Here is a 57549-nt window from a genome sequence, read left to right as displayed (position 1 = left end):
AGGCAAAGAAAATCGCAAAACAAATAGTCGGTTCGAGTCTTGTGAAAACAGCAATACATGGTGAAGACCCAAACTGGGGGCGAATTATTAGCAGCATTGGACAAAGTGAAGTAGCGATTAATCCAAATACAATTGATATTACTCTTCAATCTATCGTTGTGCTGAAAAATAGTGAACCTCAAATGTTTTCTGAAGAGGAAATGAAAGAGAGATTACAAGAAGATGAAATAGTCATTGATGTGTATTTACATTTAGGTGAAGAGACCGGATCAGCTTGGGGCTGTGACTTAAGTTATGAATATGTGAAAATAAACGCTTGTTATCGTACATAAGGAGAGGGAAGATGAGCGATTATATTGTAGTGAAATGCGGCGGTAGTATGTTGGATCAATTAAATGATGTGTTTTTTGATTGCATAAAGAAATTACAACAGAAGTATAAAGTAGTGATTGTTCATGGTGGTGGCCCAGAAATTGATGCCCAATTAAAAGATTGTAACATCAACGTAGAAAAAAGAGATGGATTACGGGTAACACCAAAAGAAGTTATGGATGTTGTTCAAATGGTGTTATGTGGAAGTACGAATAAAAAACTCGTAATGAATTTACAAAAGCATAATTTACGAGCGGTAGGTTGTTCAGGATGTGACGGCAATCTACTTCAAGTTCAACCTGTTAGTGAGGAGATAGGATATGTGGGAGAAGTAAGGTATGTCGAAACGGCCTTACTAAAAGGATTAATAAATATGAATTATATTCCTGTTATTGCTCCAGTCGGCATAAATGATAATGAGATTTATAACATAAATGCAGATACCGCCGCAGCTGGAATTGCGGCCGCGTTATCTGCAAAAGAACTCATTTTTATTACAGATGTAGATGGGGTATTGCATGAAGGAAAGTTAGTAAAGAAAACCGACGAATTTGAGATTGTTAATTTTATAGAAAACGGTGTTATTACCGGTGGGATGATTCCGAAAGTACAGGCAGCACTAGCATCATTAAAAATGGGAGTGCAAAAGGTTAGTATCGTAAATGGGATGAAGGATTTTACCGAGGTTACAGGTGAGTGTATCGGAACGACGGTAACGAGGGGCGTGAGTATTGCATGACAAGTCATCTTTTTCAAACGTATGGGAGAAGAAAGATTGAGTTTGTAAAGGGAAAAGGAACGAAAGTCATTGATAATAACAGTAAGCAATATTTAGATTTTACATCAGGAATTGGTGTATGTAATTTAGGACATTGTCATCCTACTGTTATGAAAGCTGTACGAGAGCAACTGCATGAAATATGGCATATATCTAACCTGTTTACAAACAGCTTACAAGAAGAAGTGGCGTCATTATTAACAGAAAACATAGCATTAGATTATGTGTTCTTCTGTAATAGCGGGGCAGAGGCGAATGAAGCTGCTTTGAAGCTAGCCCGTAAGCATACTGAAAAATCTCTCGTCGTAACATGCGAGCAATCTTTTCACGGTAGAACATTCGGAACGATGAGTGCGACGGGACAAAATAAAGTGAAAGAAGGATTTGGTCCGCTCCTTCCCTCTTTTTTACATACACCTTTTAACGATATAAAGGCATTAGAGGAAGTAATGAATGAAGAAGTTGCGGCAGTAATGATAGAAGTTGTTCAAGGAGAGGGAGGAGTCATACCTGCTGATCTATCTTTTTTGAAAGCGATTGAAGCATTATGTAAGAAGTTCGGGTCCTTATTTATTATAGACGAAGTCCAAACAGGAATCGGAAGAACAGGGACATTATTTGCTTACGAACAAATGGGAATAACACCTCATATCGTTACTACTGCTAAGGCGCTTGGAAACGGGATTCCTGTCGGAGCGATGATTGGTAGGAAAGAACTTGGAATATCGTTTCCTGCAGGGTCACATGGTTCAACGTTTGGGGGAAATTATGTTGCAATGGCTGCGGCGAAAGAAGTATTGCAAATAATTAAAAGATCATCGTTTTTAAAAGAAGTAAAGGAAAAGGGCGAGTACGTATTACAGAAGTTGCAAGAGGAATTACGACATGTCGAATGTATCCAAAATATACGTGGTAAAGGGCTTATGATTGGAATTGAATGTACGCATGAAGTTGCAAGTTTTATAGAACAACTAGAAAAACAGGGACTTCTCGTATTACAAGCAGGACCTAATGTTATAAGACTATTACCGCCACTCATTGTAACGAATGAAGAGTTAAAACAGGCAGTATATATGATAAAAAAAGTAGTTTGTACAAAAAACGTATCAATTATATAAGGGGGAATTTTCATGTCAACTGTACAAGTACCGAAATTAAATACGAAAGACCTTTTAACACTAGAAGAATTAACGAAAGAAGAAATTATTTCTTTAATTGAGTTCGCAATATATTTAAAAAAGAATAAGCAAGAGCCTTTGCTGCAAGGCAAAATATTAGGTCTTATCTTTGATAAACATTCAACTCGTACTCGTGTATCTTTTGAAGCAGGAATGGTACAGCTCGGGGGACATGGTATGTTTTTAAGTGGAAAAGAGATGCAAATGGGAAGAGGAGAAACCGTTTCAGATACTGCGAAAGTATTATCACAGTATATTGACGGGATTATGATACGTACATTCTCACATGCGGATGTAGAAGAGCTTGCAAAAGAATCGAGCATACCTGTTATTAACGGATTAACGGATGACCATCATCCTTGTCAAGCATTGGCAGACCTAATGACAATATATGAAGAAACAAATACATTTAAAGGAATAAAATTGGCTTACGTAGGTGATGGAAATAATGTATGTCATTCATTGTTGTTAGCGAGTGCAAAAGTTGGAATGCATATGACTGTTGCAACACCTATAGGGTATGAACCGAATGAAGAGATTGTAAAAAAAGCGTTAGCGATTGCCAAGGAAACAGGAGCTGAAATTGAAATTTTGCATAACCCTGAACTAGCGGTGAATGAAGCAGATTTCATTTATACTGACGTTTGGATGAGCATGGGGCAAGAGGGCGAAGAAGAGAAATATACGTTGTTTCAACCATACCAAATTAATAACGAACTTGTTAAGCATGCGAAGCAAACATATCGCTTCTTACACTGTTTACCTGCCCATCGTGAAGAAGAAGTAACAGGCGAGATTATAGATGGATCACAGTCTATCGTATTTGAGCAAGCTGGTAATCGATTGCATGCGCAAAAAGCATTATTAGTAAGTTTATTTAAAAATGTAGAAGAGCTTTCCTAAAGGATGTATACCCCAGTTGCTAGATACGAATAAAAACTGGGGTGTTTTTTATGGTTAAATTCTTTTTAGAAGAGAAAGTAAATACGGTAAAAAGATATTACTTTGAGTATATACTGAATGTACTTAATTATATGGATAGAGGGAGGATATCTATTAGAGAAACAGCTACTAAATTTTTTGTATAACCATTTGTGCCTAGTTTACCAGGAAGGCCTTTTACTTCACATACACTTCGTTTGCCGTTAAGCAGGTTTTATGTAACATGAAGATTTTTAGATATTCTGAAATTTCTATATTTACATTTTTTTTCTTTTTGTCTCATAATTTTAATGGGGAGAGGGAGGGAAAAAATGGTTCAAATTAAAGTAACACCTGAAATGCTAGAAGAAGTTGCGAATCGTGCAAGTAATACCCGAATCGCATTAGAATCTATACATAATAATTTATGTAATGAAATAGATCAGTTGTGTTTTCAGTGGATTGGTGCCTCTAATCAACAGTTCATTCAACTGTTCAATGATGCGAGACCAAAAGCTTTTGCATCTATTCATTCACTTGTAAAAGTAGAGGAAGATTTGAAAAGAATTGCTGAAAAATTCCGCAATACAGATAATCAAAATGTTACAATGGAACAAGGAGCGATGTGTGGACCACTATCGTCAGAAAAAGAGGATTTTGATGGTGAAAAACTTGCTAGGGATATAGTAGGTGAAATAAGTGGTGAGTATGATATTCGTCGTGCTTGGGATGGGATTGATCCATCTACTGGCGAAAAACTATCTACTTTGGATAGAGTATTTGCTGGAGGAATGGCAGTAGCAGGGCTTACACCCTTTGGAAAGATAGCTAAAGTAGGTAAAGGAGTTAAAATGACTGCTAAGGCTGCTGAGGCTGTGAATAAAGCTAAAAAAGTACCTGTGGAGAAAGTCAATGGAGTTAAGGATACTGTAAAAGCTACAGAGGATAGTATCGTTACTAAAAAACCATATAGTAAAAGCAGGCCTAGTTATGGAAAAGGTCAGGTTGAAGAAGTGTGGGAAAATGCGAAAGATTCTATCGATGGGAAAGTTTATGATCCATCAGGTGTAGAAATAATTTGGGATAAATCTAAAACAAGAAGTGGTCAATGGGATATGGGGCATATACCAGGAGAGAAATATTCTGATATGCATGAATTGTATATGAATGAGATTATTACAAAAGAAGAGTTCTTAAAGTGGTATAGAAACCCTGAAAACTATCGACCGGAATTGCCAAGTACTAACCGAAGTCATAAGTATGAATGAGAGGGTGATAGTATAAATGGATATTAATAAAGCTGATTATGGGACTATTATAAAATTCGGGAATCTTAAATTATTTTTAGAGAAGCTAAAAATTGAGGGAAACTGTATTGAAGAGATTGTAGATTCAATTGATAAAAATGGTATTAGTTTACTTGAAAAATCATTAATTAGTAGAAAGTTTGATATAGCAAACTTTCTATTGGATAATGGTGCAAAGGTTAATATAATTTCTAATGATGACTGTAATGAGTTTCACTATTTAGCAGCAAATATTAATTGTCAAGGTGCGGTTGAAGTAGCTTGTAGGCTGGTTGATATGGGGGTAGATTTGAATTTAAAAGATAAAAAATTTGGTAATTCTGCAATATGGTCTTTATGTCAAGAAGTATTAAAAAAAAGAACAAAGGAGGGAAATGATTTAATAGTAAAATGTTTGGGAAAACGACCGAATATTAATGATGAAAATAAATATGGATATTCATTAAGAGATTTAATTGAAGAACGTGGAACAGATGATATGAAAAAAGTTTTGGAGATGATTGTTTGAAAAAGAGTAGTGGATTAGGTGGTAGCGTTGTATCTAAGAATATTTTACAAAATAAAGGGAATGTGAAATGGTGTATTAAAGAACAACCAGTTAATGCTATCGATAATGGATGGAGATTTTTGTCGGAAATAGATACAGATGAATATCTTGCTGATGCATCAAATATGTCAGTTTGTGATTGGGGAACTATTATTGAAATAGAACCAGCGGTAATGAATATTTTTAATATGCCAATTGGCACAGATATTACTTTACTAAATGAAAATAATAAAAAGTATTTTGTTTATACTGATTCGGGAGAAAAAGTAGATTTTTAAGAAGGTATTTTAGTGATTAGTACAGCTATATATCTACTAGCATAAAACTTTATGCATATAAGTATATATTTTAAGAAAATAAAAGAATCAATAATCTATACTATGGAATTGGGTAAAATTCTATTGAAACCTTGATTGGCTATATGTCTTTCAAGGTTTTTTAGTAATCTAAAAAGTTTCACATAAAAACTTATGATTTTAAATTAATATTCAAATATGACGACAATGCATTGGGAAATATGTATTTCAAGGTGTTGCATAAGAATTACCTCCCCCCATTAGTCGATAGTTGGTATATTATTAAAAAACTCTAAACTTATTAAGTAAGAGAGGATAACGAATTAAATGATTAAGCCTTTATATGCAGAAAATATTATAGTGGGTGTAGAATATAAAAATATGTTCAATTGGTTATAAACCTACAAAATTTAAGTTTGTAGAGGAGGAGTAGACGATGAATAATTGGAAAGATAAGATAGCTACAATGATTTTAGTGAAGCAGGAGCTAATGAAACAAGATGTAGAAAAAATATGGCCAAACCATTTTCCGGAGGTGGGAGCAAATGAAAAATCTATTCGCATTATTGAACAAGAATTGGGATATAAACTTGATTTAATGTATAGAGAATTTCTTCAATATGCCAATGGATGGGCAGGTTTTTATCAAACGGTGGATTTATTTGGTACGGAGCAATTAAAGGAATCAGCTATAATGGATTATGCTCAGGTACTATTAGAAGCTATAGATGATGTTGTTTTAGAAGAAAGCGGTGTTTTAAGGCCGGAGCTATTACCAATAGCAGTTTCGGAATTTGATAGGGATTTATTTGTTTTATGTTTACCTAATTCTTCTAGACCAGGAGAGATAATTTGGTTTGCGGGTGAAGAAATAGATAGATTTGAGAATTTTGACGAGTACTTTTTAGCAATGATCGACTATAATAGAGAAGAGATATTAGCTTTAAAGGGGTAGTTTATACAGTCATGTTTTTTAAGTGTCTGTTACTGTACAGCTATAAAAACATAAATACTAATACAGCTAAAGCAAAATATATTTGAAGTGAACAAAAAAGAAAATGGATATTAATTGTTAAGATATACAAGTTTTAAGGTTAAGATAAAATCTAGTGCAACTTAAAAACAATATGAACTGAAAGTACTTGATTGTCGATTAAAGGCAACAAGTGCTTTTTTCGTCTTGATATAAAAATAAATGAAATGGGACAAACATTAGGAGAATAAATAAGAACAAAGCTGCTCAACTTGAACTGTACCGCAATTGTTAGACATGAATAACAATTTGAGGTGCACTTTTTTATCTCTTCCGGCAAGAAGACTCCATCTGATTTGTGTTACGGGTGAAACCCAACAATTCAGGTGGAGATGAATTGCCGTCAGTAGGTAGGCTGAACGCTTTTGTTTCGTTCATAACAATTTTTGAGGGCGAATGTTTGTTTCTTTTTGTCCTACAATATTATGTAGATAAGAAGGGAATAGATTGTAAGGCAACGAAATTAGATAATGATTATCATTCAGCTACTTAAGCCAAAAGTAATGAATACGCTTAATGAACTTTCTAAGAAAGGTGGTGAAAACAATGGCTAGAAAGAAGGTAGTGAAAGTATTACGGAAACAAAAGAAAAGAGAAACCATGCAACGGTTCACGCAGAAACAGAATATCGGACGAGCTTGCCTTACTGCAAAAGAATTTCGTTTACTTCAGCGCATGGCGCATAGTTCAAAAGCACTGCGAAATGTTGGGTTGTACACGATAAAACAAAGTTATTTGAACGATAATAAAATGGCTACTGTAAAAGAAGTGGACAATGCCATGCAGGCTGATATGAACTACTCGGGCGTTCAATCAAACTCTGTTCAAGCGATTCGTAGAGCCTTATTTACAGAAATGAAGAGCTTTTTTAAAGCGTTGGAACAGTGGAAGAAACATCCTGATAAGTTCACAGGTCGTCCGAAGTTTCCGAATTATTCTCGTTCCACTGACAAACGAATCATTGAAATCTATCAAGTGCCAAAAGTGGATGAGAACGGATATTGGATGGTTCCGATGAATGTTGCATTTAGAAAAAAATTCGGTTCCATTAAAATACGTATGCCAAAAAACTTAAGAAATAAAAACATCTCCTACATTGAGATTGTACCAAAGCAAAAAGGTCGGTTCTTTGAGGTGCATTATACATATGAAATGCACGTCTCTCAAGTGAAGAAACAACCCACGACTACGAGTAACGCTTTGAGTTGCGATTTAGGTGTAGATAGATTAGTAAGTTGCGTAACCAATACAGGTTATGCCTTCTTAATTGATGGAAAAAAACTAAAATCCATTAACCAGTACTTCAACAAAACGATACGTAATCTACAACTGAAAAATATGGAAAACGGGCTTTCTAAACGTCTTGTAACGAATAAAATTGCTGCACTTTGGCATAAACGAGAAAGACAAATAAACGGTTACATTGCACAAACAGTAGGCCTATTGTTCAAAAAAGTGAAAGAATTCGATATAGATACGATTGTTGTAGGGTATAACGCTGGTTGGAAACAAAAATCTCATATGGGGAAAAAGAATAATCAAACATTTGTTCAAATCCCATTTGAGAAATTGATGGCAGCAATTGAGAATAAATGCATAAAAGAAGGCATCCGCTTTTTCAAACAAGAAGAAAGCTATACTTCAAAAGCTAGTTTTCTTGATAAGGATCCGGTTCCAGTTTGGTCTAAGGATGATAAGACGCAGTATCGCTTTAGTGGCAAACGAATTACGCGTGGTTTGTACCAAAGTAAAGCAGGAACATGTATCCATGCTGATATTAATGGTGCGCTGAATACATTGAAAAAATCAAAAATTGTAGAACTGGATGACAATCTGAAAGTGAAAACGCCGATTCTATTAGACGTGCAAAAACGTAAGGCTATTGCTTCGCGCATAGCCTAGTGGGTGCGTCAACCATCCATGTGTACGCGACTTGTCGGGGCTTGTAGCACACGCTGGATTCATCCCAGTGGTGGCTTCTTCCATAAGGGAGAACGGCTCTTTTTCGAAAGGGTGGTGCAAGTGGGAAAACAATCGTTCGTTGTCAGTACCAACCAAAAACATACTTGGGGTGTTACCTTAGGGTAGCATGAATGCTAGAGCGTCAAACTGTCTAGCGATAGACGAAAAGACCTAGCGTTCGAACTCAAGCCCCCACTGAAAGGTTTTATCTCAGTGGGGGTGGTTGACAGTGAAATGTCATATGTATATTTAGTTAACTATTTCGATATCATCTATAATAAAAGAGGAAATGAAATTTGTTTTTCGGGGTGTGTAAGGGCATACTAGGTATAAAAATATAGTTAAAGAGATGATGAGAGTGAAAACAACTAAGAAAACATATTCGTTTTTTCAGCGGATGTGGAGAATATTAAAGTTTCAATATTATAAGTTGCTTCGATCACCAGAAGGAGCGAAGAAAGTATCGTTAGGTTTTGCGATTGGTTTTGGTTTAGAGATGTTGGTTATATATACAGCATCGCTCGTCTATTTAATATTTTATCCAATCGTCAGGTTAGCAAAGGGATCTTTTCCTGCCGCGGTGATTGGCAATATTATTGGAAAAATATCGTTTCTCCCAGTAGTTTTATTTCCGCTTGCGTATGCGCTAGGGAAAATGATTTATCCATTTCATGTGCAAAAAATACATCATGAACCCTTTACAATATCGGACTTGTTTTCAAGTCACATTTTTACGATATTAAAGAGCTTATTACAGAGTGAAGTGTATGTATTAATTGGAATGACGATTTTAGGGGTTGTGTTTGGTGTAGTTTCATATTTCGTTGTGCATTATTTATATGAAAAGAACCGTAAGTTACGTTTGAAGAACAGAAAGAAAAGAGTGAGAGAACCACTCATGCAAATATAAAGAGTGTCACACTCATTTTCTCCTTTGAATATGTTTAAGAAAAAGGAGGAGAGAATGAATGTATTATTATTACGTACCGCAAGTATATCCATATGTAAATTATTATCCGGTTTATGATACGAGTAGGCAATATGAATTATATCGACAACAACTACCGCAAATACCATCGCAACAACCTACGCAAGATCAAAAACCATATTTAACGACATGGCCATATTCAAATGTATACTATGGCAATTATTACGAATCATAAAGCTGCTTCTATTTAGAAGCAGCTTTATACGTTTGTTTTCAAAATTAAATTTTGAATGGTTTGAAGAGAGTGAATGAGTTTTTCACGTTCTTCCTCAGATAACGTTTGGAAATTTTCTTTTAATTTGTCTAAAATGAATTGTTGATACTGATTTACTAACAATTTCCCTTCAGCTGTCAGGGAAATTAAAATGACCCGTCGATCTTTTTCGCTATAATGACGCTCTATTAGTTCTTCTTGGATCAGTTTGTTTAATAGAGGTGTCATGTTAGGCCGTGAAATCGCTAGCCGCTTGCCGATTTCGGAAACTGCTAATGTGCCATTTTCATGCAGAAGCAGTAATACTTGTGTATGTGATGGCGGCATATGTCTTTGAGAAGAAAATTCTCCAGGAAGCATAAATTTGCGATAAAAAAGAGGCACTAGCGAAAGAAGATGATCAACAATACGTTCCCACTCGCGTGATTCCATATAAAGGCCCCCTTCCACTCTCATTGTAACAAAAAAGACATGTTATAAAAATAGAATTGTTTCATGCGAATTTTAATATTTGTAGGCCAACACTTTTTTTGTAAAGGAATCGGCAATAATCGAATAGCCTTTATCATTTGGGTGTACTTGGTCAAAGAGTAAATCTTTCTTATCATTCGATATTAATTTGCGAATTGGTAAAACGATAGATGGTTGATTTGCTTTTGCAATGGAATAAACGGATTCATTCCATCCGTCTAAAAACATATCTGCATAACTTGCGATGGAGTCATCGAGTTGTAACGGGTTATAGAGTTCAGAAAGAATGAGTAAAGCATCCGGATTTTGATCTCGGACTGTCTTTACAATATTTTTTACATCCGCTTCAAAATGAGCTTTTTCTTTATTTAACATTTTAATACCGTCTATAACACCGACATCACGATTTAAGCGAAATAAATTATTTCCCCCAATGTTAATTGTAATAATATTGGCTGCTCTAATTTTTTGCTTTACATCTTCTGATTCAACCTTTTTAGCGAGACGATCTGTTGTAAGACCGTTTATCCCAAGGTTTTCTACAGTAATTGGTTTATGAATTTGTGCTTCTATTTGTTTAGAGGCTAATTCAGTAAATCCACCTTGTGTCGATCCATATCCTTTGGCGAGCGAATCACCTAGTACGAGATGATAAAAGGAATCGTTTGTTTGCTTATCAATCCAACTTGGAGTAGATGTTTTTTCTGTTTTTTCTTCGGGTTCATTTTGTTTTGTCTCATCGTTCTTTTCAAAATAAGAATAAGAAATGATTAGAAGGAGGAGACAAACAATTGTTAAGATGACTTTTTTCATAATTCATCCTCCTTGTAATTGGTAATTGTATCATATTCAGCAGTATTAACAATGTAAGGGCATATTATATGTTTATGAAAAGTTTACAATAACTTTACAGAAAATTTGTAGAAGTATGTCAAAAAATATTGACGATATGAAAGTACATTATATATGATAATGTCAGATAAGGTGAAATTCTACATAGTGGGAGCTTTATCTCCCGTTAATTGCTAGTCTCCATTAATGGATCGTTTAAGGAGACTACTCGTTAGTGTAGGGTGAAATGAAAATCGTGTATCTACTAGAAGAAAAAAGGTATGTGGTTAGAGAATGCTAGAAATTCATTTCATTATTCTTTGGTAATTGTATAAGGGGGATTTTTTGTGAAAAAGTCAAAAAAAATGCTAGCTGGAGCAACTCTTGCTATTGGTGTTATAGCGCCGCAAGTATTGCCAGCAACAGCTCATGCGGATGAGCAAACTGGGGAGAGTACGGTTAACTTACGAATTCTAGAAACATCAGATATTCACGTTAACTTAATGAATTACGATTATTATCAAACGAAAACCGATAATAAAGTAGGTCTCGTGCAAACTGCAACACTTGTGAATAAAGCGCGTGAAGAAGCGAAGAACTCTGTCCTGTTTGATGATGGGGATGCATTACAAGGGACACCGCTTGGAGATTATGTAGCGAATAAAATAAATGATCCGAAGAAGCCTGTGGATCCTAGTTATACGCACCCATTATATCGTTTAATGAATTTAATGAAGTATGACGTCATCTCTCTTGGGAATCATGAATTTAACTACGGTTTAGATTATTTAAACAAAGTAATTAGTAAAACAGAATTCCCGGTTATTAACTCGAACGTCTATAAAGATGATAAAGATAATAATGAAGAGAATGATCAAAATTACTTTAAACCATATCATGTTTTTGAAAAAGAAGTAGAAGATGAATCAGGTCAAAAACAAAAAGTGAAAATTGGCGTAATGGGATTTGTTCCACCTCAAGTTATGAACTGGGATAAAGCAAATCTAGAAGGAAAAGTGAAAGCAAAAGATATAGTTGAAACAGCGAAAAAAATGGTGCCAAAAATGAAAGCAGAAGGTGCCGATGTTATCGTTGCACTAGCGCATTCAGGTGTTGATAAGAGTGGTTACAACGTTGGCATGGAAAACGCATCGTATTATTTAACAGAAGTTCCTGATGTAGATGCGGTATTAATGGGACATTCACATACTGAAGTGAAGGACGTATTTAATGGTGTTCCAGTTGTAATGCCTGGTGTCTTTGGAAGTAACTTAGGTATTATAGACATGCAATTGAAAAAAGTAAATGGAAAATGGGAAGTACAAAAAGAGCAATCGAAGCCGCAACTTCGTCCGATTGCTGATAGTAAAGGAAACCCACTCGTACAATCTGATCAAAATTTAGTTAATGAAATTAAAGATGATCACCAAGCGACAATTGATTATGTGAATACAGCTGTAGGAAAAACGACAGCGCCAATTAATAGTTATTTCTCATTAGTACAAGATGATCCTTCTGTACAACTTGTGACAAATGCACAGAAATGGTATGTAGAAAAGTTATTTGCTGAAAATGGACAGTATAGTAAATATAAAGGAATTCCAGTTTTATCTGCAGGTGCACCATTTAAAGCAGGTGGCCGAAACGGTGCTACATATTATACGGATATTCCAGCTGGAACGTTAGCGATTAAAAACGTGGCAGATTTATATGTATATCCAAATACGTTATATGCTGTAAAAGTAAATGGGGCACAAGTAAAAGAATGGCTTGAAATGTCTGCAGGTCAGTTTAATCAAATTGATCCAAAGAAAACAGAAGAACAGCCGTTAGTAAATATAGGTTATCCTACATATAACTTCGATATTTTAGATGGCTTAAAATACGAAATTGATGTAACACAACCGGCGAAATACGATAAAGATGGAAAAGTTATAAATGCAAATACGAATCGTATTATAAATATGACATATGAAGGTAAGCCAGTAGCTGACAATCAAGAATTCATCGTCGCTACAAATAACTATCGCGGAAGCAGCCAAACGTTCCCGGGTGTAAGCAAAGGGGAGGTTGTATACCAATCACAAGATGAAACGCGTCAAATCATTGTGAAGTATATGCAAGAAACGCCAGTTATTGATCCAGCAGCAGATAAAAATTGGACGTTTAAACCGATTGTTGCCGATAAATTACATACAACATTCGATTCTTCACCAAATGCACAAAAGTATATAAAGAAAGATGGAAAAATATCATATGTTGGACCATCTGAAAATGAATTTGCTAAATATGCAATTGATATAACGAAGAAGAACGATGATGATAAAGAAACTGGTGGAGAGAATCCAACAACACCGCCAACAGGTGAAGGAAATAATGGAGAAAATCCAACGACACCACCAACAAGTGAAGGAAATAATGGAGAAAATCCAACGACACCACCAACAGGTGAAGGAAATAATGGAGAAAATCCAACGACACCACCAACAGGTGAAGGAAATAATGGAGAAAATCCAACGACACCACCAACAGATGAAGGTAATAATACAGGATCTGGACAAACTACAACGGATAATCAAAACGTAAAAGAAACAACAACTGTAAGTGAAAAGAAAGAAGAACGTGATTTACCGAAAACAGGTACAAGTGTTGTTTCTACAATTGGAGCAGGTTTGGCGTTTGTTGGAGCAGGATTCCTTCTGTTATTTAGAAGAAAGAAAGCAAATAGATAGTGGAGAAATATAAAAAGGATTACCGATTCAGGTAATCCTTTTTGATATATTATGAAAGTGTTACAGCTTTTTCCTTCTTCCATGAAAGGCCAAATCCAGTAAAGCCGACGATAATTGTTACAACTGGACAAGCTAAGCAGAAGATTGCGAATGGAACGTAATCAAAAGTTGGAACGCCAAGGACGTTCGATAAGAATACGCCACTTACTCCCCATGGTACGAGCGGGTTAATAACTGTACCTGCATCTTCTAATACACGTGATAAATTACGACGTTCTAAACCGACTTCATCATATTTATTAGCGAATGCTTGTCCTGTTAAAACGATAGATAAGTACTGCTCACCAAGTAAGAAGTTCACACCGATTGCAGTTGAAGCAGTAGAAATAATTAAGCGTGTGCTAGTTTTTACGAAGCTAGAGATGATATTCATTAGCTGCGTAATAATACCCATTCCTTGTAATAATCCTCCCATACAAAGAGCTAGGAAAATAAGAGCGATTGACATCATCATACTTTGCAGGCCACCGCGAGATAATAAGCTATCAATATCTTTCATACCCGTTTTAGAAACGTAACCGTCTTGCATAATTTTCATTAAATCAGTTAAAGAAGTACTAGGTTTAAATATAAATAGGATAATGATCCCTACTATAATTCCAGCAAGTAATGTTGGAACTGCTGGAACTTTTTTAAATGCGAATAGGAACAGTAATAAAATTGGAATAAGTGTAAAGATAGAAATCGTTGCATTTTTCTCTAATGTGCTAATGAAGTTTGTGAAGTCAACGTCTCCACTAGTACCGCTTCCTAAAATGAAAAATGCGATAAAAGCAATAATGAAAGCTGGAACTGTTGTCCAAAGCATGTTACGAATATGCTCAAATAAATCTACACCCGTTACAGCTGGCGCTAAATTTGTTGTATCAGATAAAGGAGACATTTTATCTCCAAAGAATGCACCAGAAATAATTGCACCAGCGATTAGAGCAGGATCGTATCCGAGAGCACTACCCATGCCCATAAAGGCAAGTCCTACAGTTGCGGCAGTTGTAAAGGCACTACCGATACTTGTTCCAACAATTGCACAAACAACAAAAACAGTTGGAATGAAAATTTTTGGGGATACAAGCTGGAAGCCGTATACCATTAAAGTTGGAATTGTTCCAGCAGCGATCCAAACACTAATTAATACGCCTACAAGTAAGAATATAAAAATAGATGGAATACCAGCTGAAATACTACTTATCATTCCTTTTTCCATCGTAGACCAATCAATTTTTTTCATAAATCCAAATGCTAATAAAAAAACGATACCAAATAAAATTGGGATGTGTGGTGAAACTTCTAATTGAATAACACTAAAGCCAATGCAGAAAAAGATAAATACTGTTAAAAGAACAGATTCAATTTTTGAAACCATTGTTTTCCCCTCCTAAGTAATCTAAAATAGCTCTTTTTTATATAAAATTCGCCAATATTGTTTATTTCCTTCTAAATTTTAGAATTTTGTGACAAATTACCGGTAATTGTTGTTTCTTTAATATGATACGGAAATGAATGGATAAAAAAACGTCCCTGCATATAATTATGCAGGGACGAAGAAATCGCGGTACCACCCTAGCTTGTGAAATGAATGTATCACAAAATAAAGGGTCGTATGATATGCGCTCATAAAATAAAAACGCCCCTGCAATATATGCAGGGACGAAAAGTTCGCGGTACCACCCTAAATTGTGAAACAGTGTCGTTTCACCACTCTTTAGATATAACGGTCTATAACCGTCTTTCACTACTCCTTACGTTTCGCAAAAGAAGCTCCAGGGGGTAATTCATAATTCGCTCTGTACTGGTTCGCACCGACCACCAGCTCTCTGAAAGCAGAAATCGAAATACTACTAAATCCTATCAATGCCGATTCATATGATGTTAGTTAAATTTTTATCATATATTCGTCTCACATGTCAATAAAAATATTCAATAATTTTTTAGGGAAATAAAGGAGAACGATTTTAATCCTATGAAAATGTGCGTTATAATGAATTTGAAAGGGGAGGAAAGAGTGAAGAAAAAAATAATTCTTTTTACCACTTTACTAGTCATTGGCGGAAGTGCTGGCATTTACACAGCTTTTGCAGCTGAATCAGAGCAGGCGAAGCAAAAGCAAATACAGCAGTTAGAAGTGAAGAAAGCGAAAGAAGCTGAAGAGAAGAAGTCGATGGAAAAAGCAGCTGATAAACTAGGGGTTTCTACGGAAGGAAAAACAAAAGAAGAGGTTGCGAAAGAAGTAAATACCGCAAGATTTGAGAAGCGCCATGATCTATTGATTGAACATGCAAAACAACTTGGAATTGAAACAGAAGGAAAAAAAGACGAAGAGATTATTTTAGAAATCGGAAAGATACAACATGGAAAGTAGAACAACTTATCTTATGATAAGTTGTTCTTTTTTAAGAACTACTTGATTTAAAAATAATTGACAGTCATTTAGATTTAATGTTAACTATATTTATAAACTAGTTAACATTAGGGGTGACAATTGTGACTTTTAGTAAGAGTACGACTGACAAACCATCATATACATATGAAGAGTTATCGGAGAAAAATAAAGCCTATGTATGGCATCCATTTACACAAATGAAGGATTATTTAGAAGAAGATCCTGTCATTATTGAACGGGGAGAGGGAAGAAAGCTATACGATGTAAATGGAAATGAATATTGGGACGGTGTTTCGTCTATTTGGTTAAATGTTCATGGACATCAAGTGCCAGAACTAGATGAGGCAATTCGTGAGCAATTAAATAAAATTTCCCATTCTACTATGTTAGGGCTTGCTAACGTTCCATCTATTTTATTAGCCGAAAAAATAATTGAAGTTGTACCAGAAGGTTTAAAGAAAGTGTTTTATTCAGACTCCGGTTCTAGCGCTGTTGAAATTGCAATTAAGATGGCCTTTCAATATTGGCAGCATAAAGGAAAACCGAAGAAACAAAGATTTGTTACATTAAAAGAAGCGTATCATGGTGACACAATTGGAGCTGTTTCAGTGGGAGCAATAGACTTGTTTCACCAAGTGTATAGTTCGCTTTTATTTGAAGCAATTAAAATGCCTTATCCATATACATATCGTTCTCCTTATGGAAATAATAAGGAGGAAATTGTAAAAAAACATTTAGAAGAAATGGAGGAGCTGCTGAAAGATAAACATGAAGAGATTGCGGCGATTATTGTAGAACCTTTAATGCAAGGTGCTGGCGGTATGATTACAATGCCAAAAGGATACTTAAAAGGGCTACGTAATTTATGTACAAAATATAATGTTCTATTTATTACAGACGAGGTAGCGACTGGATTTGGGCGTACTGGAAAAATGTTTGCATGTGAACATGAAAATGTAACACCGGATATTTTGACAGCCGGAAAAGGTTTAACAGGCGGATATTTACCAGTTGCAATTACTGTAACGACAGATGAAATTTATAATGCCTTTTTAGGAGGCTATGAAGAACAAAAAACATTTTTCCACGGACATAGTTATACAGGGAATCCGTTAGGGTGTGCGGTAGCAATTGCAAATCTAGAACTATACGAGAAAACAAATTTAATAGAAGAGGTGGCACGTAAAACAGAATATGTGGCGACGCAATTAGAAGACCTCTTTGCATATAAACATGTAGGGGACATTCGTCAATGCGGGTTAATGGTTGGAATTGAACTTGTGAAGAATAAGGAAACGAAAGAAGCGTTTGAATGGACAGAGAGAGTCGGTGTTCAAGTATGTAAACGCTCAAGAGAACTAGGTATGATTTTGCGCCCGCTCGGTAATACGATTGTGTTTATGCCCCCTCTTGCTTCTACAATTGATGAGATTGATGATATGTTACGTATTTTGTATAAAGCAATCTCGGATGTTACGGAGGGAGAATAATGAGTGGCTTTTTTATAACAGCAACGGATACTGAAGTGGGGAAAACTGTAGTCGCCGGTGCATTAGCAGGTGTATTTAGAGAACTGGGATATAACATCGGGGTATATAAACCGTTGCAAAGTGGACATGTTGCATCAAATCCAGAAGGAGATGCAGCAAGGCTAAAGGCATTATCAGGTGTACCGACAAAAGAAGATGAAATTTGCCCTTACTCTATTGAAGAGCCGCTTGCCCCGAGACTTGCCATGAAAAGAGCTGGAAGGACAGTAACGTTAAAAGACATTATTCATCACTATAATGAACGATTGAAAGATTTTAATAGTCTACTTGTAGAAGGAGCAGGTGGATTAGCTGTTCCATATACAGAGGACGCTTTAGTAATTGATTTCGCAAAAGAATTACAACTTCCACTTATTGTAGTAGCACGCCCTACATTAGGAACAGTAAATCATACAGTTTTAACGATCGCTTACGCAAAGGCATATGGTTTAACAGTAGCAGGTGTCATTTTATCTGGCTGCAAAGAATGCGAAATGGAAAGAGTGCAAGAAAATAAAGAAATGATTGAAGAGCTAAGTGGGGTACCGGTTTTAGGTTTATTACCATTCTTTGCAGGTGAGTTTACAAGAGAAGAAGTCTTGGAATCTGCTAAAGAATATATAATGATTTCAAAATTAGAGGAGCTTATCCGAAATGAATCAAACATGGCGCACACATCTTCAATCTAAATTGCAACAATTACATGAGCGAGAGCAGTATCGTAATTTGCATGTAACAGAACAAGCAGAAGAGACATGGCTTATTCGAGATGAGAAAAGGATGCTAAATTTAGCGTCAAATAATTATTTAGGGTTAGCTGGAGATGAAAGGTTAAAAGAAGCTGCTATCGCATGTACAAGAAAATATGGAACTGGGGCGACAGCATCAAGGTTCGTGGTAGGAAACTATTCACTGTATGAAGAGGTTGAGAGAAGTATATGCGATTGGAAAGGCACTGAAAAAGCCTTAGTTGTGAATAGTGGATATACCGCAAATATTGGAGTGATCTCTTCATTAGTGAGTCGTCACGATATTGTGTTTAGTGACAAATTAAATCACGCAAGCATTGTTGATGGAATTATATTAAGTGGGGCAGAGCATAAAAGGTATCGTCATAATGATTTGGATCATTTAGAGAAGTTATTGAAAACAGCGTCACCTGAAAAGCGGAAATTAATCGTAACAGATACTGTTTTTAGTATGGATGGTGATACTGCGTATTTGAGGGAGTTAGTAGAGCTGAAAGAGAAATACGGGGCAATTATTTTAGTGGATGAAGCGCATGCGAGTGGAATATATGGAATTGATGGAGCAGGGTTGTCTCATATAGAAAAAGATCTTTCTCAAAAAATTGATATACATATGGGGACGTTTAGCAAGGCTTTAGGGTGTTATGGTGCGTATTTGACAGGTGATGCAATTTATATAGATTATTTACAAAATATGATGAGAAGCTTTATTTTTACTACAGCTTTACCGCCAAGTACGTTAGGAGCAGTGCAAAAAGCAATTGAAATTGTACAAGAAGATCATAAGAGAAGAGAGAATCTTATAGCAAATGGAGAATACTTCAGGAGCAAATTACGAGAAGCTGGATTTGATATAGGGAATAGTTCAACTCATATTATACCGATTGTAGTCGGTTCAAATGAAAATGCTTTACGGTTTAGCAAAAGGTTACAAGAGGTAGGTATTGCAGCTATTGCAATTCGTCCGCCAACTGTACCGATTAATAGTTCTCGAATTCGCTTTGCAGTTACATCGCAACATACAATAGCTGATTTAAAATGGGCTATTGACCGAATTACTCACATTGCGAAAGAAGAGGAGCTTTTCGTATGAAAGAGCTGAAGATTATTTTTATCCCTGGATGGGGAATGGAAGAAAATATTTGGGATTTAGTACTTCCCCATTTTAAAGGATATCCTGTTCAATGCATTAATTGGCGTAACGTGAAAGAACAAAGTGAGTTTGCGAACAGGATTATAGATGTAGCACAGGATGAAAATGTAATTTTAGTTGGATGGTCACTAGGAGCATTAGCGGCAATTCAAGCTTATAAAAAAATTAAGGCAAAGGGTATCGTGCTAATTGGTGGTACTGCTAAATTTACAAATACAAGTGACTATAGTAGTGGATGGAATACTTTGCATGTAGAACGGCTGAAAAGAAATTTGGAGAGAAGGAAAGAAGATACGCTCAAGCGGTTCTATGAAAATATGTTTACGAAAGATGAGTTGAAAGAGAATAAAAGTTTTGAAGACATCGTAAAACATTTTAAAGGTGATTCTATGCAGTCTTTACAATTCGGTTTGGATTATTTAATAGAAACAGATATGAGAGCAGCATTGAAAGAAATTAACGTCCCTATACTACTTATTCACGGAGAGAGGGATGTAATATGCCCATTGTCTGCAGCATGTAGTATGGCTGAGAATGAAACTGCCACACTCAAGGTAGTAAGTGAGGCTGGACATGCATTATGCGTAACGAATTTCGAATATTGCGCAAATGAAATCATTCAATTTGTAGAGGGGATACGACATGATTAACAAAACGTTACTACAAAAACGATTTAACGTGGCAGCTGTATCCTACGATCAATATGCAAATGTACAAAAAAAGATGGCGCATTCATTACTTTCTACATTGAATCGGCGATATAGTGCAAATTCATCGATACGTATTTTAGAACTTGGATGCGGGACAGGATATGTTACAGAGCAATTATCAAACTTATTTCCGAAAGCACAAATTACAGCTATTGATTTTGCCGAAAGTATGATTGCAGTTGCGAGAACTAGACAAAATATAAACAATGTAACATTTTATTGTGAGGATATCGAAAGATTACGACTAGAAGAAACGTATGATGTCATTATTTCAAATGCCACATTTCAATGGCTAAATGATTTAAAACAAGTGATAAGAAATTTATTTCGTCATTTATCTATAGAGGGGATATTACTCTTTTCAACATTTGGACAGGAAACATTTCAAGAATTGCATGCTTCATTCCAGCGGGCGAAAGAAGAAAAAAATATACAAAATGAAACATCGATTGGGCAACGTTTTTATTCGGAAAATCAGTTGCGCCATATATGTGAGATGGAAACAGGGGATGTACATGTTTCTGAAACGTGTTACATAGAGAGATTTACAGAAGTTAGGGAGTTTCTACATTCTATTCGTAAAGTAGGAGCGACCAATAGTAATGAAGAATCATATTGTCAAAGTCCCTCACTCTTTCGTGCGATGCTTCGCATATACGAAAGAGACTTCACGGGAAATGAAGGGATAATGGCAACGTATCATGCTTTATTTGTGCATATAACAAAAGAGGGGAAGAGATGAAATGAAACAAGTACAAACAAAGAGGGATTGGAAAAAACTTGCATACGACGTAGTAGAAGAGAAAGTGATTACGAAAGAAGATGCAATAGCGATATTAGAGGCTGACGATACAGAGATTTTAGAAATTATGAATGCTGCGTATATCATTCGCCACCATCACTTTGGTAAGAAAGTAAAATTAAATATGATTATTAATACGAAGTCTGGATTATGCCCTGAAGATTGCGGATATTGTTCACAGTCTATTATTTCAGAAGCACCGATTGATAAATATGCATGGCTAACGCAGGAAAAGATTGTAGAGGGAGCGCACGAAGCAATTCGCCGTAAAGCGGGTACGTATTGTATTGTGGCATCTGGTCGTCGTCCGACTGATAAAGAGGTAAATCACGTAATTGGAGCAGTTAAAGAGATTCGTGAAACGACAGATTTAAAGATTTGTTGTTGTTTAGGTTTTTTAAACGAAGATCAAGCAGGACGTTTAGCGGAAGCGGGTGTACACCGTTATAACCACAACTTAAATACACATGCGAATAATTACGAAAGTATTTGCTCCACTCATACGTATGACGATCGTGTTGATACAGTTCAAAAAGCGAAACAAGCGGGTATTTCACCATGTTCAGGAGCGATCTTTGGAATGGGGGAGACAATAGAAGAGCGTGCTGAAATTGCATTCGAATTGCAACGTATAGATGCCGATTCAATTCCATGTAATTTCCTTGTTGCTGTAAAGGGTACGCCGCTTGAAGGACAAAAAGAGTTAACACCAGTAGAATGTTTAAAAGTACTGGCGATGATGCGCTTTGTAAACCCAACGAAAGAAATTCGTATTTCAGGAGGGCGTGAAATCAATTTACGTTCTGTACAGCCAATCGGTTTATTTGCAGCAAACTCTATTTTTGTTGGAGACTACTTAACGACAGCTGGACAAGAACCGACTGCAGACTGGGGTATGATTGAAGATTTAGGATTTGAGATTGAAGAATGTGCATTATAAGATAGAAAAAAGCAAACTTGTAAAAGAGTTTGCTTTTTTTGTAAATAAAATGTAATAAATAGTTGTGAATGCTTGATACTAGTGGGTTTTGAGCGAAAAAAAGAATTTTGGTGGACGAATTTTCCAAGCCCCAATTGTACATAGTAAATATGTAATTTATATTGGGTTGGAGGATTTTACATGCACAAATATATATTAGCGATTATGACTTGTCTCATTTTACTAAAAGCAATAAGTGCTGATCCAGTTAAGGCCGCCGAAAATCCTGAACAAAAAGAGATGCAACAACGAATTGAACAACATTTTCGAACGAAAGCTGAACATTTTGGATTGAAAACAGAAGGGAAAGATTTAAAGGAAGTACGAAAAGAAATTACTATTATAGAAGAAGCGAAGAAAAGAGAGAATGTATGGAAAACAGCACAGACGCTTCGTATACAAACAGAAGGAAAGACAATGGATGAATTAATAAAAGATGTACGGAGAAAAGTGAAGAAATAAAAAAAGAGGCCGCAGCCTCTTTTTTTATGCCCATTGTTTTGATAAGTGAGCCATTTCAATTGCAGCGACGGCGGATTCATAGCCTTTATTACCAGCTTTCGTGCCCGCGCGTTCAATCGCTTGCTCGATCGTTTCAGTCGTCAATACACCGAAAATAACGGGGATGTCTGTTTGTAGTGATAAAGATGCAACACCTTTTGCTACTTCATTACAAACGTAATCGTAATGTGTTGTAGCACCACGAATGACAGTGCCTAACGTAATAACAGCATCATATTTCCCGCTATTCGCCATCTTTTTAGCGATTAAAGGAATTTCAAATGCACCAGGAACCCAAGCAACATCGATATCAGCTTCTTCTACACCGTGACGCTTTAATCCGTCTAAAGCGCCGCCAAGTAATTTACTTGTAATAAATTCATTAAAACGTCCAACAACAACCCCAATTTTTAATCCTGTACCAACTAAATGACCTTCGAATACCATAATAAATCTCTCCTTTAATTATAAGTTTAGTAAATGTCCTAATTTGTTTACTTTCGTTTGTAAATACGTTTTATTCTCTTCTTTTGCTGGCATTTGTAACGGTACACGCTCGATTACTTCTAAATCGTAACCTTGTAAGCCAGCAATTTTTCTTGGGTTATTCGTTAATAATCGTAAATGTTGTAAACCTAAATCTTTTAATATTTGAGCGCCAATACCGTAATCCCGCAAATCAGCAGGGAAGCCAAGCTTTTCATTTGCTTCTACAGTATCGAATCCTTCTTCTTGTAACTTATAAGCGCGAAGCTTATTCAGAAGCCCAATGCCTCGTCCTTCTTGTCTCATATAAAGAAGAACGCCCTTTCCTTCACGCTCAATTTGAGCAAGTGCAGCATGGAGTTGTGGTCCGCAATCACATCGGCACGAGCCAAATACATCTCCTGTTAAGCACTCTGAATGAACGCGTACAAGTACAGGATCTCCTGTTGAAATATCACCTTTTACGAGTGCGATATGCTCTTTCGAATCTAAGGAATTAGAATAGCCAATTGCATGGAAAGTACCGAAATCTGTAGGTAATGTAATTTCCACTTCTCGCGTCACTAATGTTTCATGGTGGCGGCGATAAGCAATTAAATCTTCTATTGTAATCATTTTTATATCAAATTGTTTTGCGCACTGTAGTAAATCAGGTACCCGTGCCATCGTACCGTCCTCATTAATAATTTCACAAATGACGCCAGCTGGTTCTGCTCCGCAGAGCTGTGCTAAATCGACAGCAGCTTCTGTATGACCAGCCCGGCGCAAGACACCACCTTCTTTCGCAATTAATGGAAAGATATGTCCGGGACGATTGAAATCAGCACCTTTTGATGCAGGATTTAACATTTCTCGTATCGTAGTTGCACGTTCGTGAGCACTAATCCCAGTTGTTGTAGAAACATGATCAATGCTCACTGTAAATGCAGTATGATGCGAATCTGTATTATGAGCTACCATTGGTTCTAATTGTAGACGTTCTGCGTACCCTTCTGTAATTGGTACACAAACGAGACCACGTCCATGTGTAATCATAAAGTTAATTGTTTCTGGCGTAATATACTCTGCTAAAGCGATAAAATCGCCTTCATTTTCACGGTTTTCATCATCACATACGATCACGACTTTTCCTTGTTTTAAATCTTCTAGAGCTTCTTCAATACGATGAAACATAATGCTTCCCCCTTATAGAAATCCGTTTTCTTGTAAAAAGCTTTCGGTCATTGAACCTGTTCGTTTTACTGGTTTAGAAATAAAGCGTTCGATATATTTACCAATCATGTCACACTCAATGTTTACGATGTCACCGGCATTCTTTTCTCCGATAACAGATTCACTTACTGTGTGCGGGATGAGTGAAATTGTAATGGAAGATTCGTCTATATCAAATATTGTTAAACTCGTTCCATCAACAGCAATGGACCCTTTATGCAAACAATAGCGTAGCAATTCATCAGAAATAGCTATTTTGTAATAGACGGCATTATAGTGTTGTTTTTTGTTTAATATCGTTCCGATGCCATCGATATGTCCTGAAACGAAATGTCCACCGAATCGTCCGTTTGCAGCCATTGCACGTTCTAAATTTACTTTGCATTGCGGTTTAAGCATGCGAAGTGATGTTGATTGCATCGTTTCAGGCATTGCGTCTACTGTGAATGAAGTTGTTGTGAAACTCGTTACAGTCAAGCAAATACCGTTAACCGCGATGCTATCACCTAAGTGAACATCTGATAAAATTTTATTGGCATGAATCGTTAACTTCATCGCTTCGCCGCTTTGTTGCATGTTTGCAATCGTTCCTAATTCTTCTACAATTCCTGTAAACATTCCATCACCTCACTTCGGGCATGCGCAACAATTTTTATATCATCGCCAACTTGTTTCATCTCTTGAATTTCCAAGGAAAGTGCATCTTGTAATGTTGAAAAACCATTGCCGCCAAATAAAGTAGGGGCATTTTTTCCACCAATTAATTTTGGACTTATATAAGTTACAATTTCATTGAAATACTTTGTTTGTAAGAAACTTGCATGAACGGTTTGACCACCTTCGACGAAAAGAGAAAGAATTTGTTTTTCGCCGAGTAGGTGTAAAACATCCTGTATTTCAATCTGTTTCGTTTTCATTTGGAATATAGCTATATTTTCAGATTCATAAGAAGCTATTTTCTCTGGATTTACATCCTTACCAACTATAATCCATGTCGGTGCTAAACCATCTGTTATGACATGAGAAGATGGTGGCGTTCGTAAATGGGTATCTAAAATAACGCGTATAGGATTTTGCCCTCCGTTAGGAATTCTTGTTGTTAAATGCGGATTATCAGCTATAACTGTATTCACTCCAACAAGAATTGCATCGTGTGTATGACGATATTGATGAACATCAGCTCGTGCATCTTCACTTGTAATCCACTTACTTTCACCGGTTACGGTTGCTGTTTTTCCGTCTAAGCTCATCGCTGTTTTTATTGTTACAAATGGATGTTTCGTTTTCATGTAGTGAAAAAAGTAGCGATTTAATAAAACTGCTTCTGCTTCCAGAACACCGGTAGTTACTTCGATGCCAGCTTCCTCTAATCTTTTTTTTCCATTACCAGAAACGAGAGGATTGCAATCAAGAGTAGCAATTACAACCCGTTTGACTTCTTTTTTGATGAGCAATTCACAGCAAGGTGGTGTTTTTCCAAAATGGCTACACGGTTCAAGTGTTACATACACGGTGGCTCCTTTTGCTTTGTCACCAGCCATATGAAGAGCATGAACTTCTGCGTGTTCTTCACCAGCACGTAAATGAGCTCCCATACCGACGATGTTTCCGTCTTTTACAACAACAGCACCAACCATAGGATTTGGACTTGTTTGCCCAGATGTTCCTTCTGCTAATTGCAGAGCAATCCTCATATATTCTTGATCTGTCATTTTCTTCACCTCTCCTAAAAAAATCAAAAAACCCCAAGGATTTTAATATCCTTGGGGTTTGGGAGACGTGATTTCTAGAAATATAGTTCGAATACGAAAGTATAGGAAAGAAACCTAACGATGATTGATATTTTGGCATAAGGAAGAAACCTAGCAAAAATATCAAATTTTTCAAACGCTAGTCGTATCTTTTTATTTCAGCATAGAAAGATAAGTATACAAAATAAAACATATATATAGATTTGAATTGAATCTATAAAAATATGCATACTGAAATAAAAGTGTATTCGCTATATAAAATTACTAGAAAACATATCCTTCTCCCATCCAGACTATACTGTCGGCCCTAGAGTTTCACTAGATCCACCGTTTTCGAGTTGAAAACGGGTCACGGACTTAGAAGTTTGCACTTCATCACCGCCGGTTGGGAATTTCACCCGACCCCGAAGGATGCTGTTTGCTCAAATTATAGCACAAAAAAAATAAAAGGCTAGTAAAAAGTATTCGAATGTGAAGAATTGTGTGAAAATATATGTAGGCTGAGATGGAGGCAAAAGTATTAGAAATGTTGTAAGGAGAAGGGATATAACGGAGTTGCTAAAAAGAAAAAACATGCACAAAAAAATGTGCATGTCACATGTAAAATTATTCTGCCTCTGGTGCTCTAACAACAGATTCGAATTTACCTTTATGCGAAGCATCGCAATAAGGCATATTTTTTGATAAACCACAACGGCATAAAGAAAATGCCGGTTTTGCTGGGAATACATTCCCTTGTGAATCAACTAATTCCACGTCCCCTGTAACGCGAAAAGAGCCATTATCATTTACTTTAATTTGTACTTTAGCCAACGCTATCCCTCCTTCCCAAACGCTTAATTTCATCATATAATCAAGAGAAGTACTTGACAATATGAAAAGAGCACTTTCTTTGGAAGAGAAGAGAGTGTTATAATATTTTTTATAACTGACTAGAGTAAGGTGACGAAAGATGGATAAACAATTACGTACATTACGAAATATTGCAAATGAGCGCACGTGGGCTTCATTTTTGAATGATAATCATCCATATAGTTTGTTACACTGGTCCATTGCTGGTGTAGGACAAGAGTCAAAGGATGTTTGGTTACTGCAAGATGAGGTAACATTTCAAACGACAGAATTTCCAACGCTAGATGATGCAATAAAGTGGATTTCTGAAAATATGGAACAAGTTACAGACGTTTTAGCGCAATAAAAAAACAGGCTTATGCAAGCCTGTTTTTTGTTTCTTTTACATATGAGTTTAAAAATTGATCAACGGCTGCTTCATACTCTTCTTTATTTTCGTTATAAGAGCAAGCGTGTGCGCCGTGTTCTGCAATATAAAGTTGTTTATTGTTTTCCTTCGCTTCATAGAGCGCTTTCGTCATATCAGCTAAAATATAATCATCATCTTTACTATGAATAAAGAGGACGGGATTGTTAATGTTTTTTATACAATCGATTGGTGAAACTTCACGAATCGTATAACCGTCACGCACTTTTAAGAAAGCATTTGCTAAAGGTAATAAAGGCCATTTCGGTAAATGGAATTCAACCTTTAAACGATGTTGTAATTGTCCGTAGAAATCAGAAAAAGGACAATCTGCAATATAGAAATCAGCACCATCTTCTACAAGTCCTGCGTACTGAAGAAGTGTTGCAGCTCCCATCGATTCACCATGAATACCGAGTGTTATATTTGTTCCAAAACGACTTTTTAGCCAGTCAACTACAGATTTTAAATCATGCTTTTCATAGTATCCATAGCTTGTTGTTTTTCCGCCAGTTTTACCATGACGACGATGATCGTAAATAACGACATTATATCCTCTGTTTAAAAATAACCTTGCATATTTTACAGAGTTCATTTTATTTACAGTTACGCCGTGACAGAAAATCATAAACTTATTGGAATGACCAGCAGGAATGTAATATCCGTGAAGATCATATCCGAATTGCGAAGGAATATGAATTTCTTCTTTATGAAGAGCATCAAAATCCTCTATACGAAAATGTTTTTTCGTTTCTCTTTCGAGTATTTCTTCCTCTGTTTTTTTCTTTAAGTACATCACCTTATTTGTAAAGAAAATCCCAATGGCAGTTATCGCACCTAGTATAGTAAACAATGCTGCAAAAAAACGTTTCATACTTTACCTCATCCTCCAAATACCGTTACATGTGATACACTTATATTGTATCACAAGGATAGAAAAGGGGAGAAATAGGAAATGGTGCATATACAAAAAATTACGCCAGCGATGAAAGAAACAATCCGAATGTTCATGTGTGAGAACTGGGGGAGTTCATTGATGGTTTCACGTGGTAAGGGACATCAGTTAGAAGAGTTGCCAGGATTTGTTGCGCTCTCAGAAGACAGAATAATCGGAATTGCAACGTATGAATTGATCGGAAATATGTGCGAAATTGTATCGTTAGATAGCTTTGAAGAAAGAAAAGGAATAGGGACAAAACTTGTGGATTGTGTATTACGAGTTGCAGAAGAAGAACGGTGCAGGAAGGTTTGGCTTATAACAACAAATGATAATATGAATGCGTTACGTTTTTACCAAAAACGTAATTTTTTGATGACGAATTTATATGTAAATGCGGTGGAAGAGGCAAGAAAAATAAAGAAAGAAATTCCGCGCATTGGGTATGATAATATCCCGATTTTACATGAAATTCAATTAGAATATAGTTTAGTGTAATGATGTAACAATTTTCAGAAATATAAATTATTAACCTTGACGAATATTGTAATTTAGGTTACCGTAAAATTGTAATCTATTACCATATTAAGGGGTGACGATGTGGCAACTATACGTGATGTTGCAAAATTGGCAGGTGTTTCAGTCGCAACCGTTTCACGAGTTATAAATGAAAAAGGATACGTTCATGAGGACACAGTAAAACAAGTAAAGGAAGCAATTGAGGAATTACGTTATAGGCCAAATAGTGCAGCAAAGCCACTATTTAAAGAGAATTCAACGATAATTGCATTACTTGTAGATAATCTATATGACCCATCAAACATCACTTTGCTACATTGTATTGAGGAAATAGCGTATAAAGAAGGATATCAAATTATTGTTTGTAATATAGAGAATAAAGATAGATACATACATATGTTGAAGGAAAATAACGTTGCAGGTGTTATTTTGACAAGATCCGTTTATAAAAGTATAGGAGAAATCCCACTTCCGTTTGTTGTGATTGATGAAAAAAAATCTCATGCAAATTATTATGAAAGTGGCCAAAGAGCGGTCTCTTTATTAAAAGAAAAAGGTTGTCACTTTCTTGCTTATTTCGGTGAGGGCGAAGATAGTGAAGAAATGGAAGAGTACATATCAGGATTTTTAGACGCTGTTTGGGAGGAAGGAATCTCTTATCGAGAAGAATGTGTACAAGGGTATACGAATAAACAGTTTGTTACATTATTGCAAGCTTATCCGTATATAGATGGAATTGTAACTTCAAGTGATAAGATTACCTTTGAGTTAATTCGAGCAGCAAAAAAATTAAATATCCGTATACCGGATAAATTGAAAATTATTGGACTGAACGGGAGTATAGACAGTGAGTGGGCAGGTCCGTCATTTATGCAAATGGAAAGTTGTATCGAAGAAAATGGGAGAATAGCATTGCAACAATTAAAGGGAAAAATAAAAAAGTAAAAGGTGCGTATAAAACGCACCTTTTATAATGTAATTGCGGCAATAAAGCCGAATATAAGTAACGGTATATTGTAATGTAAAAAAGTTGGTACACACGTATCCCATATATGATGGTGTTGACCATCAGCATTTAAACCGGATGTTGGTCCAAGTGTACTATCTGATGCTGGAGATCCTGCGTCTCCTAGCGCTCCGGCTGTACCGATAATTGCAATGGTGGCCATTGGACTAAATCCAAGCTGAATACAAAGAGGTACAAAAATTGTTGTTAAAATAGGGATGGTTGAAAAAGATGATCCAATCCCCATCGTAACGAGCAGTCCAATTACAAGCATAAGAAATGCAGCGAGTGGTTTGTTATTCCCAATTATATGTGCACTCGTTTGTACAAGAGATTCAACATGTCCTGTTTTTCGAAGAACAGCTCCGAACCCAGCGGCAGAAATCATAACAAATCCGATAAAGGACATCATACGCATTCCGCTTGTTAAAATTGCATCAGCTTCTTTAAGAGGTAGACTACCACTAACTGATAAAACGATAATCCCCGCTAGAGCGCCGAAAATCATTGATTCTGTTGCTAATTGAACAGTTAATGTAGCTAAGATAGATACTAGCCCGAAAGTAATGCTTCGTTTTGTATAGGGAACGATTTCATTTTCAGTAGTATGAATTTGTTCTGTTTCATACGTACGAGGTTTTCGGTACGTAATAAATACTGCCACACATAATCCGATAATCATACCGATTGCTGGAATGGTCATTGCTTTTGGAATAAGTGCGACATCAAATGTAAGACCGCTTTGCGCAGCATTTGTTTGTAATACATCATGATAAATTTTTCCGAATCCTGCTGGAATCCACATATAAGGAGTAATCAATCCGAATGTAATAATACATGTAACAAGTCTGCGATCCACTTTCAGCTCATTTAATACTTTTAAAAGTGCTGGAATTAAGATGGGGATGAAAGCGATGTGAACAGGAATCACATTTTGTGAGAAACAAGCCATCGTTAAAATGATAAATAGAATAAGTATTTTAGAGTAAACTTGTTTTTTCGTGTCTTGTTCATTGCCAATCCACTTTAATGCAGTTTGAATCATAGCATCTGGAAGTCCGGTTTTGGAAAGAGAAATAGCGAAACCACCAAGCATTGCATAACTTAAAGCGATTGGAGCACTGTTTCCAAGACCAGTTGTAAAAGTGTTAATCGTTTCTGAAATACCGAGTCCACCGATAAGTCCGCCTGTTAAAGCTCCAACAATGATGGCGACAATGACCTGGACACGTAACAAACTAAGCAATAGCATAACTGCTACTGCAATGAGTACAGCATTCATAATAAATGTAATCTCCCCAAAATTTTATTGTGTTAAGGCAAGGAAATATGAATCACCTTGCTAGATTTATACATAGTTGCGACATATTATTATAAATTGTTTCTTATGAAATGTAAAAGAGCCTTTTGTTACTAATGGTGAAAAGCTAGCTCTTGTTTAATGGATTGTAAAGAACGAGCGAATAATTCTGGCTCTTCTAAATCGGGAGAATGTGCTGAATTTGGGAACCAAATCATCTTTTTTATCGGTGCTTCTATTACATCACAATATTCCTGAACGAGTGCATAAGGAGTTTGATAATCATAGCGACCAGAACAAAAATAAACTGGAATAGATAAACTCGTAATAGAAGAAAAGAAATCGATTGTCAACATTTCTTCCCATAAAACGCCAGATTTTAAATTTCCTGCGAGAAACTTGAACCAATCTAATAGTGTATATTCGGGAGAAAAGAAGCCTTTTCGTATGAAAGAAAAGGAAGATCCGTTTTGGATTGCACCTCCGAATGTGCCAAGCCATTTTCTTTGAATAATAAGGCGTCTCGTATCTAAAAATGGCGGTTTTCCTAATTTTAAAAGGGACGCTAATGCTTTTTTATGATTATATTTTTTTGCAGAACGAATTAAATGCTGATATAGTAATTCCTCGTTTTGTTTCATATGTACAATTTGCCCAATACCGATATAAGCCTCGATATATTGTGGATAATAGTGTGCTATGTTAAGCCCGATAATACTTCCCCAAGAATGACCAGCGAGAAATAGTTTCTGTTTATTGAACTTTTTAAGTACATATTGAATCACTTCTTTTGCATCGGAAATGAATTGTTCGATTGTAAAATTTGCTCCGAAATCTTTCATTGAAAAGGATTTACCTGCCCCGCGCTGATCCCAATTAATTACGATGAAGTGTTTCTCCAATTCTTTTTGAAAATGACGAATAAATCCGATTTGTGCCATGCCTGGTCCACCGTGACAGCATAATAAAATAGGCTGCTCTACGTTTTGCCCGCGCATAAGGAGAGTTTGTTTTCGGTTGTTAATCATAACGCTTTCCATCGTAGCGATACTATTGGGAATGAGTTTTTTATTTTCATTATAGAACTGCGGGGTATTGCTACGAAAAAGCATATTGAAAACCTCCTTTTCTAAAATCGTATGAATCGCACAGGCTATTCGTTTTGCATATACTGTTAGAAAATCATTGTAACATACCATACTAGTGTCATTTCAATATGGGAGGAGGGAAATTGTGACGATTGGAGAAATTATCGATTGTTTAAATAGGCGTGAATCCATCGCTATTATAGCAAAACGTCTTGAAATAAGCCCGTATACATTATCGAAGAAATTAAGATTGATTGGATACGAATATGATGGAGAACAGAAAAAGCGTATTTTTGTAGGAGATGGAGAAGAACCGCGTCACTTACAACTCCAAGAAGCGACAGCCCTTCAATATGCGAAAACGGATTATCAACTATTAATTTATGAACAATTACAAAGTATTTATGAGTTATTAAGAAAGAAAGAAGAAGTAATTGCCCCCATGATGAATATAAGTACAGAAAAAAAGAAACGTACCTTTTCTATTAATAAAGAAATATTAGCAAAACTAGACGTTATATCAGAATCGAAAGGAATTCAAAAATCTAAACTTGTAGAAGAGGCGTTACAACAATTTTTACAACAATATGATTTTAACAACACATCACATATTGATAAATAAAGAAAAGGATACTATGTTCATTGTAAGAACGAGTATCCTTTTTAGGTTTCACATATATGACGGATAAAAGGTTTATGTGTATCTTTTACGATGAAAAATTAAGATTGTTTATTATGAGTGTACTTAATTTGTTTTTTGAATTCTACCATCGATAATTGGCTGAATAGGTTCTTTTAATTGTTTTACGTAATCGACTAGCGCTTCAAAGTCGTTTGGACCAGTCTCTGCATTTTTACCATTTTTAAATGATACAAATCCATCACCGCCAGAAGCTAAAAAGGCATTTGCCACTACGCTATACGTTTTAGATGGAGATAATTCTTCACCGTTTGTTAAACGTATATTTGTAACTTTTTCACCGTTTGGTTTATTTGCATCCCACGTATATTGAATACCTGAAATTTGAAGCATTCTCGTCGTTCCTTTTTGCCATTGTTGATTTAAAATGTCGCGAATATCTTGACCTGTTAAATCTACTTTAATTAATTGGTTTCCAAAAGGCTGAATGCCGTATAATTCGCCCCATGTAATATCGCCAGCATCTAAGTCATTACGAATGCCGCCCGGATTCATAAGTGCGATTTGAGTTTGCATCGTTTGGCGCTGGGCATCGGCAACTAAATTTCCAAGAGTGGACTCACCAGCATCATTTTGTTTACGGTCGATAGGTGCTGTAGATTTTCCGACAACTTCATTTACAAGCGGTGCAATTTTTTCTTTATATTGATCTAGTTTTTTCTTTACTTGTTTATCAGGTTCTACACCTTCATGGTATGTTGTAACAACTTCAGCTTTTTTCTTTACAATATCTTTTGTTTTACGATCAATTGTTACATCTACATCTGAGAAAGCCATTCCGTAAGAGTTCGCTTGGACGATTAGTTTATTATTTACAGTACCATTTACATACGTGTGACTATGCCCACCAAAAATAACATCAACTTCCGGATCTGTTTCATTTGCAATTCGAGTAAGGTCTCCATTTGTCACACCAGACTCATCTGTTGTTCCACCGACATGAGCAAGGACGACAATGGATTTAACGCCAAGACGCTTTAATTGCTGCGTTGATTTATTAATTGCTTCTACTTCGTCAGTGATTTCTACATTTTTAAGCATAGTAGGCATCACGACATTTGGTGTATCAGTTGTAACTACGCCAATGAATCCTACAGGCACACCATTTACCATTTTTACAGTAAATGGCGGTAAAAATAAGCGGCCAGTGGATTTATTATAGAAGTTTGCAGCGACATAAGGGAAATTTGCACCTTTGAAATTCCCTGTTTTTTCGTGATAGCCACCGTAAATGAGACGTTTCATTTCATCAATACCTTCATCAAATTCGTGGTTTCCGATTGTACCAACATCAAATTTTAAGTCATTTAAAAATTCAATCGTTGGTTCGTCTTGTAACAATGCTGAAACTGGTGGACTAGCTCCGACAATATCGCCAGCGTGTACGAGAAGTGTATTCGGGTTTTGCTTTTTACGTTCTTTTAAATAAGTAGCTAAGTAATCAGCGCCACCAGCTTCTTTGTTATTAATTTTTTTAACAGTATCTAGTTGTCCATGGAAATCATTAATACCAAGCATTTGTACGTCTATGTAGCGGTTTTGTTCAGCTGGAGTCTGGGATGGGGGAGCAGCAAATACGGTTGAAAAAGTAATGGTGCTTAAAACGGCAACAGCAGGAATGATTTTTTTCCACATAATCTAATTCTCCTTTTTTATAATCTGACATCATACGACATAATTTTAATAGATTCATAGGATTATATCTATACAAAAAAATAGTTTTTTCGAAAAATTAACATATTTACAAAAAGTGAATAATAGAGTAAAGGACCTTTTTTATTGTCGAGTTCATTGTGTATCTACTATAATGGAGAAAAAAGTAAAAGGTGAGTAGTATGAAGAAAAAGAAACAAAGACAAATGCAAAGACAGGCGCAAGTGAATCAACAAAAGAAAGAGTCGCTTACATTAGGTGATCAATTAAATGATTCACTCATGCAGCAATTAAAGAATAAGAAGAAAGAGTTGCAAGTGAGAGAAGAGGAAAAAGTGGCAGCTGAACAGGAAAGAAAGCGCCAAGAACAAAAAGAACGTGAAAAGAATAAATCATTTGAAGAACTGTTAAGTGAAAGTAACCTTACTTGGAAAGACTTTAAATAATAACGAAAATGATCAGTGAATAACGCTGATCATTTTTTTGACGAGCTTGTAAGAAAAGGGGAGTTAGAATGAGAAAAATTGTAGTTGTTCCGCATGAAAATCATTGGGGTGAAAAATTTCAAATGGAGGCTGAAAGATTAAAAGCGGCGATGCCAGAAAAGGTGAAGGTCCATCATATTGGAAGTACGTCGGTGCCAGGACTGGCAGCGAAACCAATTATAGATATGATTATGGAAGTAGAGAGTATCGAAAGAGTAGATAGGTGGAATGAACGTTTTGAAGAGCTTGGCTATATCGTAAAAGGGGAGAATGGTATTTCAAGACGCCGTTATTTTATTCATGGAACGGAGGAAAAACGCTCGTATCACTTACACGTGTTTGAAAAAGGAAACCCTGAGATAGTAAGGCATTTAGCATTTCGTGATTATATGATGGCTCATTGTGAAGAAGCTGAGGCATATGCAACTTTAAAGAAAGAATTAGCTGAAAAGTATACATATGATGGTGCGTTATATTCGGAAGGGAAAACTGAGTTTGTACGTAATGTTGATGAAAAAGCGAAGAAATGGATGGGAAATAATGTTAATGAATGAGTTCGCATTATTTTAGAAAGTATATAAGTTTATTATGTAAACTGTACATATGTTTTGACTTTTTGGTTGAATCTTGTTCAAATAAAGTGGTGGCTTATAAAAAAATGTAATGATGAAAGGGAGACGACTGTGCACATTCCAACAACTACACTTCACAATGGCGTAAAAATGCCGATGATTGGTTTAGGCGTTTATAAAGCGAAAGAAGGCGACGAAGTAAAACAAGCAGTAAAAACAGCGCTAGAAGTTGGATACCGTTCGATTGATACAGCAACTGTATATGAAAATGAAAGCGGTGTCGGAGAAGCAGTTCGTGAATCAGGGATTCCGAGAGAAGACATCTTTATTACAACAAAAGTTTGGAACGATGATCAAGGATACGAGGAAACACTTGAGGCGTTTGAGAAAAGCTTAAAAAAATTACAAATGGACTATGTAGATTTATATTTAATACATTGGCCAATAAGAGGGAAGTATGTTGATACGTACCGAGCATTAGAAAAACTGTATGAAGAAGGTAAAGTGCGCGCGATTGGTGTTTCTAACTTCCATAAACATCATTTAGAACTGCTATTACCAAATTGCAAAATAAAGCCGATGGTAAACCAAGTGGAACTTCATCCGATGTTAACACAATTTGAATTGCGTAATTTCTGTCAAGGTGAGCAAATTCAAATGGAAGCATGGAGTCCATTAATGAGGGGCGGAGAAGTATTTCAGCACCCGATTATTCAGGCCATTGCTACTAAATATGAAAAAACACCTGCGCAAGTTATATTAAGGTGGGATATTCAAAGCGGGATTGTGACGATTCCTAAGTCTGTTACACCATCTCGCATTCAGGAGAATTTTTCTATCTTTGACTTTTCATTAACAGAAGAAGAGATGACTCAAATTAATACGTTAAATCGTAATTTACATGTAGGAACGAATCCTGATAAATATGATACGTTATAAAAAGACGCTACCAGTATGGTAGCGTCTTTTTATCGGTGTAATGCGTACGTATCACATTTCACAATTTGCTGAAGCTGTGTATATTCTGCTGTTGTTAACTTTGTTTGTTTACTAGCTTGTACATTTTCTCGTAATTGCCCAATAGAGCTTGCACCAGGTATAACAGCTGCAACAGTTTCGTTATGTAAGCAATATTGAATAGCTGTTCCAGTTAAGGAGTTTTCTCCAATTATTTCTTTTACATTCGCAAGCGTCGCATATAATTCATCGTAAGAATAAGAAAGGTAATCTTTTTCTTTTACTCTTTCTATCTTTCTTGTATTGTTATCAGTTAATATTCCTTTTGCAAGTGGTCCGCGAGCAATGACGCTAATTTGATGTTCATTAAGAAGCTGGAACCATTCTTCAGGGCGACGATTCAAAAGGCTATATTCCATTAGAACACTAACGATATTTGAACGCTGTGCATATTCACGGATGACATTTGGACGTATAGAAGAAATACCGTAATGGCGAATGATACCTTCTTTTTTCAATTCTTCAAAGGCTTCAATTACTTCATCTATAGGATCTTCAATCGTCCCGCCGTGAAGTTGATAAAGATCAATATAATCAGTTTGAAGTCTACGTAAACTTTCTTTCACTTCAGCCTTTATGTAATTTTTAGAAGGATCCCAAGACCAGCCGTTTTTTTCTTCTGTCCATCGATTCCCAACCTTCGTTGTAAGGATAATTTGGTCTCGTTTTCCTTTTAAGGCCTTTCCAACAAATTCTTCGTTTAATCCATAATCATATAAATCCGCTGTATCAAAAAAATTGATTCCTAAATCGATTGCTTCATCGATAATACGCAGGGCTTCTGTTTCAGATGTACCGAGGGACATACAGCCAAGTCCCATTTCTGTCACAAATAAATCTGAGTTTCCTAATTGACGTTTTTTCATAGTTCAACCTCCTTCTCCTTATTGTACGCAAGGGAAAAGAGGTTGACAAACGTTTACTTTTTAGTTGCTGTAATCCACTCTTGTACAGTTGTATACTCTTTGCCATATTGTTTTAGCTTATGGCGAATTTGCCATGCTTTTCCGACTAAAGTGACGCGATTTGGTAAAATATAAACTTTCATTTCTATCACGCTCCTTTCAATGTGGTAAAATGTATGAGGAAAGAATAGGAAATAGAACAGGGAGATGAAGTAGTATGAGTAATCTTGCAGAGAGAACAGTAAAAACTGAGCCGATTTTTGATGGTAGAGTTATAAAAGTTCGTGTTGATGATGTAGTATTACCAAATGGAGCAATGAGTAAACGTGAAATTGTAAATCACCCTGGTGCAGTTGCTATTATTGCTATTACTGATGAGGGGAAAATTGTGCTTGTTGAGCAGTATCGTAAAGCGCTTGAAAAGGCGATTATAGAAATTCCGGCTGGCAAGTTAGAACCAGGTGAAAAACCTGAGGTGACAGCAGTTCGTGAATTAGAAGAGGAAACAGGTTATGTATGTGAAAATATGGAGCTTATTACTTCTTTCTATACATCTCCAGGATTTGCAGATGAAATTTTATATGTATATAAAGCGACAGGTTTGACGAAAAAAGAAAATAAAGCTGCGTTAGATGAAGACGAGTTTGTGGAATTAATGGAAGTATCATTAGAAGAAGCAACTACTCTTATGAAAGATCTTCGTATTCACGATGCGAAGACGATGTTTGCAGTACAATATTTACAACTACAAAAATAAACACTCGCCAAAGGCGAGTGTTTTTAATTAATTTTTGCATATACGCGTGCATCACGTAAGCTACCATCTGGTGCTATGAAATCATTTTCCATTGTACCTTCTAGAATAAATTCTAAACGTTCTGCTAAGTTACATGCATTTGTATTTGTTGCATCAATACGAATTTCAATTCTTCGAGCGCTTAGCTTATCAAAGGCAAATTGAATGGCACCTTTCACAGCTTCGGTCATATAGCCTTGTTTTGTATAAGCGCTATGTAGCCAGAAGTGAAGTGAAAACTTTGGAATATCCCAGTTTTCAGGCTTGAGCGTTATAGCTCCGATGAATGTACCAGATACTTTATCGTATAAGTGAAAATCAAGTGTTTCACGAAGTAAAAACTGTCCGTGAGCGTTACGAACGATTTCTTCAGCACTTTCTTCTGTTTCAGCGTTAATTGGCATCCACGGTACTAAGTCTTCTAGAGAAGCTTGTATTGCTTCATACACTTCTGCACCATCACCTGGAAATGGCTTACGAACCTGTAAGCGTTCAGTTTGAAATAATGTTGGAAAATCTAATAATAATGGTTTCAAGAGAAATCCCTCCTATTCTCTACTTTTTAGTTTAGCAAAGTAGAGCGGAATTTCAATGTTAATTCGTCATACTTTTTTCTTTCTTTCATACATTTTTAGTAAGAGTGTGAACGGAGGGAAGAAAAATGTGGAGAAAAACTTGGCAAGACCGTGTAATGTCTCACATACAGGAAAACTCTTCATTATATATATTTAACGCTGTTTTGTTATTGATGGGAGTAATATTTGGAGCAATTCTTGTAAATAGTTTACAATTAAATCAAAAACAAGATTTATCATTTTATTTGCAACGTTTTTTTGGACAAGTTTCTAAAGGAGAATTTGCTATTGCAGGCGAAATGTTTCGAGAAAGTTACTTTTCACAATTAAAATACATTGGATTTATTTGGATTTTAGGGATTTCAATTATTGGATTGCCACTCATTTTTATTTTATTATTTGCAAAAGGAGTAGTTGTCGGATTTACAGTAGGTTTCTTAGTAAGTCAGCATGGATGGAATGGATTATTATTAGCATTCGTTTCTGTATTGCCACAAAATCTCATTATCATCCCAGTATTTCTCGTTATGACAACAATTGCCGCAAGTTTTTCCTTACGCATGATTAGGCATCAATTTATCCGAAAAATAACTGAGCCGCTATTACCATTATTGATCCGTTATACATGCTTCTTTCTTGTAATTGGAGCGGTGTTAGCTCTTGCTTCCAGTGTAGAGGCTTATGCATCACCAGTTTTAATGAAAGAAGTCGTTGAGGCTATTAATAAACAATAAATACTTTATGAGAATAATTATCAATTTGTTTTTATTGTTTTTCTTTTGACAGAAGCCCTTCTTCTGATATAATGGTGTAAGAGTGGCGAGGAGGGAGTAGTACCGAATGGAAGAAAGAATTGAACGAATTAAGAAGCAATTACATGCAGCGAGCTACAAATTAACACCGCAACGTGAAGCAACAGTTCGTGTGCTGCTAGAAAATGAAGAAGATCATTTAAGCGCAGAAGATGTTTACCTCCTTGTAAAAGAAAAGTCGCCAGAGATCGGATTAGCAACCGTCTATCGAACTTTAGAACTATTATCTGAGTTAAAAGTTGTCGATAAGATTAACTTCGGAGACGGTGTTTCACGCTATGACTTACGCCAAGAAGGTGCGCAGCGTTTCCACCATCATTTGATTTGTACACAATGTGGTGCTGTACAAGAAATACAAGAAGATTTACTTGGTGAAGTGGAAAGGAAAGTAGAACATGACTGGAGCTTTAAGGTGAAGGATCATCGTTTAACATTCCATGGGATTTGTAAAAATTGTCAAGAAAATGAAACGGATGAAAAATAACCTTTTCCTATTTAACTAGGAAGAGGTTTTTTATTTGAATAAGGTATAAATTGGTGAAAGCTTGGCATATGTTGTAATAACTTATATTTTGGAGGAATTTACAATGCGCCGAGCTTTAAAATTAACTTTTGATGGGATAAAAGTATTTTTATTATTTACAAGTTGTACGATTTTGTTTTATTTCGCTATACTATGGATAAATGAAGAATATGAAAGCTATCATCGTTATGAAAAGCCAAAAGAAGAGACTGTAGAAAAAGTATCAGGGAATGAAGAGCCGGCAAAGGATGCTTTCGTAAATAGAATGATGTTTTTCTATGAAAATGGGGAGTAGTGTAGATTGGAAGATCAATTAAAAGATTTTATTCATTATATGGTTGTTGAAAAAGGACTAGCGAAAAATACAGTAGTATCTTATGAACGTGATTTAAAAAGTTATGTAAAGTATTTGCAAAATGTAGAACAAGCGAAAAGCTTTCACGAAGTGACACGCTTGCACATTGTTAACTTTCTGCAGCACTTAAAAGAAAACGGAAAATCTTCGAAAACATTAGCACGTCATATTGCATCGATTCGTTCGTTTCACCAATTTTTACTTCGTGAACGAGCGGTAGAGCACGATCCATCCGTACATATTGAAACGCCGCAAGGAGAACGGAAATTACCGAAAGTATTGTCAGTTGATGAAGTAGAGGCGTTACTGCAGACACCAAAAATGACGAGCGCTTTTGGGGTTCGTGATAAAGCGATGCTAGAGTTATTGTATGCAACAGGACTTCGTGTTTCAGAATTAATTGCATTAAATTTAGAAGATGTACATTTAACGATGGGATTTGTTCGATGCATAGGGAAAGGGAATAAAGAAAGAATTATTCCACTAGGAAGTTTAGCGACGGAAGCGATTCAAAAGTATATTGAAAAGGGAAGAAGAGAATTGATGGGGAAAAAAGTAGTAGATGCACTCTTTTTAAACCATCATGGCAATCGATTATCAAGACAAGGATTTTGGAAAATTTTAAAACGATTAGCGAAAGAAGCAAATATTGAAAAAGAGCTTACACCTCATACATTGCGTCATTCTTTTGCTACGCATTTATTAGAAAATGGAGCAGACTTACGTGCTGTGCAAGAAATGCTTGGACATGCAGATATTTCAACGACACAAATTTATACGCATGTTTCAAAAACTAGATTAAAAGATGTATATAAACAGTTTCATCCGAGAGCATAGGTACTATGCTCTTTTTTCATAGATTCAAAAGGCTATAGCACTTCACAGAAACTTCACAAACATTTCGTACATTGTTTTCAGCAGAAGACTAGAATATTACAATGTATTTCCTCTATACTAAATAAAGTATGAAGGAGGAAATGATGATGAAAAAACTTATTATGACTTTATTTATCGCGATGCTAGCATTGGCTGGCTGTAATACAAACAAAGAAGAACCGAAAAAAGAACAGAAACTAGAAGCTGTAAAAGTAGCAGTTCAAACAAATCCGAAAGAAATTAAACCTGGTGAAAAAACAGAAGTACAAGCACTTGTTACACAAGGAAAAGAAAAGGTAACAGATGCTGATGATGTAAAGTTTGAAATTTGGAAAGCTGGCGACGAAAAGCACGAGATGCTAGAAGGTAAGCATAAAGGAAAGGGTGTTTATGCTGTAGAGAAAACGTTCGAGACGGATGGCGTATACCATATTATCGCTCACACAAATGCGCGTGAAATGCATGTTATGCCAGAAGTAAAAGTGGCTGTAGGAAATGCGAAAGTAGAAGATGCGAAAAAAGAAAATAGTGATCATGGTGCAGGACATGGTGATCATAAAAGCGATACAATGATTCACCTTATGGCTGGTGACATAAAAGCAAATGCTGAATCAACAATGAAAGTTCATTTAAAACAAAAAGAAGAAGCTTTAACTGGTGCTGAAGTACAACTTGAAATTTGGAAAGATGGTGTGGAAAAACACGAATTCATTCCAGCAAAAGAAGGAAATAAAGGGGAGTATGAAACGAAACATACTTTCAAAGAAAAGGGTTCTTACAAAGTGAAAGTTCATGTTAAAAAAGGCGAATTGCATGAACATAAAGAAGAAACAGTAGAAGTAAAATAAAAAGGTAGCTCTTTAGAGCTGCTTTTTTTATTTTTATTCTGAAAATGATTAGTGGGAAAGAACAAAACCGCTACTGATTAAAATTTCACTTTATATGAAGAAATAAATCATAAAATGATTAGCACTTCTGTGCATAATGGATTACAATAGAAGTGTGAAGAAAATGAGAAATTCTACGAAAATGTATTAAAAAGAAAGCGTAAACATGTTATGATATCAGTATCAGATGTCTGACATCTGACTTAGAAAAAACTAGAAATGTTTTTGAGTCGTTTCAAGGTAAACGAAATAGGTTAGAGAATGATTTAAAGAAGTACTGTTTGATAATGAGAACGAAAGATAATTCTTATGGAGAACAGTTTCACTTTATAGCGTTTTGAACATACTACAAGAAGTAGAACTGAACTTATAGGAGGTCGCAGTTATGAATAAATATAAACGTATATTCCTAGTCGTAATGGACTCTGTTGGAATCGGTGAAGCACCAGATGCTGAACAATTTGGTGATTTAGGATCTGACACAATTGGTCACATTGCTGAACATATGAATGGGTTACAAATGCCTAACATGGTGAAATTAGGTCTTGGTAACATTCGTGAAATGAAAGGCATCTATAAAGTAGAAAAACCACTTGGATATTATACAAAAATGCAAGAAAAATCTACTGGTAAAGATACAATGACAGGCCACTGGGAAATCATGGGTCTTTACATTGATACACCATTCCAAGTGTTCCCAGAAGGATTCCCAAAAGAATTACTTGATGAATTAGAAGAAAAAACAGGCCGTAAAATCATCGGTAATAAACCAGCTTCTGGAACTGAAATTCTTGATGAACTTGGTCAAGAACAAATGGAAACAGGCTCTTTAATTGTTTACACTTCTGCTGATAGCGTACTACAAATCGCAGCACACGAAGAAGTAGTGCCGCTTGATGAGTTATATAAAATTTGTAAAATTGCACGTGAATTAACGTTAGATGAGAAGTACATGGTAGGCCGTGTTATTGCTCGTCCATTCGTTGGTGAGCCTGGAAACTTTACACGTACACCGAACCGTCATGACTATGCATTAAAACCATTCGGCCGTACAGTAATGAATGAATTAAAAGATAGTGATTATGATGTGATTGCTATCGGTAAAATCTCTGACATCTATGATGGTGAAGGGGTAACTGAATCACTTCGTACGAAGTCTAACATGGATGGAATGGATAAGCTTGTAGATACATTAAATATGGACTTTACAGGTCTTAGCTTCTTAAACTTAGTTGACTTTGATGCATTATTCGGTCACCGTCGTGATCCACAAGGATACGGAGAAGCTCTTCAAGAATATGATGCACGTCTTCCAGAAGTATTCGAAAAACTAAAAGAAGATGATCTATTATTAATTACAGCAGACCACGGTAATGACCCAGTGCATCATGGTACTGATCATACACGTGAATATGTACCGTTATTAGCATATAGCCCAAGCATGAAAGAAGGCGGAAAAGAGTTACCACTTCGTCAAACATTTGCTGATATTGGTGCAACTGTAGCAGAAAACTTCGGTGTGAAAATGCCAGAATACGGAACAAGCTTCTTAAACGAGCTAAAGAAATAGGGGGATAAACAAATGAATCGTGAACTTATTACAAAATCAGCTTCATATTTAAAAGAGAAATTTCAAGAGACACCACAAGTAGGACTAATCCTTGGATCTGGACTAGGTGTATTAGCGGATGAAATCGAGAATGCAGTAACAGTACCTTACAGTGAAATCCCTGAATTCCCAGTTTCCACTGTAGAAGGCCATGCAGGTCAACTAGTATTCGGTACACTTCAAGGTGTAACAGTAGTAGCAATGCAAGGACGTTTCCACTTCTATGAAGGATATGATATGCAAAAAGTAACATTCCCAGTTCGTGTTATGAAAGAACTAGGAGTAGAAACAGTTGTTGTAACAAATGCAGCTGGTGGTGTAAATACATCATTCGAACCAGGCGATCTTATGTTAATTTCAGATCACATTAACTTCATGGGTACAAATCCATTAATCGGACCAAATGATTCTGAAATGGGTGTACGTTTCCCTGATATGTCTACATCATATACAGTAGAGCTTCGCGAAATGGCGAAACAAGTTGCAGCAGACTTAAATATTAAAGTACAAGAAGGGGTATACGTTGGAATGACAGGTCCTGTATATGAAACACCTGCTGAAATTCGTATGCTTCGCACACTTGGTGGAGATGCAGTTGGTATGTCAACAGTACCTGAAGTAATTGTAGCGCGTCACGCTGGTATGAAAGTACTTGGTATTTCTTGTATTTCAAATATGGCAGCTGGTATTTTAGATCAGCCACTTCACCACGATGAAGTAATCGAAACGACAGAACGTGTTAAAGCTAACTTCTTAGCATTAGTAAAAGCAATCGTAAAACAAATGAAGGGGTGACCTCACAATGAGAATGGTGGACCTAATTGCAAAAAAACGTGACGGACATGCATTAACGACAGAAGAAATTAACTTTATTGTTGAAGGATATACAAATGGTGATATTCCTGATTATCAAGTAAGTTCACTTGCAATGGCAATTTTCTTCCAAGATATGAACGATCAAGAACGTGCAGATTTAACGATGGCAATGGTAAATAGCGGTGATACAATCGACTTATCAGCTATTGAAGGAGTAAAAGTAGATAAGCACTCGACAGGTGGCGTTGGTGATACAACAACACTTGTATTAGGTCCATTAGTAGCCGCTTTAGGTGTACCGGTTGCAAAAATGTCTGGACGTGGTCTAGGACATACTGGTGGTACAATTGATAAATTAGAAGCAGTTCCAGGATTCCATGTTGAAATCGAAAATGATGAATTCATGCGTCTTGTAAATGAAAATAAAATCGCAGTTATTGGTCAAAGTGGAAACTTAACACCTGCGGATAAAAAATTGTATGCACTTCGTGATGTAACGGCAACAGTAAACTCAATTCCGCTTATTGCAAGCTCAATTATGAGTAAAAAAATTGCTGCTGGTGCAGATGCAATTGTTCTTGATGTAAAAACTGGAGCAGGTGCATTTATGAAAACAGATGAAGATGCAAAACGTTTAGCAGAAGCAATGGTGCGCATTGGTAATAACGTTGGTCGTAATACGATGGCTGTTATTTCTGATATGAGTCAACCACTTGGTGAGGCTATTGGTAACGCACTTGAAGTACAAGAAGCAATTGATACATTACAAGGTAAAGGACCGAAAGATTTAGAAGAGTTATGTTTAACGCTTGGAAGTCAAATGGTATACCTTGCTGGACAAGCTTCATCTCTAGAAGATGCACGTGAGAAATTAATTGAAGTAATGAACAACGGTAAGGCGCTAGAATCATTTAAAACGTTTTTATCAGCGCAAGGCGGCGATGCATCTGTTGTTGATGATCCTTCTAAATTACCACAAGCACAATTTAAAATTGAAGTGGAAGCGAAGGAAGACGGTTATGTATCAGAAATCGTTGCAGATGAAATCGGAACAGCAGCAATGCTTTTAGGAGCAGGACGTGCGACGAAGGAATCTGAAATTGATTTAGCAGTTGGCTTAATGCTTCGTAAAAAAGTAGGGGACAGCGTGAAAAAAGGTGAATCCCTTGTTACCATTTACGCAAACCGTGAAAATGTAGAAGACGTAAAAGCAAAAATTTATGAGAACATGAAGATCTCTAAAGAGCATGTAGATGCACCAACATTAGTGCACGGCATCGTTACTGAATAATAAAGAAGGGCCAGGGAGTGTTTCTCCTTGGCTTTTTTTACTATTTTTTGTTTATAATAATAATGGGTGAAAATATGATTAGAATTTGTGCAATAACAAAAACAGATGAAGTATTATATGATGTTTCGCTAGAGGAAACAAAGAAAGACCATATTGTATGGTATTGGCTAGATTTATATAAGCCAACGAAAGAAGAGTATACATACATTTTGCAAGATCATTTTAAGTTCCATCCCCTTGCAATTGAAGACTGCATAGAATATGTACAGAGGCCAAAAGTTGATTTTTATGATGGATATAACTTTTTAGTTCTTCATGCATTTGGTGAGGATGGATTAGAACCTCACGAGATTGATTTATTTATTAGTGATCGTTATATTGTTTCTTTCCACTTTTCTCATAACAATGCAATTGAAAGAGTATGGAAAACGCTTGGAGAAAAGAAGCGTATTAAAAATAGTCCCCTGCACGTAGCGCATACAATTATCGATCAAATTGTAGATGACTATTTTGCGCCTGTATATTACATTGAGGATCATTTAAATGCAATTGATGATAATTTAACGGGTGAAACGGCAGGAAGTGTACTAGAAGAAGTATTTGATATACGTGCAGATTTATCGAAGTTAAGACGTACAATTATTCCGATGCGTGATTTATTGTATCGTATTTTAAATTCGACTCGTTTTTACGGTATAAGTGATCATGAAATTTATTTTAAAGATATACATGATCATTTGCTTAAATTGACTGAAATGATTGAAGCAAGCCGGGAGTTAACAGCAGATATTCGAGATAGCTATTTTTCATTAAACTCGCATCATATGAATAACATTATGAAAACATTAACTGTATTCTCGACTATTTTCATGCCATTAACATTTATTGCGGGAGTATATGGAATGAACTTTACGCATATGCCAGAGCTCGGTGGACAATATAGTTATTTTATTTGTTTACTTATTATGGCACTAATTGGTGGCGGCATGATGGCTTGGTTTTATAAAAAAGGATGGTTTAAGTAAAAAACACCGAGGGAAAATTCCTCGGTGTTTTTACTTAACCAATAGCATGTAATACGAACATGGCTAAGAATAAGCATGTAATGATATACATAGACGGTGCGACTTCTTTACGCTTTCCAAGAGCAACTTTTAAGATAGGATAAGCAATAAATCCGAACGCAATGCCATCAGCGATACTATATGTGAGCGGGATCATGACGATAATTAAGAATGCTGGAAATCCTTCTGAAAAATCGTTCAGAGGAATTTGTTGAATGCTTGTAATCATCAGGCCGCCAATAATAATTAAGATTGGTGCAATGGCACTATCAGGAATTAGTTTGACAAACGGAAGTGCAAACAGTGATGCAAAGAATAACAACCCTGTAACGATAGACGTCAGACCTGTCTTTCCGCCTGCAGTAATACCTGCGGCACTCTCTACTGTTGATACGGTAGGGCTTGTGCCAAATAGACCACATGTCATTGCTGAAATTGCATTGGCTTGGTAAGCACGTGGGAATTTACGGTCATCTTCTAATAAACCGTGCAGAAGTCCCATGTTCTCAAAAATAAGCACCATGCTTAAGGAGAATGTTGCAATCCAAAATGGTAAGGAAGAAAGTTTGCCAAATGACATAGCCCCAAACACATCGCCGTAATTAGCGAATGAGAATGAACTATTTCCGATTTGACTTGTATCAACAAGGCCAAACAGCCATGCAATACCAGTTCCTATTGCAATCGTCCATAAAAAGTTTCCACGTACGTTACGAATAAATAATACGAGTGCAACGATAAGAGTAAGCACGGTCGCAAGAACGACAGGGCTACTTAATTTACCCATTGCAACAGCAGTATTTGGATTCGAAACGACTAAACCACCTTTTTGCAATCCGATAAATGCTAAAAATAATCCGATGCCGACAGTGATAGCTTCCTTTAGTGACTTTGGAATCGATACTGAAAGCACGCGAGCGATTGGTGTAAACGCAGCAATTGCAAAAATAATACCAGAGATGAAGACAGCTGCTAATGCTTCCTGCCAAGTTAATCCGAGCGTATGGACAGCAGTGTACGTGAAGAATGCATTTACACCCATACCAGGGACAAGAATAGCAGGTGCATTTGCCCAAAATGCCATGAGCAGACATCCGACAAATGAACTGAAAACAGTTGCTAAAATTCCAGCTTCAAGAGGAATGCCAGCATCGGATAAAATGGATGCATTTACAATCATAATATATACGATCGTAAAAAATGACGTAACTCCAGCTAAAACTTCTTGTTTTGGTGATGTTTCGTGTAAACCTAATTTAAATGTTCTTTCAAGTATTCCTTTCATGTTAAACCTTCTTTTTCATATCCCTCTCCCACCCGTGATATCTCTTTCGTAAGAGCTCACCGTCCTTTATTATATCAGAACATCATGTTTTTACAACAAGGAAAATGATAACGTTTACTTATAAATAGAATTATTTATAAATACGTAAAAATCGCCCGTATTGTAGAAATGATCTCTAATTCTCCCGATTGAATGGGAGGAGCTGCTTGTGCATGTAAAGTAGCATAGGAAGCGACTTCCCTTGGTAATTGAGCAGATTCTTCAACGAATGAGAGTGGAACGGGATTAATGTTTAAATTGTATGTACTCGCAATAGCACGAGCTTTTTCTACAGCTTGTTGCAGGGCTTGAATGAGAGCTTGCTCATAATATTTATTTGGATGAGATATTCGAAACCGTAAACCTTTTGCTACGTTTGCTCCATTTGAAACGGCTATATCATATACTTCCCCTGCTTTTTGTACATTTAAAACGGTAATTTCATACAAATGTTCCACCCGATATCCTTGTAGTAATGCTTTATCATTTACATACTCGTATTGAGGAGTGATCGTATAAGAAATCGTTTCTATATCTTTATCAGCGATACCAAGCTGTTTAAGTGCATCCAGCAATTGTTTTGATTGTACTGCATTTTCTTCTTGCGCTTGTTTCACATTTTTACTATCAGTTCGAATGCCAAGTGTTAGTATAACGACATTTGGTTTCGCTTTGACAATACCCTCACCTTGTACAGTAATAGTCGCTTCTTTACCAGTATTAGCTGTGCGTACATTGTGTAAATAAGGATTCATTCCACCTTGCATCTTCCATCACCATCCTTTTTATATGTATATGTGTGAATAAAAAAGAAATTTGTATGAAAAAGTTACATAAATGGGAATGTTAAAGAAAGAAAGCATATACAACGAGGGTATTTATAGATTATAATATGTGTAAATATGATAAAAAAGGGACGAGGCTAGTGAACGAAAAAAGAGAAACACTGATTTTAGAGTTATCCGGATCATTTCGAAAGATGATACGTTTATTACAAAATGATATTAATACACGTTTTGCAGAACATATGCCATATAATGAATTTTCTGTATTACGCGCGTTATTTTTAAACAGTCCACAGATGGCTTCGCAAATTGCGAGTGAAGTAAACGTAACCTCCAGTCATATTACAGCTGTTACAGATCGTCTTGTACGAAAAGGATTAGTAGAAAGAAAACGTTCTAATTCAGATCGTCGTATCGTGTACTTAGAAATTACAGAACACGGAAGAGAAGTAACTGAAAAACTAGAAGCTGTACGAAAAGAATATTATAAAGAGAGATTTAAAGGTTGGAGCGACCAAGAAATAGAAATGGTGTTAGAGCTATTTGGCCGCGTATTATAATAAATGAGGATAGGGAGCGACAGCTTTCCTATCCTTTTTCTTTTGAATAAAAACATTTTGAAACTCCAATACTTTAATTAAAAAGAATCGGAGTGAAAAATAATGAAACGTATTTGTACGCTTTTCATTATGATTGGAAGTTTTTTCTGCTTTCATCAATTCGCGGATGCCGCAACACCTCTTCAAGTCGTTCAAAAAGAATTACAACATATTTCAAATAAGCAACCTGTTTTATATTCAAAACTATGGATTCGCTCTATGCAGAATGCTATTTTATTTCATCACAGTGATAACATTCGGCATGAAGATACGATAAGCAATGTAACGAAGTCTTCTCTTGTAAAAGTAAAACAACTTCCACTTCAAAAAGCATCACAGTACATCCCGAGATTATCACAATATATTTCTAAGTTTGAGGCTGAGAATGTGCAAGTGTATTATGTTGCAGCGCGTTATGAAGTAAAAAAAGAAAATCCGTATCAATTAAATGGAATGAATTATTTTATGCAAGTGTTTATTCAACAAGGTGGAGAATGGAGAATTGCTGAAAGTATAGTTGCTCCAACAGATCAAATTGTCGCAAATGGTGACGGGTTTGGAACGAAACAAGAAAAAGGGTATGGGAAAAGAAGAGAGAATGTGAAATAACCTCCTCAATAAGAGGAGGTTATTTTATTTAAAATTCCAAGAGATTTTCCATTTTAATATTTTAGGTAGGAAGAAATATGTAATGAAACTAGTCACTAAAAATCCGATGTAAAAGCTGGACAATGAGTGCGCTCGACTTAGTATTAAACCTCCAACGATCCCCCCAAAGAAAATCGCACAAGCCAAAACTACTTTTTGTAGTTTTGGATATAATAAGTAGTTACCATTTCGCTCATTGATTGAACGGGCATATAAATATATACCGAGTGGTAATAAAATAATGGTATGTACGATAGGGCCAAGCAATGTTTTTGCCGGGGGGATTTTTGTAAAGTTTGGTTCGTTATGACGTACTCCATTTTGATCAGTATAAGCGCTTTGTGGATCATAATTAAAGTAAATATTAAAATCTTCTGCTGGACTAGAAATACGTATGTTTTCCATAACATTATGTATAATACCATTGTTCTCATGAAAGTCGGCACTCGAGTGAACAGCAATGACTCCTGATATTAGAGATGGAAGTAACGCTGGGAAGATTAATATAGCTGCAGTAAGAAATCCTTGCGATATCACATTTCCAGCGATTGTTCCTATACATAAGGCAAGTGTATAAATAGCAATTAATACAATTAACATGTATATAAAGTAACGATGAAAGGGGGAGAATACTTGATATTTATTATGAAAAGTCAACTTTTTCATAATAGCAAATAGTCCCCAGTTTAGAACGACAACAGCGGCGATATTACAGATTCCAAACAACCACTTTGTTATATAAAGGTGCGAACGTTTAAAGGGCATAGACCATAACAAGTCGCTAGCGTTATTTTGTCTTTCCCATCCAATTAACGTACAAGCTAGAACGATTAGCAAACTACCTAACAGCATGATAGAATCTAGAAGTGTTAAATCAAAATTGTAATGATATATAGCTTTCCATTTTTTGTTCATATTTAGAAAATATTGCTGTTGAATAGAAGTCATATAGTATTTATATGATAAAGTACAGAAGCTGACGAGCCAAAATAACCATATAACATATTTACTTTGTTGATACGTTCTTAGCCACAGTGCTTTTTGAAACATAGGATCTCTCCTTTAAAAAACTTTATAATTTGTTAAGCGTGATAATGCAATATAAGTAATGATTCCAGCGAGAAACAAACTGATATAGTAGTTAGGTAAGAAAAAAAATTGATTGATTTTATAGCCACCTAGTAATGCAAAGTAAATGGTTGTCCCCCATATACATATTCGTAAATGCTTTTGGAAAATAAATATCTTTTGACTGTTTTCATTTGGCGATCGTGTATATAAATATGTTCCAAGTAGTAGGTAAACTATTGTATAAAAAATAGGGACTAACATCGATTTAGCTGAATAATAGTGATGAGATGCTGGATCTCTTAAAGTAGTTGAATCGTTGTCCTGCTTTCGGTATTCTGGATTATAATTATAATCAATAGAAAAACGATATATTGGTGCAACTATATTTGTTTTTTGGTTGAATTCATAAAGGTGTTGATCTAATTTATTACTTTTAGTATTGGTAGCCTCTAAATGGTTTAGCGTAAAAGTGTATATTAGCGGAATAAATGTAAGTCCCATTAGTAGCCACGGAATACAAAAAACAAGCTGTGAAACAACACTTCCAGTAAAAGTACCGATGCATAATGCAGCTGTGTATACTGCTACATAAGAAACAATCGCATAAAGAAAGTATCGATGAAATGGACTAAAAGATTGATAATCAAAATGAATCGTTGTTCTATAAATAACATACATAAGGATCCAATTGATAAGTAACGAGACTAAAATACAAAATGAACCAAAAGCCCATTTAGATAAGAAAACATCTTTTCTTTTAAACGGCATCGTCATAAGTAGTGTATTAGATTGGTTGCTACGTTCCCATCCTATCAATAAGCAGGCTAAAGCAATGATAAGAACAGTTAACCAAAAACTATTACCTTCTCCTGAAGAAAAGATATAAAAATAATAATACTGTTTACCTTTTTCTTGTAATTCGTAATATTTATCGAGTTCCATCTGAGCACTTCTATAGTATCCTAAAGATAAAAGATAAAGCGAACTAAAGAAGAATAGTAACACAGCATATTTCCCGCGCTTCCAATTCCACATCCATAACGCCTTATGAAACATACCCATCCTCCTCCAGTGTCGTAACGAAGACATCTTCAAGCGACATTGTTAATTCTTCAATGAGCAGTGGTTGTTCTTTATAAAACTTTTCCAGTGTTGTAGCTACATTTCCCTCGATTAAGATTGTATATACTTTTCCTGTTTGATTTAATATTTTAATATTGCTTAAGTTTTCTAGTTTTTGAGGTAGTGAACGTTCATAAGCTACTTGGATTTTAGCAAATCGTGATTTGGCATCGTCTAGTGATGTAATAGACGAAATAGTATGGCCTTTTAATATAATGATTGTATCTGCAATTTGTTCCACTTCATCTAAATGGTGAGTGGAGATGAAAATGGTAATCTCTTTTTCTGCAACTTCTCCAACGAGAAACTGTAAAATTTGCCTTTTCACGATAGGATCAAGTCCATTTGTCGGTTCATCTAAAATGATATATTCTGCTTTTGTAGAAACAGCTAAAATGATGGCGAGCAGTGCTTTCATTCCTTTTGAGTAACTACGAATTCTTTTGTTTGGTAAGTTAAAACGTTCTAACAGTTCATAGAAATATGCTTCATCAAATGCGGTATAAACCTCTTTGTAAAACTTTACAATTTCTTTTACCGTATATCCGTTCAATATGTTAGTAGAATCCGGAACATATACGATTTTTTGCTTTATTTCAGGACACTGATGAACGTTTGTATCTTCATATGTAACAGTCCCTTCATCAGGGTCTAAAATGCCGACCATCGTTCGTAATAAAGTTGTTTTCCCCGCACCGTTTCTTCCGAGTAATCCGATGATACTCCCTCTTTGCAATGTGAAAGAAACATCATCTAAAATCGTTTGATTATCAATTGTTTTCTTCAAGCTTGTCACTTTCAGCATCCGCATTTCCTCCAATCTCTTTATAGTATGAATCTATCCAATCATGAATTTTATCTTTCGTAACACCAAGATAAGAGGCTTCTAATAGTAATTGATGAAATTGCTTTTCAACCATAGCGATTTTCCTTTCGTCTAATGTTGGGGTAATCGATTGGGATACAAATGTTCCTTTTCCTCGTAATGTTTCAATAATCCCTTGTCGCTCTAACTCTTGATACGCTTTACTCACTGTATTTGGATTTATAACGAGTAAAGAAGCGAGTTCTCGTACAGAAGGTAGTTTGTCACTTGGAGCTAACATGTTCTTTAATACGAGTTCTTTTATATTTTGAACAATTTGTTCCCATATCGGAGTGTTGCTTCTTGGATCAAGTTGAATATGCAAGAGCAATGTCTCCTTTCTAACTTGTATTAAGTGTACTATTGCGAGTAATACACTTAATACAATAAAGGTGATGAATTTGTTTGTCAACTGAAAATGTTAGAAAAATATGGTATTAAAAAACAGTGAATTGGAAAAAATAGGTTTGATATAGAATGGAGGGTTAGTCATGAAGCGAGTTTTTGGAATACTTGTTTGTTTCATGTTATTGCTTTCTGGTACTTCAGTTAGTTTCGCACAATCTGAGAAGACGAAGCAGGATAAAACAGAAGAAACAACGCCGAAGTTAGCAGAACAAGCGTCGTCAGCAATCGTAATTGAACAAGATACAGGTAAAGTTTTGTTTGATAAAAATCCAAATGAGAAATTACCGCCTGCTAGTATGACGAAGATTATGACAATGCTATTAATTATGGAACAAGTTGAAAAAGGAAAACTAAAACTGACCGATAAAGTGAGAGCAAGTGAGCATGCAGCTTCAATGGGTGGATCACAAATCTTTTTAGAGCCTGGAGAAGAGATGACCGTAAATGAAATGCTAAAGGGTATTGCAATTGCATCTGGAAATGATGCGTCTGTTGCAGTAGCAGAGCATATCGCTGGTTCAGAAGAAGGTTTTGTAAATATGATGAACAAAAAAGCGAAAGATTTAGGACTGAAAAATACTCATTTTCAAAATCCGACAGGTCTTCCGGCTAAAGATCATTATTCCACAGCAAATGATATGGCTATAATGGCGAAAGAATTGATGAAGTACCCACTTATTCGCAAATACACAGGAAAATACGAAGACTATTTACGTGAAGATACGGATAAGAAGTTTTGGCTCGTTAATACGAATAAGTTAGTGCGTTTTTATCCTGGAGTAGATGGTGTAAAAACGGGCTTTACGACAGAAGCAAAATATTGTTTAACAGCATCGGCTGAAAAGAATGGGATGCGTGTTATTTCAGTTGTTATGGGAGCACCTACATCGAAAGAACGGAACAATCAAGTAACGAAGCTTCTTGACTACGCATTTGGTCAATATATGACAAAGAAATTGTATACACGAGGCGAAAAAATTAAGACTGTCCAAGTAGGAAAAGGGAAAAAAGAAAAAGTAGATTTAGTTGCGTCAGATAATGTATCTCTTCTTATGAAGAAGGGCGAAAATATGGACAAGGTAAAGCAAGAAGTAATTGCTGAAAAGAAAGTGAAAGCGCCGATTAAAAAGGGCGATGCGCTTGGTACACTTGTTATAAAAAAAGATCAAGATGTTTTATTAAAACAAACAATTGTAGCAAAAGAAGATGTTGCTGCAGCGAGCTGGTGGGAGTTATTTAAAAGAAGTTTTGGGATGTTTTCAACATCAAAATAGCGGCAAATATTTTGCCGCTTTTCTATTCGTATGTAAGTAAATAATTGCTGAATGGTTTCACTTTATGGCGAAATAGTTCTTCTTTTGTCAGTAGGAAGGATTCTTATGTTGTATCACGAAAATCTTTATGTATGTAAATGAGTAAAGTTTGAGCATAAGGAGGAAATCGTGTGAGTCTTTCCATGCAATTAGAAGTAAAACGTGACGTCCTATGTGTGAGGCTAGCGGGTGAATTAGATCATCATACTGCTGAAGAGTTGCGAACGAAAGTAACAGATATGATTGAGACACATGGTGTTCATCATATTGTTTTGAGCCTAGAGAACTTATCGTTTATGGATAGTTCTGGTTTAGGTGTTATATTAGGCCGATATAAGCATGTAAAGGGATTAGGTGGAGAAATGGTTGTTTGTGCAATTTCACCGCCTGTTAAACGTTTATTTGAAATGTCGGGCTTATTTAAAATTGTTCGCTTAGAAGAAAGTGAAGCGCATGCGCTCGCGACGTTGGGGGTGGCATAAATGAGAAATGAAATGAACCTTCAATTTTCAGCGTTAAGTCAAAATGAATCGTTCGCTCGCGTTACAGTAGCTGCTTTCATTGCACAACTAGATCCTACGATGGAAGAACTTACAGAGATTAAAACAGTTGTGTCAGAAGCGGTTACGAATGCAATTATTCATGGGTACGAAGGAAATGCAGAAGGTGTTGTTTATATTTCTGTAATTTTGGAAGAAGCAATGGTGAAACTCACGATTCGAGATGAAGGGATTGGCATCTTTAATTTAGATGAAGCGAGACAACCCCTTTTTACAACTAAACCTGAATTAGAGCGTTCCGGAATGGGATTTACTATCATGGAAAATTTTATGGATGAAGTAGAAGTTATTTCAAACGAATCTTTCGGGACAACAATCCATTTGACAAAATACTTATCAAATAGTAACGCTCTATGCAATTAAGGAGAATAGCCTATGGACATAGAGGTCAAAAATGAGAAGAAGAAACCTCAGTTAAAGGACCACGAGCTAAAAGCGTTAATTCAAAAAAGTCAAGATGGAGATCAACAAGCAAGAGATACAATTGTTCAAAGTAATATGCGTCTCGTATGGTCGGTTGTGCAACGTTTTCTTAATCGCGGATACGAACCAGACGATTTGTTTCAAATTGGATGTATTGGACTCTTAAAATCGGTAGATAAATTTGATTTATCTTTCGACGTGAAATTTTCAACATATGCAGTTCCCATGATTATTGGCGAAATACAACGATTTTTACGTGATGATGGATCAGTGAAAGTAAGTAGGTCTTTAAAAGAAACAGGAAACAAAATTCGAAAGATGAGAGATGAGCTTTCGAAAGAATTCGGAAGGGCTCCAACGATTAATGAAGTAGCTGAAGCGTTAGAACTAACGCCAGAGGAAGTGGTTCTGGCGCAAGAAGCAAGTCGTGCCCCTTCATCCATACATGAAACGGTGTATGAAAACGACGGAGATCCAATTACTATTTTAGATCAAATTGCAGATCAATCTGAAACGAAATGGTTTGATAAAATTGCTTTAAAAGAAGCAATTAGAGAATTAGATGAGAGAGAGCGTTTAATTGTATATTTACGCTATTATAAAGACCAAACTCAATCAGAAGTAGCAGAGCGAATAGGTATTTCGCAAGTGCAAGTTTCAAGACTTGAAAAGAAAATATTAAAACAGATGAAAGATCGAATAGATGAATAGTTATCTATTCGATCTTTTTTTATGACTTTAATAGGAGGAGATTGTAAACTTTCTTAAAAATTAACAGAATTTATTGATAATTTAGTAAATTTAAAATATAATCCAATTATGAACTTGTCACAAAGGGGGAAGGAAATATGGAAACGAGGCAACAATGGGGAACGAGGGCTGGATTCATTTTTGCAGCGGTCGGCTCTGCCGTTGGATTAGGAAACATATGGCGTTTTCCTTATACGGCGTATGAAAATGGGGGAGGCGCATTCTTTTTACCGTACTTATTCGCATTATTAACGACTGGTATTTCATTATTGGCGTTTGAATTTGCTCTTGGGCACCGTCACCGTGGTTCAGCACCACTTACGTTCTTCCGTATTCATCCGCGTGCTGAATTTATCGGTTGGTGGCAAATGTGTGTAACATTTATCGTTTCAACATATTATGCAGTAATTATTGCTTGGTCTATTTCATATACGTATTTTGCAATTACTGGCGCATGGGGGAAAGATACGGAATCATTTTTATTTAAAGAGTATTTACATGTTGCAGATAAACCGGGACAGTTTGGAGGGCTCGTACCGGAAGTATTAATTCCACTAGCTCTCGTTTGGATTATTGTGCTTGGTGTTGCTTTTAAAGGAGTTAAAAAAGGAATCGAAGTTGTGAACCGTATTTTCATCCCTTTACTAGTTGTTATGTTCCTTATTATCGTAGTTCGTGCAGTGACGATGGAAGGT

65 protein-coding genes, 1 riboswitch and 1 other annotated feature (2 of these 67 cut by a window edge) are annotated in these 57549 nt (G+C 35.9%); of the genes, 44 read left to right on the top strand and 21 right to left on the bottom strand.

The genetic code is table 11. The features are described from left to right. From argJ to ACTFR9_RS13045, 11 genes are all read left to right on the top strand, one after another. A protein-coding gene (gene argJ, locus ACTFR9_RS13095) for a bifunctional glutamate N-acetyltransferase/amino-acid acetyltransferase ArgJ (RefSeq protein ID WP_229136233.1) crosses the window boundary here: on the top strand, window positions 1-332 show its end. 892 nt of this gene lie to the left of the window's left edge; 332 of the gene's 1224 nt are visible here — the last part of the coding sequence; the start codon falls outside the window, past its left edge; the stop codon is at window positions 330-332. 11 nt (window positions 333-343) lie between these two features. Beyond that, window positions 344-1111, top strand: coding sequence for an acetylglutamate kinase (gene argB, locus ACTFR9_RS13090; protein WP_001286785.1), 768 nt, complete (start codon window positions 344-346; stop codon window positions 1109-1111). Next, entirely contained in the window at window positions 1108-2268 is a 1161-nt protein-coding gene (locus ACTFR9_RS13085) for an acetylornithine transaminase (protein ID WP_229136232.1), read from the top strand. The genes argB and ACTFR9_RS13085 overlap by 4 nt, the downstream gene beginning before the upstream one ends. A gap of 12 nt (window positions 2269-2280) precedes the next feature. Further along, complete coding sequence (gene argF, locus ACTFR9_RS13080; RefSeq protein ID WP_000108859.1) at window positions 2281-3231, top strand: ornithine carbamoyltransferase; 951 nt, start codon at window positions 2281-2283, stop codon at window positions 3229-3231. A 350-nt stretch (window positions 3232-3581) separates the two neighbouring features. Then, entirely contained in the window at window positions 3582-4517 is a 936-nt protein-coding gene (locus tag ACTFR9_RS13075; protein ID WP_000249940.1) for a WXG100 family type VII secretion target, read from the top strand. A 16-nt stretch (window positions 4518-4533) separates the two neighbouring features. After that, window positions 4534-5064 carry an ankyrin repeat domain-containing protein gene (locus ACTFR9_RS13070; RefSeq protein WP_000353923.1) on the top strand — a complete coding sequence of 177 codons (531 nt, stop codon included), beginning with the start codon at window positions 4534-4536 and terminating at the stop codon, window positions 5062-5064. Beyond that, window positions 5061-5381: an immunity protein Imm33 domain-containing protein gene (locus ACTFR9_RS13065; protein WP_000749724.1), complete on the top strand. Its 321-nt coding sequence runs from the start codon at window positions 5061-5063 to the stop codon at window positions 5379-5381. The genes ACTFR9_RS13070 and ACTFR9_RS13065 overlap by 4 nt, the downstream gene beginning before the upstream one ends. 454 nt (window positions 5382-5835) lie before the next feature. After that, entirely contained in the window at window positions 5836-6354 is a 519-nt protein-coding gene (locus tag ACTFR9_RS13060) for an SMI1/KNR4 family protein (protein ID WP_001067166.1), read from the top strand. A 624-nt stretch (window positions 6355-6978) separates the two neighbouring features. After that, the gene (locus ACTFR9_RS13055) at window positions 6979-8334 is read left to right on the top strand and encodes an RNA-guided endonuclease TnpB family protein (protein WP_229136231.1); all 1356 of its coding nucleotides are present in this window, start codon (window positions 6979-6981) and stop codon (window positions 8332-8334) included. Between the two features lie 409 nt (window positions 8335-8743). Beyond that, window positions 8744-9304, top strand: a complete 561-nt coding sequence (locus ACTFR9_RS13050; RefSeq protein WP_002028428.1) for a DUF2062 domain-containing protein — start codon at window positions 8744-8746, stop codon at window positions 9302-9304. A 58-nt stretch (window positions 9305-9362) separates the two neighbouring features. Continuing rightward, entirely contained in the window at window positions 9363-9557 is a 195-nt protein-coding gene (locus ACTFR9_RS13045) for a hypothetical protein (RefSeq protein ID WP_103102232.1), read from the top strand. 24 nt (window positions 9558-9581) lie between these two features. Here ACTFR9_RS13045 and ACTFR9_RS13040 read toward each other — a convergent pair whose 3' ends face one another. Together ACTFR9_RS13040 and ACTFR9_RS13035 are read right to left on the bottom strand one after the other, a co-directional pair. Further along, window positions 9582-10028, bottom strand: a complete 447-nt coding sequence (locus tag ACTFR9_RS13040; RefSeq protein WP_000445819.1) for a MarR family winged helix-turn-helix transcriptional regulator — start codon at window positions 10026-10028, stop codon at window positions 9582-9584. Window positions 10029-10100: 72 nt separating this feature from the next. Further along, window positions 10101-10880: a GDSL-type esterase/lipase family protein gene (locus tag ACTFR9_RS13035; protein ID WP_440048990.1), complete on the bottom strand. Its 780-nt coding sequence runs from the start codon at window positions 10878-10880 to the stop codon at window positions 10101-10103. Window positions 10881-11245: 365 nt separating this feature from the next. Here ACTFR9_RS13035 and cpdB point away from each other — a divergent pair, with 365 nt between their 5' ends. Beyond that, the gene (gene cpdB, locus ACTFR9_RS13030) at window positions 11246-13630 is read left to right on the top strand and encodes a bifunctional 2',3'-cyclic-nucleotide 2'-phosphodiesterase/3'-nucleotidase (RefSeq protein ID WP_095843131.1); all 2385 of its coding nucleotides are present in this window, start codon (window positions 11246-11248) and stop codon (window positions 13628-13630) included. Window positions 13631-13679: 49 nt separating this feature from the next. Here cpdB and nhaC read toward each other — a convergent pair whose 3' ends face one another. Next, entirely contained in the window at window positions 13680-15053 is a 1374-nt protein-coding gene (nhaC, locus tag ACTFR9_RS13025) for a Na+/H+ antiporter NhaC (RefSeq protein WP_000253748.1), read from the bottom strand. A gap of 277 nt (window positions 15054-15330) precedes the next feature. After that, window positions 15331-15551 (bottom strand) — a binding site (T-box leader). Window positions 15552-15692: 141 nt separating this feature from the next. Between nhaC and ACTFR9_RS13020 the strand changes: the two genes are divergently transcribed. The 8 genes from ACTFR9_RS13020 to ACTFR9_RS12985 all read left to right on the top strand — a co-directional run bounded on the left by ACTFR9_RS13020 (window position 15693) and on the right by ACTFR9_RS12985 (window position 22454). Continuing rightward, entirely contained in the window at window positions 15693-16049 is a 357-nt protein-coding gene (locus ACTFR9_RS13020; protein ID WP_000726889.1) for a hypothetical protein, read from the top strand. A gap of 122 nt (window positions 16050-16171) precedes the next feature. After that, complete coding sequence (gene bioA, locus ACTFR9_RS13015; protein ID WP_000144318.1) at window positions 16172-17560, top strand: adenosylmethionine--8-amino-7-oxononanoate transaminase; 1389 nt, start codon at window positions 16172-16174, stop codon at window positions 17558-17560. Next, on the top strand, window positions 17560-18288 hold the full coding sequence (gene bioD / locus ACTFR9_RS13010; protein WP_000012487.1) for an ATP-dependent dethiobiotin synthetase BioD: 729 nt from the start codon (window positions 17560-17562) through the stop codon (window positions 18286-18288). The genes bioA and bioD overlap by 1 nt, the downstream gene beginning before the upstream one ends. Further along, window positions 18254-19441: an 8-amino-7-oxononanoate synthase gene (bioF, locus tag ACTFR9_RS13005; RefSeq protein WP_103141798.1), complete on the top strand. Its 1188-nt coding sequence runs from the start codon at window positions 18254-18256 to the stop codon at window positions 19439-19441. Before bioD ends, bioF begins: the two co-directional genes overlap by 35 nt. Continuing rightward, window positions 19438-20151 (top strand): alpha/beta fold hydrolase, encoded by a 714-nt coding sequence (locus ACTFR9_RS13000; protein WP_000661275.1) that lies wholly within the window; start codon window positions 19438-19440, stop codon window positions 20149-20151. The genes bioF and ACTFR9_RS13000 overlap by 4 nt, the downstream gene beginning before the upstream one ends. Beyond that, entirely contained in the window at window positions 20144-20953 is an 810-nt protein-coding gene (gene bioC / locus ACTFR9_RS12995; protein WP_000608931.1) for a malonyl-ACP O-methyltransferase BioC, read from the top strand. The genes ACTFR9_RS13000 and bioC overlap by 8 nt, the downstream gene beginning before the upstream one ends. Window position 20954: 1 nt before the next feature. Further along, window positions 20955-21953, top strand: coding sequence for a biotin synthase (bioB, locus tag ACTFR9_RS12990; protein ID WP_000815866.1), 999 nt, complete (start codon window positions 20955-20957; stop codon window positions 21951-21953). Between the two features lie 180 nt (window positions 21954-22133). After that, entirely contained in the window at window positions 22134-22454 is a 321-nt protein-coding gene (locus ACTFR9_RS12985; protein WP_000549777.1) for a hypothetical protein, read from the top strand. A gap of 24 nt (window positions 22455-22478) precedes the next feature. Here the strand turns inward: ACTFR9_RS12985 and ribH are convergent, their stop codons facing one another. The 5 genes from ribH to ACTFR9_RS12960 all read right to left on the bottom strand — a co-directional run bounded on the left by ribH (window position 22479) and on the right by ACTFR9_RS12960 (window position 26755). Beyond that, window positions 22479-22940, bottom strand: a complete 462-nt coding sequence (ribH, locus tag ACTFR9_RS12980; protein WP_098946798.1) for a 6,7-dimethyl-8-ribityllumazine synthase — start codon at window positions 22938-22940, stop codon at window positions 22479-22481. 18 nt (window positions 22941-22958) lie between these two features. Next, a complete protein-coding gene (ribBA, locus tag ACTFR9_RS12975; RefSeq protein ID WP_000468997.1) occupies window positions 22959-24152 on the bottom strand; it encodes a bifunctional 3,4-dihydroxy-2-butanone 4-phosphate synthase/GTP cyclohydrolase II in 1194 nt (397 codons plus the stop codon). A gap of 12 nt (window positions 24153-24164) precedes the next feature. Next, the gene (gene ribE, locus ACTFR9_RS12970) at window positions 24165-24809 is read right to left on the bottom strand and encodes a riboflavin synthase subunit alpha (RefSeq protein WP_000493917.1); all 645 of its coding nucleotides are present in this window, start codon (window positions 24807-24809) and stop codon (window positions 24165-24167) included. After that, window positions 24791-25903, bottom strand: a complete 1113-nt coding sequence (ribD, locus tag ACTFR9_RS12965; RefSeq protein ID WP_074540529.1) for a bifunctional diaminohydroxyphosphoribosylaminopyrimidine deaminase/5-amino-6-(5-phosphoribosylamino)uracil reductase RibD — start codon at window positions 25901-25903, stop codon at window positions 24791-24793. Before ribD ends, ribE begins: the two co-directional genes overlap by 19 nt. A 311-nt stretch (window positions 25904-26214) precedes the next feature. Beyond that, window positions 26215-26358, bottom strand: a riboswitch (FMN riboswitch). A 190-nt stretch (window positions 26359-26548) separates the two neighbouring features. Next, window positions 26549-26755, bottom strand: coding sequence for a CDGSH iron-sulfur domain-containing protein (locus ACTFR9_RS12960; RefSeq protein WP_001151582.1), 207 nt, complete (start codon window positions 26753-26755; stop codon window positions 26549-26551). Between the two features lie 139 nt (window positions 26756-26894). Here ACTFR9_RS12960 and ACTFR9_RS12955 point away from each other — a divergent pair, with 139 nt between their 5' ends. Further along, window positions 26895-27140, top strand: coding sequence for a YqkC family protein (locus tag ACTFR9_RS12955; RefSeq protein WP_000360809.1), 246 nt, complete (start codon window positions 26895-26897; stop codon window positions 27138-27140). A 10-nt stretch (window positions 27141-27150) separates the two neighbouring features. On the opposite strand, the gene ACTFR9_RS12950 is transcribed toward ACTFR9_RS12955, so the two are convergent. Continuing rightward, window positions 27151-28074, bottom strand: coding sequence for an alpha/beta hydrolase (locus tag ACTFR9_RS12950; protein ID WP_440048988.1), 924 nt, complete (start codon window positions 28072-28074; stop codon window positions 27151-27153). 81 nt (window positions 28075-28155) lie between these two features. On the opposite strand from ACTFR9_RS12950, the gene ACTFR9_RS12945 reads away from it, so the two are divergent. Both ACTFR9_RS12945 and ACTFR9_RS12940 read left to right on the top strand, forming a co-directional pair. Beyond that, window positions 28156-28635, top strand: coding sequence for a GNAT family N-acetyltransferase (locus ACTFR9_RS12945; RefSeq protein WP_076855633.1), 480 nt, complete (start codon window positions 28156-28158; stop codon window positions 28633-28635). Window positions 28636-28737: 102 nt separating this feature from the next. Beyond that, window positions 28738-29601, top strand: coding sequence for a LacI family DNA-binding transcriptional regulator (locus ACTFR9_RS12940; protein WP_229136230.1), 864 nt, complete (start codon window positions 28738-28740; stop codon window positions 29599-29601). A 23-nt stretch (window positions 29602-29624) separates the two neighbouring features. Here the strand turns inward: ACTFR9_RS12940 and ACTFR9_RS12935 are convergent, their stop codons facing one another. Both ACTFR9_RS12935 and ACTFR9_RS12930 read right to left on the bottom strand, forming a co-directional pair. Next, window positions 29625-30944, bottom strand: a complete 1320-nt coding sequence (locus tag ACTFR9_RS12935) for a Na+/H+ antiporter family protein (RefSeq protein ID WP_000994774.1) — start codon at window positions 30942-30944, stop codon at window positions 29625-29627. Window positions 30945-31075: 131 nt separating this feature from the next. After that, window positions 31076-32074, bottom strand: a complete 999-nt coding sequence (locus tag ACTFR9_RS12930; RefSeq protein WP_000898953.1) for an alpha/beta fold hydrolase — start codon at window positions 32072-32074, stop codon at window positions 31076-31078. A gap of 121 nt (window positions 32075-32195) precedes the next feature. Here ACTFR9_RS12930 and ACTFR9_RS12925 point away from each other — a divergent pair, with 121 nt between their 5' ends. Then, a complete protein-coding gene (locus ACTFR9_RS12925) occupies window positions 32196-32672 on the top strand; it encodes a ribbon-helix-helix domain-containing protein (protein ID WP_000151910.1) in 477 nt (158 codons plus the stop codon). Between the two features lie 123 nt (window positions 32673-32795). On the opposite strand, the gene ACTFR9_RS12920 is transcribed toward ACTFR9_RS12925, so the two are convergent. Further along, window positions 32796-34385 carry a bifunctional metallophosphatase/5'-nucleotidase gene (locus ACTFR9_RS12920; RefSeq protein WP_074531973.1) on the bottom strand — a complete coding sequence of 530 codons (1590 nt, stop codon included), beginning with the start codon at window positions 34383-34385 and terminating at the stop codon, window positions 32796-32798. Between the two features lie 200 nt (window positions 34386-34585). On the opposite strand from ACTFR9_RS12920, the gene ACTFR9_RS12915 reads away from it, so the two are divergent. The 3 genes from ACTFR9_RS12915 (at window position 34586) to ACTFR9_RS12905 (ending at window position 36399) form a co-directional block, all read left to right on the top strand. Beyond that, on the top strand, window positions 34586-34849 hold the full coding sequence (locus ACTFR9_RS12915) for a YqkE family protein (RefSeq protein ID WP_000727549.1): 264 nt from the start codon (window positions 34586-34588) through the stop codon (window positions 34847-34849). Window positions 34850-34917: 68 nt separating this feature from the next. Continuing rightward, on the top strand, window positions 34918-35442 hold the full coding sequence (locus ACTFR9_RS12910; protein WP_001227173.1) for a GrpB family protein: 525 nt from the start codon (window positions 34918-34920) through the stop codon (window positions 35440-35442). Window positions 35443-35571: 129 nt separating this feature from the next. Next, the gene (locus ACTFR9_RS12905; protein WP_000547999.1) at window positions 35572-36399 is read left to right on the top strand and encodes an aldo/keto reductase; all 828 of its coding nucleotides are present in this window, start codon (window positions 35572-35574) and stop codon (window positions 36397-36399) included. A gap of 29 nt (window positions 36400-36428) precedes the next feature. Here the strand turns inward: ACTFR9_RS12905 and lolS are convergent, their stop codons facing one another. Beyond that, window positions 36429-37343: an aldo/keto reductase gene (gene lolS / locus ACTFR9_RS12900; protein WP_000747198.1), complete on the bottom strand. Its 915-nt coding sequence runs from the start codon at window positions 37341-37343 to the stop codon at window positions 36429-36431. A 53-nt stretch (window positions 37344-37396) separates the two neighbouring features. Continuing rightward, the gene (gene mciZ / locus ACTFR9_RS12895) at window positions 37397-37525 is read right to left on the bottom strand and encodes a Z-ring formation inhibitor MciZ (RefSeq protein ID WP_000870299.1); all 129 of its coding nucleotides are present in this window, start codon (window positions 37523-37525) and stop codon (window positions 37397-37399) included. A 74-nt stretch (window positions 37526-37599) separates the two neighbouring features. Between mciZ and ACTFR9_RS12890 the strand changes: the two genes are divergently transcribed. Then, window positions 37600-38139: an NUDIX hydrolase gene (locus ACTFR9_RS12890; protein WP_000067038.1), complete on the top strand. Its 540-nt coding sequence runs from the start codon at window positions 37600-37602 to the stop codon at window positions 38137-38139. 23 nt (window positions 38140-38162) lie between these two features. Here ACTFR9_RS12890 and ACTFR9_RS12885 read toward each other — a convergent pair whose 3' ends face one another. Further along, window positions 38163-38714, bottom strand: coding sequence for a GNAT family N-acetyltransferase (locus tag ACTFR9_RS12885; protein WP_000803491.1), 552 nt, complete (start codon window positions 38712-38714; stop codon window positions 38163-38165). Window positions 38715-38869: 155 nt separating this feature from the next. Here ACTFR9_RS12885 and spoIIM point away from each other — a divergent pair, with 155 nt between their 5' ends. From spoIIM to corA, 9 genes are all read left to right on the top strand, one after another. Next, entirely contained in the window at window positions 38870-39487 is a 618-nt protein-coding gene (gene spoIIM / locus ACTFR9_RS12880; RefSeq protein ID WP_223290733.1) for a stage II sporulation protein M, read from the top strand. Between the two features lie 106 nt (window positions 39488-39593). Further along, complete coding sequence (fur, locus tag ACTFR9_RS12875; RefSeq protein ID WP_000392655.1) at window positions 39594-40049, top strand: ferric iron uptake transcriptional regulator; 456 nt, start codon at window positions 39594-39596, stop codon at window positions 40047-40049. Window positions 40050-40152: 103 nt separating this feature from the next. Further along, entirely contained in the window at window positions 40153-40383 is a 231-nt protein-coding gene (locus tag ACTFR9_RS12870; RefSeq protein WP_001250432.1) for a YqzK family protein, read from the top strand. Window positions 40384-40389: 6 nt separating this feature from the next. Continuing rightward, the gene (gene xerD / locus ACTFR9_RS12865) at window positions 40390-41280 is read left to right on the top strand and encodes a site-specific tyrosine recombinase XerD (protein WP_000390084.1); all 891 of its coding nucleotides are present in this window, start codon (window positions 40390-40392) and stop codon (window positions 41278-41280) included. Window positions 41281-41423: 143 nt separating this feature from the next. Then, on the top strand, window positions 41424-42167 hold the full coding sequence (locus ACTFR9_RS12860; protein WP_001993299.1) for a FixH family protein: 744 nt from the start codon (window positions 41424-41426) through the stop codon (window positions 42165-42167). Between the two features lie 424 nt (window positions 42168-42591). Beyond that, window positions 42592-43776 carry a phosphopentomutase gene (gene deoB, locus ACTFR9_RS12855; RefSeq protein ID WP_229136229.1) on the top strand — a complete coding sequence of 395 codons (1185 nt, stop codon included), beginning with the start codon at window positions 42592-42594 and terminating at the stop codon, window positions 43774-43776. A gap of 12 nt (window positions 43777-43788) precedes the next feature. Next, window positions 43789-44610: a purine-nucleoside phosphorylase gene (locus ACTFR9_RS12850; protein ID WP_001078446.1), complete on the top strand. Its 822-nt coding sequence runs from the start codon at window positions 43789-43791 to the stop codon at window positions 44608-44610. Window positions 44611-44617: 7 nt separating this feature from the next. Further along, entirely contained in the window at window positions 44618-45922 is a 1305-nt protein-coding gene (locus tag ACTFR9_RS12845; RefSeq protein ID WP_001243079.1) for a pyrimidine-nucleoside phosphorylase, read from the top strand. A gap of 62 nt (window positions 45923-45984) precedes the next feature. Continuing rightward, complete coding sequence (gene corA, locus ACTFR9_RS12840; RefSeq protein WP_001998197.1) at window positions 45985-46947, top strand: magnesium/cobalt transporter CorA; 963 nt, start codon at window positions 45985-45987, stop codon at window positions 46945-46947. 34 nt (window positions 46948-46981) lie between these two features. On the opposite strand, the gene ACTFR9_RS12835 is transcribed toward corA, so the two are convergent. Together ACTFR9_RS12835 and ACTFR9_RS12830 are read right to left on the bottom strand one after the other, a co-directional pair. Next, entirely contained in the window at window positions 46982-48271 is a 1290-nt protein-coding gene (locus tag ACTFR9_RS12835) for an NCS2 family permease (protein WP_000676253.1), read from the bottom strand. A 134-nt stretch (window positions 48272-48405) separates the two neighbouring features. Next, a complete protein-coding gene (locus ACTFR9_RS12830; RefSeq protein WP_001161441.1) occupies window positions 48406-49077 on the bottom strand; it encodes an SIMPL domain-containing protein in 672 nt (223 codons plus the stop codon). 158 nt (window positions 49078-49235) lie between these two features. On the opposite strand from ACTFR9_RS12830, the gene ACTFR9_RS12825 reads away from it, so the two are divergent. Together ACTFR9_RS12825 and ACTFR9_RS12820 are read left to right on the top strand one after the other, a co-directional pair. Beyond that, the gene (locus ACTFR9_RS12825; protein ID WP_001003315.1) at window positions 49236-49655 is read left to right on the top strand and encodes a MarR family winged helix-turn-helix transcriptional regulator; all 420 of its coding nucleotides are present in this window, start codon (window positions 49236-49238) and stop codon (window positions 49653-49655) included. A gap of 102 nt (window positions 49656-49757) precedes the next feature. Further along, window positions 49758-50303: a hypothetical protein gene (locus ACTFR9_RS12820; protein WP_000820920.1), complete on the top strand. Its 546-nt coding sequence runs from the start codon at window positions 49758-49760 to the stop codon at window positions 50301-50303. Between the two features lie 24 nt (window positions 50304-50327). On the opposite strand, the gene ACTFR9_RS12815 is transcribed toward ACTFR9_RS12820, so the two are convergent. Genes ACTFR9_RS12815 through ACTFR9_RS12800 form a run of 4 tightly spaced genes read right to left on the bottom strand, consistent with a single transcriptional unit; the run spans window position 50328 to window position 53725 of the window. Further along, on the bottom strand, window positions 50328-51392 hold the full coding sequence (locus ACTFR9_RS12815) for an ABC transporter permease subunit (RefSeq protein WP_103141803.1): 1065 nt from the start codon (window positions 51390-51392) through the stop codon (window positions 50328-50330). Between the two features lie 12 nt (window positions 51393-51404). Then, a complete protein-coding gene (locus ACTFR9_RS12810; protein ID WP_000468549.1) occupies window positions 51405-52469 on the bottom strand; it encodes an ABC transporter permease in 1065 nt (354 codons plus the stop codon). After that, complete coding sequence (locus tag ACTFR9_RS12805) at window positions 52459-53340, bottom strand: ABC transporter ATP-binding protein (protein WP_000922153.1); 882 nt, start codon at window positions 53338-53340, stop codon at window positions 52459-52461. Before ACTFR9_RS12805 ends, ACTFR9_RS12810 begins: the two co-directional genes overlap by 11 nt. Then, window positions 53306-53725 (bottom strand): GntR family transcriptional regulator, encoded by a 420-nt coding sequence (locus ACTFR9_RS12800; protein WP_000548033.1) that lies wholly within the window; start codon window positions 53723-53725, stop codon window positions 53306-53308. The genes ACTFR9_RS12805 and ACTFR9_RS12800 overlap by 35 nt, the downstream gene beginning before the upstream one ends. A gap of 166 nt (window positions 53726-53891) precedes the next feature. Here ACTFR9_RS12800 and dacF point away from each other — a divergent pair, with 166 nt between their 5' ends. From dacF to ACTFR9_RS12775, 5 genes are all read left to right on the top strand, one after another. Then, complete coding sequence (gene dacF / locus ACTFR9_RS12795) at window positions 53892-55082, top strand: serine-type D-Ala-D-Ala carboxypeptidase DacF (RefSeq protein WP_000831986.1); 1191 nt, start codon at window positions 53892-53894, stop codon at window positions 55080-55082. 170 nt (window positions 55083-55252) lie between these two features. Beyond that, the gene (gene spoIIAA, locus ACTFR9_RS12790) at window positions 55253-55603 is read left to right on the top strand and encodes an anti-sigma F factor antagonist (protein ID WP_000059133.1); all 351 of its coding nucleotides are present in this window, start codon (window positions 55253-55255) and stop codon (window positions 55601-55603) included. Next, window positions 55604-56044, top strand: a complete 441-nt coding sequence (spoIIAB, locus tag ACTFR9_RS12785) for an anti-sigma F factor (protein WP_001243400.1) — start codon at window positions 55604-55606, stop codon at window positions 56042-56044. 12 nt (window positions 56045-56056) lie between these two features. Next, the gene (gene sigF / locus ACTFR9_RS12780; RefSeq protein ID WP_000350729.1) at window positions 56057-56815 is read left to right on the top strand and encodes an RNA polymerase sporulation sigma factor SigF; all 759 of its coding nucleotides are present in this window, start codon (window positions 56057-56059) and stop codon (window positions 56813-56815) included. A gap of 137 nt (window positions 56816-56952) precedes the next feature. After that, a protein-coding gene (locus tag ACTFR9_RS12775; RefSeq protein WP_000450064.1) for a sodium-dependent transporter crosses the window boundary here: on the top strand, window positions 56953-57549 show its start. It continues 930 nt past the right edge of the window; only the first 597 of its 1527 coding nucleotides appear in the window; it begins with the start codon at window positions 56953-56955; its stop codon lies off the right edge, out of view.

It is taken from the genome of Bacillus cereus group sp. MYBK222-1 (assembly GCF_051916425.1).
Taxonomy (GTDB): domain Bacteria; phylum Bacillota; class Bacilli; order Bacillales; family Bacillaceae_G; genus Bacillus_A; species Bacillus_A paranthracis.
This window is presented reverse-complemented; position numbering and strand designations above follow the sequence as displayed.

Bases quoted from the DNA above. Each gene is read 5' to 3' on its own strand.
- ribBA (WP_000468997.1), bottom strand. From the start codon at position 24,152: ATGTTTCATCGTATTGAAGAAGCTCTAGAAGATTTAAAACAAGGAAAA.
- ACTFR9_RS12805 (WP_000922153.1), bottom strand. From the start codon at position 53,340: ATGCTGAAAGTGACAAGCTTGAAGAAAACAATTGATAATCAAACGATT.
- ACTFR9_RS12835 (WP_000676253.1), bottom strand. From the start codon at position 48,271: ATGAAAGGAATACTTGAAAGAACATTTAAATTAGGTTTACACGAAACA.
- ACTFR9_RS13000 (WP_000661275.1), top strand. From the start codon at position 19,438: ATGAAAGAGCTGAAGATTATTTTTATCCCTGGATGGGGAATGGAAGAA.
- ACTFR9_RS12955 (WP_000360809.1), top strand. From the start codon at position 26,895: ATGGATAAACAATTACGTACATTACGAAATATTGCAAATGAGCGCACG.
- ACTFR9_RS13055 (WP_229136231.1), top strand. From the start codon at position 6,979: ATGGCTAGAAAGAAGGTAGTGAAAGTATTACGGAAACAAAAGAAAAGA.
- spoIIM (WP_223290733.1), top strand. From the start codon at position 38,870: ATGTCTCACATACAGGAAAACTCTTCATTATATATATTTAACGCTGTT.
- dacF (WP_000831986.1), top strand. From the start codon at position 53,892: ATGAAGCGAGTTTTTGGAATACTTGTTTGTTTCATGTTATTGCTTTCT.
- ACTFR9_RS12850 (WP_001078446.1), top strand. From the start codon at position 43,789: ATGAATCGTGAACTTATTACAAAATCAGCTTCATATTTAAAAGAGAAA.
- ACTFR9_RS12810 (WP_000468549.1), bottom strand. From the start codon at position 52,469: ATGTTTCATAAGGCGTTATGGATGTGGAATTGGAAGCGCGGGAAATAT.
- ACTFR9_RS12910 (WP_001227173.1), top strand. From the start codon at position 34,918: ATGAGAAAAATTGTAGTTGTTCCGCATGAAAATCATTGGGGTGAAAAA.
- ACTFR9_RS13035 (WP_440048990.1), bottom strand. From the start codon at position 10,880: ATGAAAAAAGTCATCTTAACAATTGTTTGTCTCCTCCTTCTAATCATT.
- ACTFR9_RS13085 (WP_229136232.1), top strand. From the start codon at position 1,108: ATGACAAGTCATCTTTTTCAAACGTATGGGAGAAGAAAGATTGAGTTT.
- ribE (WP_000493917.1), bottom strand. From the start codon at position 24,809: ATGTTTACAGGAATTGTAGAAGAATTAGGAACGATTGCAAACATGCAA.
- ACTFR9_RS12985 (WP_000549777.1), top strand. From the start codon at position 22,134: ATGCACAAATATATATTAGCGATTATGACTTGTCTCATTTTACTAAAA.
- ACTFR9_RS13050 (WP_002028428.1), top strand. From the start codon at position 8,744: ATGATGAGAGTGAAAACAACTAAGAAAACATATTCGTTTTTTCAGCGG.
- ribH (WP_098946798.1), bottom strand. From the start codon at position 22,940: ATGGTATTCGAAGGTCATTTAGTTGGTACAGGATTAAAAATTGGGGTT.
- fur (WP_000392655.1), top strand. From the start codon at position 39,594: ATGGAAGAAAGAATTGAACGAATTAAGAAGCAATTACATGCAGCGAGC.
- ACTFR9_RS13040 (WP_000445819.1), bottom strand. From the start codon at position 10,028: ATGGAATCACGCGAGTGGGAACGTATTGTTGATCATCTTCTTTCGCTA.
- ACTFR9_RS12845 (WP_001243079.1), top strand. From the start codon at position 44,618: ATGAGAATGGTGGACCTAATTGCAAAAAAACGTGACGGACATGCATTA.
- ACTFR9_RS12915 (WP_000727549.1), top strand. From the start codon at position 34,586: ATGAAGAAAAAGAAACAAAGACAAATGCAAAGACAGGCGCAAGTGAAT.
- spoIIAB (WP_001243400.1), top strand. From the start codon at position 55,604: ATGAGAAATGAAATGAACCTTCAATTTTCAGCGTTAAGTCAAAATGAA.
- ACTFR9_RS13045 (WP_103102232.1), top strand. From the start codon at position 9,363: ATGTATTATTATTACGTACCGCAAGTATATCCATATGTAAATTATTAT.
- ACTFR9_RS12870 (WP_001250432.1), top strand. From the start codon at position 40,153: ATGCGCCGAGCTTTAAAATTAACTTTTGATGGGATAAAAGTATTTTTA.
- ACTFR9_RS13060 (WP_001067166.1), top strand. From the start codon at position 5,836: ATGAATAATTGGAAAGATAAGATAGCTACAATGATTTTAGTGAAGCAG.
- ACTFR9_RS13070 (WP_000353923.1), top strand. From the start codon at position 4,534: ATGGATATTAATAAAGCTGATTATGGGACTATTATAAAATTCGGGAAT.
- bioF (WP_103141798.1), top strand. From the start codon at position 18,254: ATGAATCAAACATGGCGCACACATCTTCAATCTAAATTGCAACAATTA.
- ACTFR9_RS12820 (WP_000820920.1), top strand. From the start codon at position 49,758: ATGAAACGTATTTGTACGCTTTTCATTATGATTGGAAGTTTTTTCTGC.
- bioD (WP_000012487.1), top strand. From the start codon at position 17,560: ATGAGTGGCTTTTTTATAACAGCAACGGATACTGAAGTGGGGAAAACT.
- lolS (WP_000747198.1), bottom strand. From the start codon at position 37,343: ATGAAAAAACGTCAATTAGGAAACTCAGATTTATTTGTGACAGAAATG.
- ACTFR9_RS12860 (WP_001993299.1), top strand. From the start codon at position 41,424: ATGATGAAAAAACTTATTATGACTTTATTTATCGCGATGCTAGCATTG.
- corA (WP_001998197.1), top strand. From the start codon at position 45,985: ATGGGTGAAAATATGATTAGAATTTGTGCAATAACAAAAACAGATGAA.
- ACTFR9_RS12920 (WP_074531973.1), bottom strand. From the start codon at position 34,385: ATGTGGAAAAAAATCATTCCTGCTGTTGCCGTTTTAAGCACCATTACT.
- ACTFR9_RS13075 (WP_000249940.1), top strand. From the start codon at position 3,582: ATGGTTCAAATTAAAGTAACACCTGAAATGCTAGAAGAAGTTGCGAAT.
- ACTFR9_RS12815 (WP_103141803.1), bottom strand. From the start codon at position 51,392: ATGTTTCAAAAAGCACTGTGGCTAAGAACGTATCAACAAAGTAAATAT.
- bioB (WP_000815866.1), top strand. From the start codon at position 20,955: ATGAAACAAGTACAAACAAAGAGGGATTGGAAAAAACTTGCATACGAC.
- bioC (WP_000608931.1), top strand. From the start codon at position 20,144: ATGATTAACAAAACGTTACTACAAAAACGATTTAACGTGGCAGCTGTA.
- ACTFR9_RS12830 (WP_001161441.1), bottom strand. From the start codon at position 49,077: ATGCAAGGTGGAATGAATCCTTATTTACACAATGTACGCACAGCTAAT.
- ribD (WP_074540529.1), bottom strand. From the start codon at position 25,903: ATGACAGATCAAGAATATATGAGGATTGCTCTGCAATTAGCAGAAGGA.
- ACTFR9_RS12890 (WP_000067038.1), top strand. From the start codon at position 37,600: ATGAGTAATCTTGCAGAGAGAACAGTAAAAACTGAGCCGATTTTTGAT.
- ACTFR9_RS12950 (WP_440048988.1), bottom strand. From the start codon at position 28,074: ATGAAACGTTTTTTTGCAGCATTGTTTACTATACTAGGTGCGATAACT.
- sigF (WP_000350729.1), top strand. From the start codon at position 56,057: ATGGACATAGAGGTCAAAAATGAGAAGAAGAAACCTCAGTTAAAGGAC.
- nhaC (WP_000253748.1), bottom strand. From the start codon at position 15,053: ATGGTTTCAAAAATTGAATCTGTTCTTTTAACAGTATTTATCTTTTTC.
- deoB (WP_229136229.1), top strand. From the start codon at position 42,592: ATGAATAAATATAAACGTATATTCCTAGTCGTAATGGACTCTGTTGGA.
- argB (WP_001286785.1), top strand. From the start codon at position 344: ATGAGCGATTATATTGTAGTGAAATGCGGCGGTAGTATGTTGGATCAA.
- ACTFR9_RS12945 (WP_076855633.1), top strand. From the start codon at position 28,156: ATGGTGCATATACAAAAAATTACGCCAGCGATGAAAGAAACAATCCGA.
- ACTFR9_RS12935 (WP_000994774.1), bottom strand. From the start codon at position 30,944: ATGAATGCTGTACTCATTGCAGTAGCAGTTATGCTATTGCTTAGTTTG.
- ACTFR9_RS12930 (WP_000898953.1), bottom strand. From the start codon at position 32,074: ATGCTTTTTCGTAGCAATACCCCGCAGTTCTATAATGAAAATAAAAAA.
- mciZ (WP_000870299.1), bottom strand. From the start codon at position 37,525: ATGAAAGTTTATATTTTACCAAATCGCGTCACTTTAGTCGGAAAAGCA.
- argF (WP_000108859.1), top strand. From the start codon at position 2,281: ATGTCAACTGTACAAGTACCGAAATTAAATACGAAAGACCTTTTAACA.